The following is a 55,177-nucleotide window of genomic DNA, read 5'->3' on the forward strand; positions in this document are numbered from 1 at the left end:
ACAAGGACGGCGTCGCTACGTTGAAGCTCGGCCAGGCTCGCGGCGTCGCCATGCTGGCGCCCGCGATGTTCGGCATCACGGTGGCCGAATACGCGCCAAACCAGGTCAAGAAGACCGTGGTCGGCGCCGGTCACGCCGACAAGAACCAGATCGCAGTGATGCTGAAGATCCTCTTGCCCAAGGCCGAGCCGCCGTCCCCTGATGCCGCCGACGCTCTCGCCATCGCCATCACCCACGCCCATCATCGCCAAAGCGCCGCCCTGCGGCTGAAGGTGGTGGGCATATGATCGGCAAGCTCAAAGGCCTGATCGATTCCTATGGCGAGGATTTCGTGATCCTCGACGTCGGCGGCGTCGGCTACCAGGTGCATTGCTCGACGCGCACGCTGCAGCATCTGCCCTCACCCGGCGAAGCTGCCGTGCTGTCGATCGAAACCTACGTCCGAGAGGATCAGATCAAGCTGTTCGGCTTCCGCACCGACCAGGAGCGCGAATGGTTTCGCCTGCTTCAGACCGTGCAGGGCGTCGGAGCCAAGGTTGCCCTTGCCGTGCTCGGCACACTGTCGCCGCCTGACCTAGCGAATGCGATCGCACTGCGCGACAAGGCCGCGGTGTCGCGCACGCCGGGCGTCGGCCCCAAGGTCGCCGAGCGCATAGTCACTGAACTAAAGGATAAGGCGCCGGCCTTCGCCAATGTCGACCCGGCGGTCGTTCATCTTGCCGGCGCCGTCGACGACCAACGCGCCCCGCGCCCCGTTGCGGACGCGATCTCAGCGCTGGTCAATCTCGGCTACGGCCAGCCGCAGGCGGCGGCTGCCATTGCCACGGCGTCACGCAATGCCGGCGAGAATGCGGAAACCGCGCAGCTCATTCGCCTGGGTCTGAAAGAATTGTCGAAATAGACTATCCTGCGCGGCCGCTGACTGACGAAGGAACGCATTTTCCGCCATGCTGAGCAAAGAAGACAAGGAACTCATCGCCGCTGCGACCGCGGCGATCAGCCAACGTTATCGCAACGACTGGCAGGAGGTGGGGGCGGCGATGCGCACGCGCGACGGCCGCATCGTCACCGGCGTGAACATCGATGCCTATATCGGCCGCATCGCCGTCTGCGCCGAGGCGATCGCGATCGGACGTGCCATCACCGAGACCGGTGACCGCGGCATCGAGACCATCGTCGCGGTGCGTCATCCGAAGCCCGGCGAGCCCGGCGACATCGCCGTGGTCTCACCCTGCGGCATCTGCCGCGAGTTGATCCATGACTACGACGCCAAGGCGCGGGTCATCGTTCCCGACAACGGCCGCGAGCCGAAGGTCGCGAGCATCGGCGAGCTGTTGCCGAACAAGTACCGGCGAGGCAACGAGTGAACACCCCCTCCCGCATCGTCACGCCCGAGCGCCGCAGCGACGATGTCGGCGATACCGCGCTGCGCCCGCAATCGCTGACCGAATTCGTCGGCCAGCAGCAGGCGCGCAAGAATCTGTCCATCTTCATCGACGCGGCGCGCAAGCGCGGCGAGGCGCTGGATCACGTACTGTTCGTCGGTCCCCCCGGTCTTGGCAAGACCACGCTGGCGCAGATTGTGGCGCGCGAGCTCGGCGTCGGATTTCGCGCCACATCGGGCCCCGTGATCGCCAAGGCCGGCGATCTCGCCGCGCTTCTCACCAATCTCGAAGAGCGCGACGTGCTCTTCATCGACGAGATCCATCGCCTGAGCCCAGCCGTGGAAGAGGTGCTCTATCCCGCGATGGAGGATTTCCAGCTCGACCTCATCATCGGCGAGGGCCCGGCCGCGCGCTCGGTCAAGATCGAGCTCGCAAAGTTCACCCTCGTTGGCGCGACGACGCGTGCCGGTCTTCTCACCAATCCGCTACGCGATCGCTTCGGCATTCCGATCCGGCTGAACTTTTACACGATCGAAGAACTTGAAGGCATCGTCACCCGTGGCGCGCGCGTGCTCAACGTCGGAATGAGCCCGGACGGCGCCAACGAGATCGCGCGCCGCGCCCGCGGCACGCCGCGCATCGCCGGCCGCCTGCTCAGGCGGGTACGCGACTTTGCCTCTGCCGCCAACGCTGAAACCATCGATCGCGAGATCGCCGACCACGCGCTGAGCGCGCTGGAGGTCGATGCAGCGGGCCTGGACGCGATGGACCGGCGCTACCTCTCGACGATCGCGTTGAACTACGGCGGCGGCCCCGTCGGCGTCGAGACCATGGCCGCCGCGCTGTCCGAGCCGCGCGATGCCATCGAGGACATCATCGAGCCCTATCTGATCCAGTGCGGCTATCTCCAGCGCACCCCGCGCGGCCGCCTCCTCACGACGCATGCCTTCCGCCATCTCGGCCTCAGTGAGCCCTCGCGCGATACGGCACAGTTCGGCTTGTTCGGCACGGACGAGAGCGACGAGTAGTCTCATCTTATTGCGTCACTGGATCCTCTTGGTGAGGAGCGCGGAACGCGCGTTACCGGACGACGCTGCGTATCGCCACCGAACCATGAAGGGCCAGATCTTTCGGCGGCCATCCTTCGAGACACGCCGCTTGTCGCGGGCTCCTCACCTTATTTTCGGTCAGGCTCTCAGGATGAGCAGCAGAATGCTTGCGATCGCGCGAGACTAATTAGCTCGCGCAGACGTTGAACCCACCTGTTTCGTGCTCCCACTAATGCGGACGCGCGGCGATCGGGGTCGCCAGCGCACGCACATTGGCTGGAGTGGGAAAAAATGGGGCTGAGTGACCACGCAACATTACTTGCGAACATCGCGTCCGCACCGCAACTGCGGACGCCCGACGAGACCGAAGCTTTCCTCGATCCGATGCCGTTGGCCGAGCTGGCCTCGATGTGGTGCGCGCTTCAGCGCGTCAGCCGGCGCGACCAGGCCGGCAGCGTCTGGGCGCTGAAACTCTATTTCGATCATCTGCCGCATCGGCGGCCGCAACGCGCGCTCGATCTCATTCTCGACGTGCTGAAGACCGAGACCGACAAGCCGACGGTGATGCAGCTCAACGACAAATTCTTGCTGGCGCTGCTCTATGCCCATGGTGACGAGGTGGTTGTGCGGATCGAGCATGAGGCGAAGCACAATGCACGGCTGCGCTGGCTGCTCGGGGGCGTGCATTTCGGCAAGGAGGAGCCGCTGATGCAGCGCATCGCAGGGATCGCCAACGACGTAGCCTGGCACGCCGATCACCTGGCTCAGCGTACTCCGCGCGAGCCGCTCGATTGCGCCAGCATGTCGCTGTCCGAGTTGGCGCAGGCCTGGATCGAGCAATATTCCAGATCCGACCGCGACCAGGACGACAACTTGTTCGCCATCATGGATTTCGAGCGCGATTTGCGCGAGGACGACCCCGACCGGATGATCGACCTGATCCTGGAAATCCTTAAGATGGAGTCCAATCCCGTGCTGCTGTCGCTGCTGGCAGCCGGTCCGCTCGAGGACGTGATCAGCCTGCGCACCATCGACCGCATCGAGCGCGAGGCTCGCGCCGACAAACGCTTCCATGACTTGCTCGGCGGTGTCTGGTATTACCGGGCGTCCGACGAATTGAAGACGCGTCTGGATGCGCTCGTCGGCGTGAGGGACCGTTAACGTTTCTGCTGACGATCTGCACAAGCGCACCCCAATTCCGCTTCAATCGGAGGACATTGAGGCAAGGCATCACACCCGGTTCCGCATGATCTCTCGACGCGCTTTCTTTCGGTCCATCGGCGGTCTGTCCGCCGCCGGCGTTTCCACTGCGGCTTACGGCATCGGCGTCGAGCCGGAGCGGCTCCGCATCACCCGCTATCACCCGATGCCGAAGCAGTGGCCGGCGGACTTTCCGCTTCGCATCGCCGTGGTCGCCGACATCCATGCCTGCGATCCCTGGATGTCGCTGGAGCGCATCCAGGGCATCGTCGAGCACACCAACGCGCTGAACGCCGATCTCATCGTCATGCTCGGCGATTACGTGGCCGGCCACCACCACGTCACGCGGCTCATTCCGGCCGCCGAATGGGCCGCGGTGCTGGCAGGCCTCAAGGCCCCGCTCGGCGTTCACGCCATCATGGGCAATCACGATTATTGGGAAGACAAGGCGGTGCAGCGGATCCTGCGCGGCCCGACTGTCGCCCATCGCGCGCTGGAAGCTGCCGGTATTCCCGTCTACGAGAACGACGCCGTGCGCCTCACCAAGGACGGCCGCGCGTTCTGGCTTGCCGGGCTCGGCGATCAGCTTGCCTTTATGCCGGCGGCGCGTCAGCGCGCGGTGCCGCGTTTCGGCGCCGACGATCTCGCAGCGACCCTCGCCAAGGTCACCGACGATGCGCCGGTTATCCTGCTCGCGCACGAGCCCAACGTCGCGCTGCGCGTGCCCTCGCGCGTCGCGCTGCAACTCTCCGGCCACACCCATGGTGGCCAGGTGCGGGTGCTCGGCTGGTCGCCGGCGGTGCCGCCGCAGCACGGCATCCGGCTCGCCTACGGTCATCTGAAGCTGAAGTGCGACGTCATCATTTCCGGCGGTCTCGGCTGTAGCATCGTGCCGATGCGCGTCGGCGTCCCGCCCGAGATTGTCGAGGTGACGCTGGGGCGGACGGGGCAAACGATATCATAGCCGCCGCGCTTGCGCGGTCGGCCGATTTTGCGCAAAACGGGCCCCTCGACAGCGATAAAGGCTCGCGCCATGACTGCCCATCTCGACGGCGAGATCCGCGACGGTCGCCACCACATGCAGGTCCGCGTCTACTACGAGGACACGGATTTTTCCGGCATCGTCTATCACGCCAACTACCTGCGCTTCATGGAGCGCGGTCGCACCAATCATCTGCGGCTGATGGGCGCCGAGCAGCAGGCGCTGTTCGAGCAGGTCGAGACGGAAGACGCCGGCTTTGCGTTCGTCGTGCGCTCGATGCATCTGGATTTCCTCAAGCCTGCGCGCATGGACGACGTGCTCGACGTCGTAACCTGGCCGATCGCTGTGAAGGGTGCCTCGATCATGCTGGCGCAGGAGGTGCGGCGGGGCGAGGACGTGCTGGTGAAAGCGGAAGTGCGAGTCGCGTTCATCAGTGGCGGTCGCGCCCAGCCGATCCCGAAATCGATCCGCACGCTCATGAAGGCCGATGTGATTACGAAATGAGCCGATAGGGAAGGGTCTATCGACTTCCCTGCGCGCAAGGCTAGATTCGCGGCTCAACCCACCGATGAGGCCAGCCATGTCGCGTCCGCCGCTTCCGCCCTTCACCAGAGAGACCGCCGCGCAAAAGGCCCGCATAGCCGAGGATGCCTGGAACTCACGCGACCCGCAGCGTGTTGCGCTCGCCTACACCGAGGACAGCCGCTGGCGCAATCGCTCAGAGGTGTTTCGGGGGCGTGAAGCGATCGTGGCCTTTCTCACCCGCAAATGGGCGAAGGAGCTCGACTACCGCCTGATCAAGGACCTCTGGGCGTTCGACGGCAACCGTATCGCGGTGCGCTTTCAGTACGAATGGCACGATACGAGCGGCCAGTGGTATCGCTCCTACGGCAATGAGCAGTGGGAGTTCGACGAGCAGGGCCTGATGAAGCGCCGGGAGGCGTCGATCAACGACATCGCGATCGCCGAGAGTGACCGCCGCTTCCACTGGCCCGCGCCGGGGCCGCGGCCGGCGGATGTCGCGGGGCTGGGGAGCGATCCGTTCTAGCAGTTCGCGAGAGCGTATGAGCTTGGCGCTGCTTTTCCCTCTCCCCTCGCGGGAGAGGGTGGCTCGCCGCGCAGCGGCGAGACGGGTGAGGGTTTCTCTCCGCGTGTGATTGTCTCGCAGCGTGGCTCGCGGAGGCAACCCCTCATCCGGCGCTTCGCGCCACCTTCTCCACAAGGGGAGAAGGGAAGAGTCGCGTGTGGCGCGACCTCGCGGACTAAGGCGCCGATCGCCTCGTCAGAAACCTCGTGATGGCGCCACCGAGCTTCGCGCTGTCCAGCGGCTCGGCCAGCGACGCTTTCGCGGTGGCGACGACGTTGTCCGGCGCGTGGCCTTCGCGGAGCTCGCAGCAGACTTGCGCGAAGCCCGCGTCGAACTCCGGATGCGGCTGCACGGAGAGCGTCGTGCCGTTGGCGTATAGCAGGCCGGCATGCGGCGCGAATTCCGAATACAGGATCGTCCGCGCGTCCTGCGGCGGCTCGATGACCTGATCCTGGTGCGAGCAGGCGACGGCGAGCTGCTCGCCGTCGATGACGCCGTTGTTCGGCGCCACCTGATAGACGTGCCGGCCGATGCCCCAGCCTTTGTCTGACTTGCGCACGGTGCCGCCGAGCGCCTGCGCGATCAGTTGATGGCCGAAACAGACCCCGACCATCGGCGTCTTGTTGGCATGGCCGGCGCGCACGAATTCTTCGAGCGGCGCGATCCAGTCGAGCCCGTCATAGACGCCGGCCGCCGCGCCGGTGATCAGGATCGCCTCCAATTGGCGCGGGTCGGGGAGCGTCTCGCCATCGGGGATGCTCACGACGTCGAATGCAGCCGAGGGATCTTCAGCGCGGATCATGCGCTCGAACATGTCCGGAAAGGAGCCGTGGCGCTCGCGATGTTTGCGGGGGACGGCTCCGGTCTCGATGATGGTGATGCGTGCCATATGTCCTCGGTTAAGAACGGGTCCTCGGCCAAGAATGTGTCTTCGGTTGAGAGATCGGGTGCCTGCACAAGCTCAGTCGCGCTGTGCCTCCCGTGGCGTGCCGTTTGCCAGAAGCCTGCTCTCCTTGCGAACCTCGTCGAGGAAGGCCTTGGCCAGCCGCGACAGCGGTTCTGCTTCCGACCACAGCATATAGGCGACCGCGCGCGTCGTCGGCGCGAACGGCCGCACGACGAGGCCGTTGCCGCCGTTCTGTCGCGGCGAAAATGGATCGACCACGGCTGCGCCGACGCCGGCGGCCGCGAGCACGCAGGCCGTGTTGCAGTAGCGCACCTCGACGGTCGGCTGGAACGGCGCGCCGGCGCGCGCAAAACTGTCGCGCACGGCTTCACCTAACCGTGTGCCGCGCTCGAGCCCGATGAAGGGTAGCCCAACGAGATCGGACGCGGAGACGATCGGCTCCCCGGCCAGCGGATGTTGTGGCGGCAGCACGCAGACCATCTCGCCGGTATGCACCACCTCATGCGCGATGCCGGGATGATGGGTGAGGCCGAGCGCGAAGCCGAGCTCGGCGACATGGCTCAGCACGCCTTCGATGATACCCTCGTAGCGACGAACGTCGAAAAACACCCGCGTCTCCGGACGGCGTCGCAGAAAGCCGGACAGGGCAGAGGGGATGATGCTGTAGGCGAGCGGCGGCGTTGCCACGAGCGACAGATGACCCGAGCGGTTCTCCCGCAAATCGCGCACGCGGCTTTCGAGCTTGGCATGCAGTGCGAAGATCGCCTCGCTCTCCTTGTAGAGCGCCATCGCTTCCGCGGTCGGGAACAGGCGGTTGTTGACGCGCTCGAACAGCGCAAAGCCGGCCTGCGCCTCCATCGTCTTCAGCGCGTTGCTGACCGCGGGCTGCGAGAGCGCCAACTCGTCCGCCGCCGCGACCGTGGTGCGGTGGCGAATGACGGCACGCAGGATCTCGAGCTGGCGCAGGTTCATATAAACCCCGATTATACTCTCGGCCAAAATATCATAGCACAATGAATTGCTTTTCAACTCCCGTTTCCGCGTAATGGCCGCGGATTTGCACGCTGGATCAAAGAGTTCTGTCGCCCAATGAGGCAGCAGCGCGCACAGATTGGAGGCAGTCTTGGTTCGTGTCCTTCGCGCCGCCGCCGCCCAGATGGGGCCGACGCAAAAAGCCGATACGCGCGCGCATACGCTTGACCGGATGCTGAAGCTCCTTGAGGAGGCAGCCGCGCGCGGCGCCAGCCTCGTGGTATTTCCGGAGCTTGCCTTCACCACCTTCTTTCCGCGCTGGCTGCTCGAAGGCGCAGCGCTTGACCATTATTTCGAGCGCGGCATGCCGAACCCGGCCGTCGCACCGCTGTTCGAACGCGCGCGTGCGCTCCGCGTCGGCTTTTATGTCGGCTATGCCGAGCTGACGGCGGACGGCCGCCGCTACAATTGCTCCGTCCTGGTCGATCGCGACGGCGAGATTCTCGGCCGCTATCGCAAGGTGCATCTGCCAGGCTCGGTCGAGCCGCGGCCGGGCGCGCGCTACCAGCAGCTCGAAAAGCGCTACTTCGAATATGGCGATCTCGGCTTTCCCGCCTTCCGCGCTGGCTCGGCCTGGGCCCACGCGATCATGGGTATGATGATCTGCAACGACCGGCGTTGGCCGGAATCCTGGCGCGTGCTGGGCCTGCAAGGCGTCGAGCTCGTCTGTATCGGCTACAATTCGGCGGCCTATGATCCCAATGGCGGCACGACGGAAGACGCGAGCCTTCGCACCTTCCATTCGACGCTGGTGACCCAGGCCAACGCCTACATGAACGCGACCTGGGCGATCTCGGTGGCGAAGGCCGGCGACGAGGACGGCTCCGGATTGATTGGCGGCTCCTGCATCGTCGATCCCAACGGCCGCATCGTCGCGCAGGCCGAGACGCTCGCCGACGAGGTGATCGTTGCCGACATCGATCTCGACCTCTGCCGCCAAGGCAAGGACAAGATGTTCAACTTCGCCGCCCACCGGCGGCCGGAGCAATACAGGGTGATCACTGAACGCGCCGGCGTCATCGAGCCGGCCGTTCTCGACGCGGACTAGCGTTGGCAAAGGAGCTGACATGACACGCCTCTCGCATTTCCTCGCCTTCGCAGCCTTGGCTGCCGTGACGTCCGCGCAGGCGGCAGAGCTTCCGGCGGAGATCAAGCAGGCGGGCACGTTGAAGCTCACGGTCAATTCGACCTATGCGCCGATGGAATATCGCGATCCCGCGACGGGCGAGCTGGTCGGGCTCGACATCGACCTTGCAAACGAGCTCGCCAAGCGACTCGGCGGCCTCAAGATCGTCTGGAGCGAGACGCCGTTTGCCGAGCTGATCCCCTCGCTCCAGACCAAGCGGGCCGATTTCATCATCAGCGGCATCTCGGACCGCGCCTCGCGGCGTGAGACTGCGGATTTCGTCGACTATCTGACGACTGGACCGCAGTTCTTCGTCATGGCCGAGAGCGAGGCGAAAGCTACGGCCGATCTCTGCGGCAAGAAGGTCGGCACCACGCGCAGCACCAGCTTTCCTGTCGAGATCGAGAAGTGGAGCAAGCAGAATTGCGAGGCGGCCGGCAAGCCGGCGATCCAGTACGTCCCCGGCGAGAACTCGATCGACGTCCGCAACCAGCTCAAGCAGGGCCGCATCGATGCCGCCGTGCAGGGCAGCGAGACCTTGCCCTATGCGCAATCGCAGGAGGCCGGCAAATATCGCGTCGTCGGCGAGCCCTTCGCGAAGGGATTTCAGGGCATCATGTTCCGCAAGGATGATGCGGCGCTCCGCGAGGTGGTGACGGAAAAGCTCGCCGCCATGATCGCCGATGGATCCTACAAGGCCGTTCTCGACAAATGGGGGTTGGGCGCGAACGCCGTCGAGAAGCCCTTGATGAACGCGGCGCCGCAATGAAGGCCGCGCCGGCACTCGCGGAGGGATTTCCCGACCTGTCCGGGCTGCACGTCGCGCGCGAACCGCACTGGTTTCGCTGGCTCAGCGCGGCGCTGATCGTTCTGGTGCTGGCTGCCATTGGCCGCGCCTTCGCGGGCGGCCAGATCGAATGGTCCTATGTCAGCCGCTTCCTGACGGCCAAAGTGATCCTCGAGGGTATCGTCAACACCATGGTGATGGCCGTGCTCGCGATGGCGCTTGGCATCCTTCTTGGCGTGGTTGTCGCGATCATGCGGCTGTCGCCGAACCCGGTGCTGAAATCCGTTGCCGCGGGTTACACCTGGCTGTTTCGCGGCACGCCGCTGATCCTTCAGCTCTTGTTGTGGTTCAATCTCGCGCTGGTGTTCCCGACCATCGGCATTCCCGGCCTGTGGAGCGCGCGCGCGGTCGACGTCATGACGCCGTTCCTCGCGGCACTGCTCGGGCTCGGCATCAACCAGGGCGCCTACACCTCCGAGGTGATGCGCGCCGGCATGCTGTCGGTCGACATCGGGCAATATGAGGCGGCTCAGGCGATCGGCATGGGCCGCTTGCGCGCGCTGCGCCGGATCATTCTGCCGCAGGCGATGCGGGTGGTGATTCCGCCGATCGGCAACGAGTTCATCGGCCTCGTCAAGGCGACCTCGCTGGCCAGCGTCATCCAGTATCCGGAGGTGCTGCACAACGCCGAGAACATCTATTACGCCAACTCGCGCGTGATCGAGCTCCTGATCGTCGCAGGGCTCTGGTATCTCCTGGTGGTGTCGATCCTGACGCCGCTCCAGATGCTGCTCGAGCGACGCTTTGCCCGTGGCACATTGCGGTTCGCCCGATGACAAAGCCCCTCGTCGCGATCCGCTCCGTCAGCAAGCATTTTGGAGAGTTCCAGGCTCTCAGAAGCGTTTCACTCGACGTGTGGCCCGGCGAGGTGATGTGCCTGATCGGTGCGTCCGGCTCGGGCAAGACGACGCTGCTCCGCTGCGTCAATCAGCTCACGACGATCGACAGCGGCGGCATCTGGCTCGATGGCGAGCTGCTCGGCGTCCGTGAGGAGGGCGGGCGGCTCTATCGCCTGACCGAGCGGCAGATCGCGCGGCAGCGGTTGAAGACCGGCATGGTGTTCCAGCGCTTCAACCTGTTTCCGCACAAGACGGCGCTGGAGAACATCACCGAAGGCCCGGTGCAGGTGCAGGGCCGAAAATCAGACGAGGTGCGCGGCGAAGCCATCGAGCTCCTCAAGCGTGTTGGCCTTGCCACCAAAGCTGATTCTTATCCCGCGCAGCTCTCCGGCGGCCAGCAGCAGCGCGTCGCGATCGCGCGGGCGCTCGCGATGAAGCCGATGCTGATGCTGTTCGACGAGCCGACCAGCGCGCTCGATCCCGAGCTCGTCGGCGAGGTGCTCGCGGTGATGAAGGAGCTCGCGCAAAGCGGCATGACCATGATGGTGGTGACGCATGAGCTCGGCTTCGCCCGCGAGGTTGCCGACCGCGTCGTCTACATGGACCAGGGCGCGATCGTCGAATCCGGGACTGCATCGGACGTGCTCGGCGCGCCGCGCGAGGCGCGCACCAAGGCTTTTCTCTCGGCGGTGATCTGAATGGGGGCGTTTTGATGATGAGAGTGTTGGTTGCGGCGGCGCTGGTGTGTGCCACGACGGCAGCAGTGATGGCGATCGAGCTGCCGCCCGAGATCGCCAAACGCGGCAGCATCAAGGTCGCGCTGGTGCCGAACTATCCGCCGATGGAGTTCCGCGATCCTGCCACCAACGCGCTGTCCGGCTTCGACATCGATCTCGGCGAGGCGCTCGGCCGCAAGCTCGGCGTCAAGATCGAGTGGCAGGAGACCAGTTTCGCCGAGTTCATGCCGTCGATCTCGACCGGCCGGGCGGACGCTATCCTGTCCGGCTTCACCGATTATGCGAACCGGCACGAGATCGCTTCGTTCGTCGATTATTTGCGCAGCGGTCCGAAATTCTTCGTGCAGCAATCCCGCGCAGCCGAGTTCAAGGACATGGCCGCGCTCTGCGGCAAGAAGGTCGGCGCCAGCCGCCGTACCTCGTTCCCGGCCGAGATCACGGCGTGGAGCGAGAAGCATTGCGGCAGCAATCCGATCCAGGTCGTCGGCACCGACGGCTCGGCGGATGCGCGCACGCAGCTCAGGCAGGGACGCGTCGACGCCGCCGTGCAGGGCAACGAGACGCTGCCCTACATCATGGACCTCGAGCCCGGCGTCTACGCGGCAGTTGGCGAGACCATCGCCCAGCAATTCACCGGCATCGCGCTGCCGGTCAAGGAAAAGGCATTGCAGCGGGCAATGGTCGAGGCACTCGATGCGCTGATCGCCGACGGCACCTATCTTACGCTCCTGGCGAAATGGAAATTGAACGACAACGGAATAGAGAGGGCGACCATCAATGCTGGACAGTAAGGCACTTCAAAGCATCCCGCTCGTCCCGGCGAACACCGCGGACCCTGCGCCGCACTATCCTTGGCCAAAATCCTATACGTCTGCGATGTTCCTCTCATTCGACGTCGATGCGGAGAGCGCATGGACCAGCAAGGACGCCGTGCATGCGCAGCGCCTGATCACCATGAGCTATGGCGGTTACGAGGCCCGCGTCGGCACGCCAAAATTGCTGGAGCTGCTCGATCAGCTCGATCTCAAGGCGACGTTCTTCGTCACGGGATGGTCGGTCGATGCGCATCCGGCCATGGCCGAATCGATCCTCAAGGCTGGCCACGAGATCGGCCATCACGGCTATCATCATCTCCTGCCAGATCCCGGCGATCCCTGGATCGAGGACGAGCTCGAGCGTGGTTTCGAGGCGCTGAAGCGCCGGCTCGGCGTCAAGCCGATCGGCTATCGCGCACCCTATGGCGAGTTCACCGAGGAGTTGCGCGTCGCGCTGGTGCGTCACGGCATCGTTTATACTTCCTCGTTCCGTGACGACGTCAGGCCCTATCGCCATCGCCTCGCCGACGGCAAGCCGGGCACGATCGAATTGCCGGTGACCGCGAGCTATGACGACTGGATGCATGGCCTTTCCGCCCGCTTCAGCCCGCGCTCGATCTTCCCCAAGGAGCACGTGCTCTCGATCTGGAAGGACGAGCTCGACGAGGTCCGCGACTGGGGCGCGATGGTGACGACCGTGCTGCATCCGCAATGCAGCGGACGTCCCATGCGACTTCGTCTGTTGCGCGAATTCTTGACCTACGCAAAATCCTGTCCAGACCTCTGGATCACGACGGGCGAGGCCATCGCCGCGAACTTCCAGCGCCATGAGGCCGCCAAGCGTTGAGCCAGGTATGACCCGCCGTCGCATCCTCACGATCAACCCGAACTCCTCCGCCGCGGTCACGGCGGCGATCGACGAGGCCGTTGCGCCGCTCAGGATTCCCGGCGGGCCGGAGATCGTGGTGGTGGGTTTGCCCGAGGGCCCGACCAGCATCACCTCGCAGCGCGACGCCGACAGCGTCGTCATGCCGCTGGTCAACCGCGTTGCACGCGAGGATGCCGACGCCTTCGTGCTCGCCTGCTTCAGCGATCCCGGCCTGCATGCGGTGCGCGAGGCGGCCGGCGGCCGCCCGGTGATGGGCATTGCCGAATGGGGTATCTTGCGCGCGCTGACGCTCGGCGAGCGCTTCGGCATCATCGCGCTGTCGCCTTCGAGCATTCGTCGCCAGCAGCGCATGGTGCGGCAGATGGGCTTAGAGGCCCGCTATGCCGGAAGCTGGTCGGTCGGCGCGAGCGCGGCGGAAACGGCGAGCGCCGATATCCGTGGGCGCTTGATCGAGGCGGGCCGCGCGCTGGTCACGCAGGCCCGAGCCGACGTCGTCGTGATGGGTTGCGCCGGCATGGCCTCGCATCGCGCCGCGATCGAGGACGCGATCGGCGTTCCCGTGGTCGAGCCGGCGCAGCAGGCGGTCGCCGCGGCGATCGGGGCGGTGTTGTTGAAAGCATGAAGGTGAACGATGCATTTTGACCTCCTGATCCGGAACGGCACCTGCGTCACGCCCTGGGGCGAGGAAGCCGCCAACGTCGGCATCTCCGGCGGACGCATCGCGACGCTGTCCGCGGCCACAGCCGACACGGCCGATCAGGTCATCGACGCTAGCGGCCTTCACGTCCTGCCCGGCCTGATCGACAGCCACGTCCATCTGCGCGATCCTGGCGATGCGACGGTGGAAACGCTGGGCACCGGCACGCGCGCTGCCGTGCTCGGCGGCATCGCTACCCTGTTCGACATGCCCAACACCAATCCGCCGATCGTTGACCAGGAGCGGCTCGACTGGAAGCGCGGCTACGCGGAAGCGCAGAGCTTTTGCGACATCGGCCTCTACATCGCCGGCGCCAAGACGAATATCGATCAGCTTGCGCATCTCGAAAGCGAGCATGGCGTGTGCGCGATCAAGGTGTTCGCCGGCTCGTCCACCGCCTCGTTGCTGGTCGAGGACGATGAGCATCTGGAAAAGTTGATGCGCGCGGGGCGTCGCCGCATCGCCTATCACAGCGAGGACGAATATCGCCTCCAGGCGCGGAAGCCGATGTTTTCGCGCGGCATGCCGCATCGCTCGCACATGGAGTGGCGCGACGAGGAATGCGCCTTCCTCGGCACCCGCCGCCTGATGGCGCTGGCGCGAAAGACGGGGCGGCCTGCGCACATCCTCCACGTCTCCACGGCGGAGGAGCTGAGCTATTTGCGCGATTATCGCGACGTCGCGACCGTCGAGGTGCTGGTCAACCATCTGACGCAGGTGGCGCCGGAATGCTATGACACGCTGAAGGGCTTCGGCGTGATGAACCCACCGATCCGCGGCGAGCGGCATCGCGAGGCGAGCTGGGCCGCGGTGCGCGACGGCATCGTCGACACCATCGGCAGCGATCACGCGCCACATTCGCGCAGCGCCAAGGAGCAGCCGTGGCCGGATTGCCCAGCGGGCCTCACCGGCGTGCAGACGCTCGTTCCCGTGATGCTCGATCACGTCAATGCCGGCCGGCTGTCGCTGCCACGGATGGTCGATCTGATGGCCGCTGGTCCCGCACGGGTCTGCGGCCTCGTCGGCAAGGGAAGGCTCGCCGCCGGTTACGATGCCGACTTCACGCTGGTGGACATGAAGGCGAAGCGCACCATCGAGGACTCCTGGATCGTCTCGCCCTGCGGCTGGACGCCGTTTGCGGGCAAGAAGATCACGGGCTGGCCAGTGGCCACCATCGTGCGCGGCCACACCGTCATGCGCGACGACGAGGTGCAGGGCGCCCCAATCGGCTGCCTCGCGCGCTTTGTGTCCTAGGAGTCTCGTTTAAATGCCGATCACTCGCCGCTCCCTGCTCAAGGCCGCAGCCGCCGCGCCAGCGCTGTCGCTGCCTGGAATTTTGCGCGCCGAGGAGCAGACCACGCTGCGCTTCATTCCGGTGATCGATCTCGCGTTCGTCGACCCGATCTATTCGACGGCGCAGGTCTCGCGCAACCACGGCTTCATGGTCTACGATACGCTCTATGGCATGAGCGCATCGCTCCAGGTCTCGCCGCAGATGCTGTCGGGTCATGTCATCTCCAATGACGGGCTGCAGTGGGACCTCACCCTGCGCGACGGCCTGTTCTGGCACGATGGTGAGCGCGTGCTGGCGCGCGATTGCGTCGCGAGCATTCGTCGCTGGGCGGCGCGCGACGGCTTTGGCGGCGAGCTGATGGAGGCAACTGATGAGCTTCTGTCTCTTATACACATCGTAACGCCTATGCCCGCTTCGACCGTTATCAGCCGCGCAGCGACGGCAAGCCGGATTGGACCGCAGGCCCAAAGATCGTGCATTACGACCGCGTGGTCTGGACCACCACGCCGGACGCCGGCACCGGCGTCGCTGCGCTCCAGACCGGCGAGCAGGATTGGCAGGAAACCACACCGCACGATCTGTTGCCGGTGATCAAGGCTGCCGGGGACATCGAAACGCGCGTGCTCGATCCGCGTGGCTACGCCTGCATGCTGCGGCTCAATCATCTCCAGCCGCCGTTCGATAATCCCGCGGTTCGCCGTGCATTGCTCGGCGCGATCGACCAGTCGTCGTTCATGACGGCGGTCGCGGGCACTGATCTCACATATCAGGTGTCGCCGATCGGCTTTTTTGCCCCTGGCACGCCGATGGCGAGCGAGGTCGGGCTCGACGTCTTCCGTGGTCCGCGCGACTACGCCAAGGTCAAAGCCGATCTGAAGGCTGCCGGCTACAATGGCGAGAAGATCGTGCTGCTCGTGCCCACCAATTCGCTGGCGCAGCGCCCGCTCGGCGAGATCGCCGCCGATACGCTGCGCAAGGCCGGCATGAACGTCGAATACGCCGCGCTCGATTTCGCCGTCGTGCTGCAACGCCAGTTGAAGAAGGAGCCGATCGGGCAGGGCGGCTGGAGCGCCGCGGTCGGCAACTGGCAGGGCATCGACTGGCTCAATCCCGCGGGGAATACCAACTTGCGCGGCGAAGGCAAGGTCGCCGGCTGGTACAAAAGCGAGAAGATGGGCGCTCTTCGCAGCGAGTGGCTTGCTGCCTCTGAGCTCGGCGAGCAGCAGCGCATCTGCCACGATATCCAGGCGCTGGCCTTCGATGAGATTCCCTATCTTCCGATCGGCCTGTACAAGCAGCCGACCGCCTATCGCAAGTCCATCACCGGCATTCTCGACGGCACCGCCGTCTTCTGGAACGTACGCCCCGCATGAGCACAATCGCGATCTTCGGCAGCTATGTCTTGGCCCGCAAGGACGACGCGCAGGATGTCTTGCGCGACCATTGGGTGCTGGTCGAGGGCAAGAGGATCGCCGCGGTCACGCGCGACAAGCCGCGCGCAGATCAAGTCTATGACCGTCCCGGCCGTTTCATCCTGCCGGGCCTGCTGAACCTGCACAATCATTGCTTCAGCGAGGCGGTGGCGCGCAGCCACACCGAGGACGGCAACGGCCGGCGCAATAACCAGAGTATCGTCTACACGGTGCTGTTGCCCCTGACCAAGCGCGGCGCCGATCTGCTGTCGCCTGTAGAGCGTCTCGCCGTGGCGCGGCTCGGTATCCTCCAGCTCCTGAAGGGCGGCGCCACCACGGTGATGGAGCCGTTCCGCAATTCGATCCCGGAGATGTTCGACGCCGCCGAGGAGATGGGCATCCGTTTCTACGGCGCGCCCTATCTGTTCTCGACATCAGATGCCAAGGCGGGTCCCGACGGCCTGGTCCGCTATGCGGGCGACGACGGTACGGCTGATATGGCGACCTGGGACGCGCTCTATCAGCGCTGGAATGGCCGCGGCGAGAGCCGCATCGGCCTTGCGATGAGCCCGCATGCGACGGACACCTGCGGGCCCGATCTGCTGAAAGCCTGTGCTGCAAGGGCGCGCGAGCTTGATGTGCCCATCACGACCCATCTGGCGCAGAGCCAGGCCGAGGTCGAAACCATCGGCAAGCGCTATGGTGGCCGCACGCCAGCGGAATATCTGGATTGGCTCGGCCTCCTTGCGCCGGACCTGCTCGCCGCGCACTGTATAGCCAGCACCGATGACGATCTGAAGCTGATGGCCGCGCGCGGCGCGACCGTGCTGAACTGCCCGCGCGTGTTTGCGCGCGCCGGCGTGACCGCGGCATTCAGTCGCTTCGCCGGCCATGGCGTCCGCACCGTGGTCGGCACCGACGGCTACAACATGGACCTGCTCGGCGAGCTCAACGCCGCCTCGCTCATTTCCAAGACGTCGTCGCAGCGCGCCGATGTCGCGAATTCCCCCGAGCTGATCGAGTCGATCACGGCAACCGCTGCCGACATCATCAAGCGGCCCGATCTCGGCCGGATTGCGCCGGGCGCGACCGCCGATCTCACGGTCGTCGATCTCACCCACCCGCATTTGCAGCCACTCTTCGATGTCAGGCGCGCATTGGTCGCGCTCGCAAACCGCGCCAACATCGATCAGGTTGTCGTCGATGGCCGCGTGCTGATCGATGCTGGCCGCTACGTTCATGGCGATGAAGCCGTGATCACCTCGCAAGGCGCGGCCGCGATCGGGAAGATCTGGGATCTGCCGGAGGCGCAGGCCGCCTTCAACGGCTGAGCCGCGCGCATCCTTGGCTATCGCATAGGTGCCCGGCAAAATCGTGCAGCGAGTTGCCATCGGTGGAGTCGATGGCATACAAATTGCTCAACGCTTGAGCCTGTCGATCAGCACGGAGACATCTGGAATGCGTGAGAGAGCCGAAGTGCGGCTTGCCGTCGATATCGGAGGAACGTTCACCGATATCGTGCTGGATGTGGGACAGGATCGCAAGACGCGCAAGGTGCTGACGACGCCGACGCGGCCCGAGGAGGCGGTGCTTGATGGCATTCGTCTCATTCTCACGGATGCGCATGCGCATATCAGCGACATCGATGTCTTCATTCACGGCACGACGCTGGCGACCAATGCCATCATCGAGCGCCGCGGCGCAAAGACCGCGCTCGTCGCGACCGAAGGCTTTCGTGACGTGCTCGATATCGGTACCGAGAGCCGGTACGATCAATACGACCTCACCATCGACAAGCCGAAGCCGCTGGCGCCGCGTTCCCTGCGCTTCACCGTTCCCGAGCGCGTCGATGCCCATGGCGCGGTGCGGTTGCCGCTGGATGAGGCCGCGGTGCGTGCGCTGGTGCCGAAATTGCGTGCGCTGAATGTCGAAAGCGTCGCCATCGCCTTCCTGCATTCCTACGCCAATCCCGAGCATGAGCGGCGCACCGCCGCGATCCTCGAGCAGGAGATGCCCGGCATCTCCGTAACGATGTCGTCCGCAGTGTGCCCCGAGATCCGAGAGTATGAGCGTACCTCGACCGCCGTCACCAATGCCTATGTGCAGCCTTTGATCGACGGCTATCTGGCGCGCATGGCGCAGGCGCTGGCGGTCGAGCAGTTCCGCGGCGCGATTTATCTCGTGACCTCCGGCGGCGGCGTCACTTCGATCGAGACGGCGCGGCGCTTCCCGGTGCGCCTGGTGGAGTCCGGTCCTGCCGGCGGCGCGATCTTCGCGGCGCAGATCGCGGCACGGCTCGGCGAAAGCAAGGTGCTCTCCTTCGACATGGGCGGCACCACGGCAAAGATCTGCCTGATCGAGAAGTATCGGCCGGAGACCTCGCGCGTGTTCGAGGTCGATAGGGCCGCGCGCTTCCTGAAGGGCTCAGGGTTGCCGGTGCGCATTCCCGTGATCGAGATGGTCGAGATCGGCGCCGGTGGTGGTTCGATTGCGCGGATCGACGCGATGAAGCGCGTCACGGTCGGCCCGGAGAGCGCTTCGTCTGAGCCGGGCCCGGCCTGCTATGGCCGCGGCGGCAGACGGCCTGCGGTGACCGATGCGGACGTTGCGCTCGGCATGATCGATCCCGACGCCTTTGCCGGCGGCACGATCAAGCTCGATCCCAAGCTGTCTAAACAGGCGCTGCTGCACGATGTCGGTGAGGCGCTGGGCCTGTCGGCGGAGAATGCCGCCTATGCCGTGCACGAGGTCGTCTGCGAGAACATGGCGAGCGCGGCGCGCGTGCATGCAGTCGAACGTGGCGCGGTGGTCGGCCAGCATACGTTGATCGCGTTCGGTGGTGCCGCGCCGCTGCATGCGGCGCGCGTTGCCGAGAAGATTGGCGTCTCCCGGGTGATCGTGCCGTCCAACGCCGGCGTCGGCTCGGCCGTCGGGTTTCTGGCCGCGCCCATTGCCTATGAACTGGTACGCAGCCGCCATGTCAGGCTCGAAGATTTCGATACCGCGGCGGTCTCGGATCTCTTGCAGGAGATGGCGATCGAGGCGCGGGCGCTGGTCGAGCCGGGTGCTGCCGGCGCGCCGGTGCGCGAGCGCCGCGCCGCCTTCATGCGCTATGTCGGCCAGGGCCACGAGATCACGGTCGAACTGCCGAACCGGCTCTTGGCCGCTGCCGATCTCGCCGGCTTGCGAAAATCCTTCGAGATCGATTATGCCGCGATGTTCGAGCGCCCGATTCCGGGCGCGGCGATCGAAGTGCTGAGCTGGTCCGTGCTTGCGACCACCGAGCCGCGCAATCCGCCGGTCGTCCATGCCGTGGCGCGCAAGCCGGCCGGCAAGGCATCCGGTAGCCGCAAATTCTACGACGGAAGGGCGGGACGCCTGGTCGAGATTCCCTTGTACCGCCGCGAGGACATGGAGCTGGGAGCGACCATCGCCGGCCCTGCCGTGATCGCGGAGGATGAGACCTCGACATTCGTCTCGACGAGCTTTGACGCCCACATCGACGGTGCCGGCAGCATCGTCATGGAACGAAAGGCGGCGTGACCATGAATGGCGCAAGCACCAGCCTGATCGACCTTCAGATCATGTGGCACCGGCTGATCGCGGTGGTCGAGGAGCAGGCGCAAGTGCTGCTCCGCACCGCCTTCAGCCCGATCGTGCGCGAATGCGGCGATCTCTCCGCCGGCGTGTTCGACCTCAGGGGCCGCATGCTGGCGCAGGCCGTGACGGGCACGCCGGGTCACGTCAACTCGATGGCGGAGTCGGTCAAGCACTTCATCGCGCATTTCCCGCTGGAGACGATGAAGGAGGGCGACGCCTACATCACCAACGATCCCTGGATGGGCACCGGCCATCTCAACGACTTCGTCGTCACCACGCCCTGCTTCAAGAACGGCAAGCTGGTCGCGCTGTTCTCCTGCACCAGCCATCTGATGGACATTGGCGGCATCGGCTTCGGGCCTGATGCCACGGACGTGTTCATGGAGGGGCTCTACATCCCCATGCTGAAGCTGATCGACCAGGGCATCGTCAACGAGACGCTGATGGCGATGATCCGCACCAACACGCGGCTGCCGATCGACACCGAGGGCGATACCTATTCGCTCGCCGGCTGCAACGACGTTGGCTGCGAGCGCCTGGTCGAGATGATGACCGAGTTCGGCATCGACACGCTCGATGAGCTCGGCGACTACATCTGCGACCGCTCGCGCGAGGCCGTGCTCGCGGAGATCGCGAAGCTGCCGAAAGGAAGCTGGCGCAACACCATGATCGTCGACGGCTATGATGCACCGGTGACGCTATCGGCGATGCTGACGATCTCGGAGAAGGGCATTCACGTGGATTTCACCGGCACCTCGCCGACCTCAAAGTTCGGCATCAACGTGCCGCTCTCCTACACCACAGCCTACACCGTGTTCGGTCTTGGCTGCGTCGTCGCCTCGGAAATTCCCAACAATGCCGGCTCGCTCTCGCCGCTAACGGTGTCGGCGCCATCAGGGGCAATCCTCAATGCGCCGAAACCCGCGCCGGTGGCTTCGCGTCACGTCATCGGCCAGATGTTGCCCGACGTAGTGTTCGGCTGCCTGCGCCAGATCATCCCCGTGCGCGTGCCGGCCGAAGGCACCTCATGCCTGTGGAATCTCAACGTGCGTGGACAGACGCGTTCCGGCGCTGGCGGCAACTACGGGTTCTCGATGGCGGTGACCAGCAATGGCGGCACCGGCGCGCGCTTTGCCAAGGACGGGCTGTCGGCGACCGCCTATCCGAGCGGCGTGCGCGGCACGCCGGTCGAGATCGCGGAGACGCAGACGCCGCTGATCTTCTGGCGCAAGGAGCTGCGCCCGGATTCCGGCGGCGCCGGCCGCACCCGCGGTGGTCTCGGCCAGATCATCGAGGTCGGCAGCGGTGTCGACGCGCCGTTCGACATTCTGGCCGCGTTCGATCGCATCGATCATCCGCCGCGCGGCCGCGATGGCGGCCGTGACGGCGAGGCCGGTTATGTCGGATTGAAGTCCGGCAAGAAGATGCGCGGCAAGGGCTTTCAGACCGTGCCGCCTGAAGATCGGCTCGTCGTGATGACGCCAGGCGGGGCCGGCATCGGCGATCCCACCGATCGCGCGCGGGACAGCGTGCGCGACGACGTCGAGAGCGGCCTGGTCTCGCCGGACAACGCGGCCGCGCTCTACGGCCTCCGCTAATGTCGCTTGATCGCGATCGTCGGCAGGACTAAGAGAGAGGCCTTCAATCAGGAACGTTGCAGCCATGGATTTCACCCCGACCGCAAAGCTCACTCGCTCTGCTCACGGGGAATCTCATGCCTGCTTCGATCATCCTGTCCGATCTGTCACTGGCTACGCCTGACGGTCGCTCTCTTCTCCAAAACGTCAATCTCACCTTCGGACCCGAGCGCACCGGCCTCGTCGGCCGCAATGGCGTCGGCAAAACGACGCTGCTCGCCGCAATTTTGGGGCGTTTGAGCTCGCAGTCCGGCCGCGTTGTCGTCAACGGAACCATCGGGCTGCTGCGCCAGGATGTCCAACTTGCGCTGGGCGCCGCGATCATTGACCTCTTCGGTGCGCAAGAGGCGTTCGCGCTGCTTCGCCGTGCCGAGCGTGGCGACGCCACGGCCGACGAGCTTGCCGAGGTCGACTGGACGCTCGAGACGCGAATCGCCGAGGCGCTGGCTCGTGTCGGGCTCGATGCTTCCGCCGACACGGAGCTCGCGCTCCTGTCGGGCGGCCAGATTACGCGGGCGCGTCTTGCGGCACTCGTCGTCACGGCGCCGGACTTTCTGTTGCTGGACGAGCCGACCAACAATCTCGATCGCGAGGGGCGCAAGGCCGTGACCGGTCTGCTCGCCGCATGGCGCGGCGGCGCCATCGTCGTCAGCCATGATCGTGAGCTGCTGGAGACCATGGATGCCATCGTCGAGCTGACCTCGCTCGGCGCCGCGCGATACGGCGGCAATTGGAGCAGTTTTCGCGAACAGAAGGCGCTCGAGCTTGCTGCGGCCCGGCACGACCTCGCGCATGCGGAAAGGCATTTGCGCGAGCTCGACGACAAGGCGCAAGCCGCCGTCGAGCGCAAGACGCGCAAGGACAGCGCGGGCGCGAAGAAGCGCGCCAAGGGCGACATGCCGCGTATCCTCGCCGGCGCTCGCAAGGACCGCAGCGAGGACAGCGGCGGCAAGGGCGCGCAGGTCACGGAGCGACGGCGGGCGGACGCGCTCGATGCGCTCGGCACCGCGCGCCAGCGCATCGAGATCCTTCAGCCGCTATCAGTAAAGCTCGCGTCGACGCATCTGCCTGCGGGCCGGGAGGTGCTCTCGGTCGTTGACGTCAGTGCCGGCTATCGCCCGGAGCGGCCGCTGCTGCGCAAACTGTCATTCGCCATCGTCGGCCCGGAGCGCGTCGCGCTGGTCGGGCCCAACGGCTCCGGCAAGACGACGCTGCTCAAGCTCGTCACCGGACAATTGCCGCCCTTGTCCGGGAGTGTGCACGTCAGGACGAAGTTCGCGATGTTCGACCAGACCGTCAGCCTCCTCGATTCGCGCGCCTCCGTGCTCGAAAATTTTCGGCGGCTCAATCCCAGGGCCGAGACCAACGCCTGCCATGCCGCGCTGGCGCGCTTCATGTTTCGTGCAGATGCTTCCTTGCAGGTCGTTGCGCGCCTGAGCGGAGGTCAATTGCTGCGCGCAGGCCTCGCCTGCGTGCTCGGCGGCGCGGCGCCGCCGCCTCTGCTGATCCTGGACGAGCCGACCAATCACCTCGACATCGCCTCCATCGAAGCTGTCGAGGCGGGCTTGCGAGCCTATGACGGCGCTCTGCTCGTCGTCAGCCACGATGAGTCGTTTTTGCAGGCGATCGACGTCACGCGAAGGATCGATCTCGGCGAGCCCGGCCTTCGCTAGCCACCGCCACCCGGCTCCAGCGCTTCGCCCATCTCCAGCGGATGCGCCATGGTCTCGTGCAGCGCGTTGCGATCGAGTTCGCCCTCGGACATGCTGATCACGACGCAGGCGACGCCATTGCCGATCAGATTGGTCAGCGCGCGGCACTCGCTCATGAACTTGTCGATGCCGACCAGGATCGCGATCGATTGCACGGGGATGTCGGGCACGATGGAGAGCGTCGCCGCCAGCGTGATGAAGCCGGCGCCGGTCACGCCCGAGGCGCCCTTGGATGTGATCATGGCGATGCCCAAAATGCCAAGCTCCTGCCAGATCGTGAGATTGGTATTGGTCGCCTGGGCCAGAAACAGGGTCGCCAGCGTCATGTAGATGTTGGTGCCGTCGAGGTTGAAGCTGTAACCGGTCGGGATGACGAGGCCGACAACGGAACGCGAGGCGCCGAGATGCTCCATCTTCTGGATCATCTGCGGCAGCACCGTTTCCGATGACGAGGTGCCGAGCACGATCAAGAGCTCGTCCTTGATGTAGGCGATGAAACGCAGGATCGAGAAGCCGGCGACCCGCGCGATCGCGCCGAGCACGATCAGCACGAACAGGATGCTGGTGAGATAGAACGTGCCGATCAGCGCGACGAGGTTGAGCAGTGAGCCGAGGCCATAGGCGCCCACCGTGAAGGCCATCGCGCCGAACGCGCCGATCGGCGCGACGCGCACGACGATACGGATGATGCCGAAGAACATCTTTGCCGCCTTGTCGACGGCGTCGACGATCGGCTCGCCGGCCTTGCCGAGGAAGGCGATGGAAAACCCCGACAGGATCGAGATCAGCAGCACCTGGAGGATGTCGCCGCGCGCGATCGCGCCGACATAGCTGTCCGGGATGATCGCCATCAGATGGGCGACGATGCCTTCTTCCTTGGCCTTGGTGACGTAGGTTGCGACCGACTTCGGATCGATCGTGGCGGGATCGATGTTGAAGCCGTGCCCGGGCTGGAGGACCTCGCCGACGAGCAGGCCGACCGCGAGCGCCACCGTCGAGACCGTTTCGAAATAGACCAGCGCCTTCAGCCCGACCCGGCCGACCCGCTTGAGATCGCCCATCGAGGAGATGCCATGCACCACGGTGCAGAAGATCACCGGCGCGATCATCATCTTGATCAATGCGATGAAGCCGTCACCCAGCGGCTTGAGCTCCTTGCCGAGGTCGGGATTGAAATAGCCGACCAGTATCCCGAGCGCGATCGCGATCAGCACCTGGACGTAGAGGATCTTGTACCAGGGTTGATGACGGCGATGGGCGGCGGGCGGAATCGCGACTGGCGTCATGGTGTGCCCCGGATTGCGTTGCAGGTCGGCGCCATTTCATCATGAGCCGTCCGGGGCAGGGCCGATAGTCACAATTTCGTCGGCGGGCGCGGGCCGCAGCGCAGCATCGTCTTGCGCTCATCTGGCAAATCCGATCGAAGCAGACTACATCGGTGGGCATGGCAACACGTCCGCTCGAAGATTTCGTCGGCCGGCACCAGCGTCTCTTCGTTCTGACCGGGGCAGGCTGCAGCACCAATTCCGGCATTCCCGATTATCGCGACAGCCAGGGCAACTGGAAGCGGACCCAGCCGGTCAACTACCAGGCTTTCATGGGGGATGAGCGCACGCGGCAGCGGTACTGGGCGCGCAGCCTGATCGGCTGGCGGCGGTTCGGCCAGGCGATGCCGAATGACGCGCATCATGCGCTGGCTCGCCTCGAGGCGAACGGGCAGTGCGAGATGCTGCTGACCCAGAACGTCGACCGGCTGCATCAGTCGGCAGGTCACCGGCAGGTGATCGATCTGCACGGACGGCTCGATCTCGTCCGCTGCATGCGATGCGGCGACAAGACGCTGCGCGATGCGTTCCAGCGTGCCCTCGGCCGCGTGAATGCAGGCTGGCTCTCACTCGATGCCGCGGATGCGCCCGATGGCGATGCCGATCTCGAGCACGAGGATTTCTCATCGTTCAACGTGCCCGCTTGCCAATCCTGCGGCGGCACCCTCAAGCCGGACGTCGTGTTCTTCGGCGAGAGCGTGCCGCGCGAGGTCGTGGCAACAGCGCAAGAACATCTGGAGCAGGCCGATGCCATGCTGGTCGTCGGCTCATCGTTGATGGTCTATTCCGGCTTTCGCTTTGTGCAGATGGCAGCGCGCAAGAACATTCCGATTGCTGCCGTCAATCTCGGACGCACCCGCGCGGACGATCTGTTGACGCTGAAGGTCGAAGAGCGCTGCGAAGCTGCGCTCGCGTTTCTGTTGTGAGGCGACTCGTCCCGGCCTTGGCCGGGACGAGTCGCCGATCACCGTTCAACTTGGATCTATGCCGCCGCCTTCCGCCGCGCCTGCTCAGACTTGTACAGTTCGAACTCCTCCGTGATTGCCTTCGCGATCGACGGGCGCTGCTTGAGGCGCTCGTAATAGGCCTTCAGATTCGGCCATTTCGCCAGCTCGATCGGCGGCGTCGCCATGGTCCAGTTGATCACCGTGACGAGATAGGCGTCGGCGACGGTGAAGTGGTCGAGCAGGAACTCGCGGCCCTTCAGGTGGTTCTCGACATAATCGAGTCGCGACAGGTTCTTCTCCAGCGCGTAGGCTTTGCTCTCCTGCGGCGACTTGCGATCCAGCACGGGGATGAACAACCCCTTGTGCAGCTCGGTGCCGATGAAGCACAGCCATTGATGCAGCCGCGAGCGGTCGATGCCCGGTCCGGTGCCGAGGTGGGACTGCGGAAAGCGGTCCGCGACATATTGCAGGATCGCGGCGTTCTCCGTCAGCACCACGCCCTCGTCGGTGCGCAGCGTCGGCACGAGGCCAATCGGGTTCACGGTACGGAAGTCGGAACCGTCCTTCAGCACGGTCTTGGTCGGTGAATCGACCTCGAGATAGTTCGCCTCCGCGCCGGCTTCATACAGCGCGACGCGGGTCGCCATTGAGCAGGCGAGCGGTGAAAAATAGAGATCCATGGGGTGCCTCCTTGGGCGTGGTGTCGTTTGACCTTGCGTTGCAACCCGGCCGGATTGATTTTTGTACTGTTCCGCATAATATGGAGACGGTCAAGGATAATTTGCGATATGGTACAAAAATCAAAAGATCCGCCTGCCGCCGCACCCAAGGCGCCGAAGCGCCGCGGCCGGCCGCGCGCCTATGAGCCCGACGTCGCGCTCGGCAAGGCGCTCGACCTGTTCCGTACGCAGGGCTTTGCCGCAACCTCGCTCGACGATCTCAGTGAGGCCACCGGCATGAACCGGCCAAGCCTCTACGGCGCCTTCGGCGACAAGCGCGAGCTCTACATCAAGAGCTATCAGCGTTACCGCGAGCAGGCGCGCGCATCGATGGTGGAGATCTTTCGTGCGGATCTGCCGTTGCGCGAGCGGCTGGAGCGCATCTTCGCGTCCGCGCTCGCCATCTATCTCTCCGGCGAGACCGGCCCGCGCGGTTGTTTCACGGTGGTGACCGCGGCATCCGAAGCTGTCGGCGATCCCGAGATCCGCGCCATGGTGCTGGAAGGCCTCACCGAGCTCGACAAGGCTTTTGCTAATTGCTTCCGCCGCGCCAGGGAGAAGGGCGAGCTGCCGGAGAGTGCCGATCCGGTCGTGCTGGCGCAGCTCGCCTCCGCCACCATCCACACCATCGCCATCCGCTCCCGCGCCCGCGTCCCGCGCAAGGAGCTCGACGCGATCGTGAAGGGGGCGATCGATATGATGGTGGGGGTGAAAGGCTAACCCTTCGCCGGGACGACAGCGAGAGTGTGGCTACCCCAACTCCCGCGCGGGTGCCGCCACCGATATCGCGGCCTCCCGGAAGGCATCGCGAATGGAGCCCAGCAGGGTCTGCACACGCGCGAGATTGGAGCGCGTCGCCGGGACCAGCGCCTTGAGCCAGAGATCAGGGATCTGAAGTTGCGGGAGCAGCTCGACGAGCGCGCCGGACTTGAGCCGATCCGCCGCCGCGGTGCGTGACACGATCGCTATTCCGCTGCCCGCGCACAGGCTGTCGATCACGAGCGCGCTGTTGTTGGTCACGAGGTGCGGCCGAACCGCTACCGTCGTCACGCCATTGCGGCCTTCGAAGGTCCAGGCCGGCCCGATCGGCGAAAACACGATGCAGTCGTGATTGACGAGATCGCGGGCGTGCCGGGGCTGGCCACGCCGCGCCAAATAGGAGGGCGCGGCACAAAGCACGCGTTCGAACACGTGCAAGGGCTCCTCGAGTACGCCGTCGAAGGACGACGGCATCATGGTGAGCACGATGTCAAAGCCTTCCTCGACCGGATTGACCGTGCGGTCCACCAGCACCGCGTCCAGCGTCACGCGCGGATACTTGATCTGAAACGACGACAGCAGTTGCGCGAGGTCGATGACCATCGGTGATGCCGGCGCCTTGATGCGCAACTGGCCCTCGAGCTCATTCGGGGATCGCATGATCCCCTTGGCCATCTCGTCGTATTCGCGGACGATCTGGCGGATGGCGTCGAGATAGCGCTCGCCGACTTCGGTGAGCGCCAGTCGACGGGTGCTCCGCCGCAACAACGTGGCCTTCAGCGACCATTCCAATTGACCGACCCGCTTGGTGATGACGGACGGAGCCACCCCGAGCTGCCGGCCCGCCTCGGAGAAGCTGCCGGCCCGCGCGGTCGCCAGAAACGCCTTCATATTCAAAAGGCTATCGGTCATTTAATCCAATCCGGAAAAGATCATCGCGCGAAATAGCTTATTCTCACTCGATCTGGAAGGAAATAGGCTCCCGGGCGCGACAAGCCGTCACCAAAACAAGCGAAACGGCAACGCGGAGGAACGAGCAATGAGCGCACCTGACGTCATCGATGTCACCGATGTCATCGAGCGCCAGCGCCGCAACGGCCTGGTCTTTACCGTCCTGATGCTGTCGACGACGATCATGTTCCTGGACGGTTACGATCTTCAGGCGATGGCCTTCGCCGCGCCCTCGATCATCCGTGCCTGGGGCATCGAGCGGGCGGCGCTCGGCATCGTCTTCAGCGCAGGCATTTTCGGCATCCTCGTCGGCGGCCTCGTGTTTGGATCGCTCGGCGATCGCATCGGCCGGCGGCTCTCGATCGTGGCCTCGATGCTGGTGTTCGGCGGCTTCACACTCGCGACGGTCTGGGCCAGCGACATCACCAGCCTCATCGTGCTTCGCTTCCTCGCCGGCATCGGCATCGGCGGATTGTCGCCGCTGTGCTACGCGCTGAACCTCGAATATGCGCCGAGCCGGTACCGCGGCACGGCGGTCGCGATCATCATGGTCGGCTATGTCGCTGGCAGCAGCATCGGTGGCTTCATCGCCGCCGGTCTCGTACCGCAGTTCGGTTGGACCATCGTGTTCTGGATCGGCGGCGTGCTGCCACTCCTGGGGGCCGCGCTGTGCTACTTCGCGCTTCCGGAATCGATCAAGTTCCTCGTGGCACGCAATCGCGAGCCCGCGGAAGTCGCCCGCATCCTGAACCGGATCGAGCCCTCGCTCCGGGCGCAGGCGACGACGCGCTTCGTCCTTCGCGATGAAGCTGGCAGCGCCGGAACGGGGCTCCTGTCGCAACTCGCCACACTGTTCGACGGACGGCTTGCGGTCATCACGCCGTTCCTGTGGGTGGCCTATATCGCAAGCTCGATCACGATGTTCTTCCTCAATAGCTGGACGCCGATCCTGGCGGAGGCGTCGGGGCACACGCCCGCGCAGGCTGCCTTGGGCTTGACCGTGTTCAGCCTGGGCGGCGCCGTCGGCGGCCTCACCATTGGCCGGGTGCTCGATCGTTTCGGCGTCATCGCCATTGCGATCGTGCCGCTGATTGCCTCGCCGCTGGTCGCTTCGCTTGGCTGGGCCGGTCTTGGCGACAGCACCTACCTTGCGACGATGGTCTGCGTCGGCTTCTTCGTGGTGGGTGGTCACCAGGGCCTGAACAGCTCGGTCGGCCAGTTCTATTCCAGCACCAACCGCACGACCGCCGTCGGCTGGGCGTTGTCGGTCGCCAAGATCGGCTCGATCAGCGGACCGCTGGTCGCCGGAATCCTGATTGCGCAGCATCTGCCGTTTTCCAACCTGTTCCTGCTCGCAGCGATGCCGCCGCTCGTCGTGGCGTGCTGCGTGCTCGTGCTCGGAGTCTCGCAGCGCAGGCATACGGCGGCGCGCAAGGTCGATCAGGCCGCGCCGGCATAGCCGCCGTCGCGCTGGCCGGATTGAAAGCAACGGAGTGCTGAAATGAAAATGCCATTCGCAGGGGCGATCGATTGCGACCTGCACCCGCCGATGCCGAGCATGGCGCAGCTTCTGCCTCATCTGGACGACTATTGGCGCGACCAGATCTGCAACCGCGCGATCGATCGCACGCAGTTCGCCACGATGAGCTACCCGCCGAACGCCCCGATCAGCGTACGGACCGACTGGCGCGCGCCGCAGGCGGGGCGAAGCGATCTCGATACGCTGCGCACTCATGTGCTCGACGCCTTTGATCTCCGCTTCGGTATCGCCAACGTGATCCACGGTGCGATCGCGCTCTACAATGATGATCTGGCGGCGGCGATCTGCCGCGCGGTGAACGACTGGCTTCGCGCCGAATGGCTCGATCGCGAACCGCGGCTGCGTGGCTCGATCCTGGTGACGCCGCAGGATCCGGCGCAGGCCGCCGCCGAGATCGAGCGCCTCGCGCCGGACCGACGTTTCGTGCAGGTGCTGTTGCCCGTGATGGGCGAGAAGCTGCTCGGCCGGCGCGAGTTCTTCCCGCTCTATGAGGCGGCCGAACGGCATGGGCTCGTCATCGCCGTGCATGCGGGCAGCACCTATCGCTATGCACCGACGATCGTGGGCTGGCCGTCCTACCAGTTCGAGGACTACGTGGCGCAGGCGCAGGCTTTCGCCAACCAGACGATCAGCCTCGTCGCCGAAGGCGTGTTCCGCCGCTTTCCGCGCCTCAAGGTCGTGATGCTCGAGTCTGGTGTGAGCTGGCTGCCGATGACCGTGTGGCGCACCGACAAGACCTGGCGTGGTGCGCGGCCGGAAGTGCCCTGGGTCGATCGCTGGCCGTCCGAGATCATCCGCGAGCACCTGCGCTTCTCCATCCAGCCGTTCGATGCGCCGGATGCGGCGGCGGTCGCCCAGACGATCGATCGCATCGGTTCCGACGCGGTGCTGCTGTTCTCAACCGATTATCCGCACTGGCAGTTCGACGGCGAGGATGTGCTGCCGGACGGGCTGCCGCCCGACTCACTCCAGCGGATTCTCGTCGACAATGCGCTCGCGACCTATCCCCGCCTGGCGCAGTGCGCGGTTGCCGTTGCCGCCGACCATGCGAAGGAGGACGTCAGATGAACGCGCCTTTCGTCGAACAGAAGGCCCGCCAGACGCTCGCAGTCGTCGACTGCGACATCCATCCGGCGCACCGTACGCCCGCCGAACTCTTGCCCTATCTCGAGCCGCGCTGGCGCGAGCACTACCAGACCCATGGCGTGCATGTGCGGCAGGCGCTGCCGAACGGGCTGATGTATCCGCGCATGATGGCGGCTGGCATGCGTGCTGATTCGCTTCCTGAAGGTGGTGGCCCTGCGGGATCCGATCTCGATCTCCTGCGCAAGCAGCATCTCGATCCCGTCAATGTAGAGTTCGGTCTGTTGATGGCGCTCAGCAAGGGCGGCATGGAGGAGCGCAATCCCGGGCTTGCGGCGGCGTTGTCGCGCGCAACCAATGACTGGCAGATCGATCGTTGGGTGCGCGAGGAGCCGCGTCTTCGCGCCGGCATTGTTGTGCCGCAGGAATTTCCCGAGGCGGCTGTCGCCGAGATCGAGCGCTGCGCAGGCGATCGCCGCTATGTGCAGATCATGCTGTCGTCGCGGCCATCGGATCCGCTGGGCCATCGGCGCTATTGGCCGATCTATGAGGCGGCGGAGCGTGCCGGCCTGCCGATCGGCCTGCATCCGGTCGGCTATAATGGCGGCCATCCCTCCACTGGCTCGGGCTGGCCGACCTTCTATTTGCAGGAGCACTATGTCTTCGTGGCCTGCATGGAAGCGCTGGCCAGCAGCCTGATCATCGAGGGCGTGTTCGAGCGTTTCCCAAAACTGAAGGTCGTGCTGGTCGAGGGCGGCTTCGGCTGGGCCCCGGCGCTGGCCTGGCGCATGGACAAGCACTTCGAGAAATTCCGCAAGGAGGTCGCGCATCTCAAGCGGCGTCCCTCGGAATATCTGCGCGAACACATCTGGTGGACGACGCAACCGATCGAGGAGCCGGCGCAGTCGCGCCACATCGTCGAGATCATCGACTGGATCGGCTGGGATCGGCTGCTCTATTCATCGGACTATCCGCATTGGGACTATGACAATCCGTCCTTTGCGTTCAAATTTCCGATGACCGAGGAGCAGCGTCGCAAGATCTTCAGGGACAATGCGATGGCATTGTATGGCCTCGCATGAGCCGCCGTGTGGTTTGCCCGGCAGCCGAGCTGCCGCCCGGGGCGCGCAAGGTCGTCGTCGTCGACGGGCGCGAGATCGGCGTGTTCAATGTCGAGGGGCGCCTGTATGCGCTGCTCAACCGCTGTCCGCACGGTGGGGCGGCGATCTGCTCGGGCGTGGTGACCGGCCTCAGCCAATCGTCCGGCCCTGGCGACTATCGCCTGGAGCGTCGCGGCGAATTCCTGCGCTGTCCCTGGCACGGCTGGGAGTTCGATATGGCGACTGGCCAATCCTGGTGCGATCCGCGCCGCACGAAGGTGCGAAGTTTTGAAGTGAAGCTTGAGGCCGGCTCCGACCTCGTGATGGGCCCCTATGTGGCGGAGCGATTTCCGGTCGCCGTCGAGGATGCCTATGTCGTGATCGACCTCTGAATGGTGCCGTGCGGTTCTGGCGTTCCCAACGTCTGGCGCGTATAATTCCCGCGCAGACGACGGAAGCACGGATGTTGATTTTCGCACGCAGTTTAGGCCTCGCATTGGTCTTGGTGGCGCCCTCTCTGGGCGGGCGAACGGCCCACGCCCAGGCTGTCCCCGTGCCCTACATGAACTCGGGCGGGCTGATGGGCTGGGGCGACAATCCGGCTTTCGACGCCAGCGATCCGCAATCCAAGTTCCCAAAAGGCTGGTTTCTCAGCAGCTCACGCGACAGCACGGCGTGGAGCATGAATGGCTTCGATCATGCGAGGGCGTTCGGCAATTACGGCTCGCTGTCGTCCGATGGCGTGAAGTTCGGCTACAACTTCGCGAATGCACCGGTGACGATCTACACCGGCTTTGACACGTTGAAATACAATCTCGGGACCGGCGGTCCGATCACGCCTTTCGATTCCACCACGGGAACGCTGCCGGGTGGCTATCGCGCCAATGCGGGGATCGAATTCCGACCGACGTCGAATCTCAGCCTGTCGTTCGGCGCGAGCTTCACCCAGCAGTCGTCCGGACTGGTCGACAGCGACATCAATTCGCCGCTGCCGCCGGGTGCGTCGCCACTGGCTTTCGGCGCTCGCCGCTAGGGCTGACCGTCCCGCCAGCCACGCTTCAATAGCCGCGCGTCCGATCGACCACATTCTCCAGTGCAGCGCCGGCTTCGAAACGCGCGATCTGCTCCGCGACATATGCGGAGATTGCATCGGCATCGGTATCGGCCGCATTGTGCGGCGTCACCACCACCTTCGGATGGCTCCAGAGGCGGCTGTTCGCCGGCAGAGGCTCCTCGACGAACACGTCGAGGGAGGCGGCACCGAGCGTACCGTCGTCGAGGCAGGCCAGGATGTCGTCCTCGTTCTGCAACCCGCCGCGGCCGGCATTGATCAAGACCGGCGCGCCGAGCGGGCTGCTACGGTTGAGCTTCGCAAAGACCTCGCGGTTGAGGATGCCGTGCGTCTGTGGTGTCAGCGGCAACAGGCAGACCAGAATGTCGGTCGCGCGCAGGAACGCCTCCATCTGATCCGCGCCGTGGAAAGACTCCACACCCTCGTCGCTCCGCGGACTGCGGCTCCAGCCCACCACGCGGAAGCCGAACCGGCGCAGCACGTCGGCGGCGTCCGCGCCCAGCGTGCCGAGCCCCATGATGCCGACCGTGACGGTGCTTGCCGGCCATTGATACTTCGGCTCCCAGGTTTTCTCGCGCTGCGACTGCCGCAGGTAAAGCTCCTGCCGATGATGCATCAGCACGTGAAGCACGACATATTCGGTCATACGTCCGGTGAGATCGGGCACGGCGACGCGGACCAGCGGGACGTCCGGCAGGCTGTTGTCCGCCATCAGCGCGTCGACGCCGGCGCCGAGATTGAAGATCGCGCGCAGGTTCGGGAAGGCCTTGAGATCGCCCGGAACCGGCTTCCAAACCGCGGCATAGTGCACTTCGGCCAGGTCGAGGTCCGGATCCGGCAGCAGCACCACGCGCCGCTTGCCGCAGACCGCCTCGAATCGCGCTTTCCAGCGCTCCGGCAGCCAGTTCTGCTGCCTGCTGTTGATCAGGAGTGCCAGCGCGCCTTTAGTCATTCGTCATGTCCCATCGAGTTCCCGTTCAGGGCCCTCCTTGGCACGAACGCGCGGACATTTCCTGCAAAAAATTTCCGCAAGCCGTGTCGGGGCAGGGCATAGTGCGTCGTCTTTACAATAAGAGAAAACAGGACGTGCCCATGCTCTATGCCATCCTTTGCTACCACGATGAGGATTTCGTCGGCTCCTGGAGCAAGGACCAGGATGAAGCCGTGATGAAAAAGCTCGCCGTGGTGCAGGACAAGCTCACCAAGCAGGGCCGGCTCGGTCCCGTCGCGCGGCTCCTGCCCACCACGGCGGCCGCGACGTTGCGGAAAGAAGACCCGCCGCTGGTGCTCGACGGTCCCTATGCCGAGACCAAGGAGCAGTTGCTCGGTTTCTACATCGTCGATTGCAAGAACCTCGACGATGCGCTCGACGTCGCGCGCGATCTCGGCGCAGCCAATCCGGGCGGCGCCTATGAGGTGCGTCCCGTCGGCGTGTTCAGGCCGGGAGGGAATTTGACGTGAGCGAGACCGACGCCGCCTGGATCGAGACCGCGCTGACCTCGGCGCGGCCCCAGGCGGTGGGCGCGCTGCTGCGTTATTTCCGCGACCTCGATACCGCGGAGGAAGCGTTCCAGAATGCCTGCCTGCGCGCGCTGAAGACCTGGTCGCAGAACGGGCCGCCGCGCGATCCCGCGGCCTGGCTGATCATGGTCGGCCGCAACGTTGCGATCGACGAGGTGCGCCGCGCGCGCAAGCAGCAGCCGCTGCCGGAGGACGACCAGGCGATCTCGGATCTCGATGACGCCGAAGGGAAGCTCGCCGAGCGGCTCGACGGCGCGCACTATCGCGACGATATCCTGCGCCTGATGTTCATTTGCTGCCATCCGGATCTGCCGGCGACGCAGCAGATCGCACTCGCACTTCGTATCGTCTCCGGCCTCACCGTGAAGCAAATCGCGCGCGCCTTCCTGGTCTCGGAAGCCGCGATGGAGCAGCGCATCACCCGCGCCAAGGCGAAGATCGCGGATGCCGGTGTGCCGTTCGAGGCACCCGGCGCGGTCGAGCGCGGCGAACGGCTCGCGGCCGTCGCCGCAATGATCTACCTGATCTTCAACGAGGGGTATTCGGCGAGCGGCGACACGGCCGAGATCCGCAAGCCGCTATGCGAGGAGGCGATTCGGCTGGCGCGGCTGCTGTTGCGGCTGTTTCCAGGCGAGGCGGAGATCATGGGGCTCGCCGCGCTGTTGCTGTTGCAGCATGCGCGCAGCGCGGCGCGCTTTGCAGCCGACGGCTCGCTGATCCTGCTCGAGGATCAGGACCGCTCGCTGTGGAGCAGCACCATGATCGCGGAGGGGCTCGCGCTGATCGACAAGGCGATGCGCCATCGCAGGAGCGGCCCCTATCAGATCCAGGCGGCGATCGCGGCGCTGCACGCCCGTGCGGCGACGCCCGAGGAAACCGACTGGGCGCAGATCGAGCTGCTCTATGGCGCGCTCGAGCTCGTGCAGCCCTCTCCGGTGGTGACGCTCAACCGCGCGGTCGCGGTCTCCAAGGTGCGCGGCGCGGAGGCCGCGCTCGCGCTGATCGAACCGCTCGCGCCGAAGCTTGCCAATTACTTCCATTTCTACGGCGTGCGCGGCGCCTTCCTGATGCAGCTCGGCCGCCTTGAGGAAGCCCGCGTCGCCTTCGACCGTGCCATCGCACTCGCCAACACCTCGGCCGAGGCGGCCCACATTCGCATGCATCTCGATCGCCTGATCAGGGACAGCCAGCCGAAAGCGTCCAAGGCAAAGTAGAGCGAACATCTCTCCGGATCGTCATGCCCGGGCTTGTCCCGGGCATCCACGTCCTTTACGTCCGCGCTAAGACGTGGATGGCCGGGACAAGCCCGGCCATGACGCGCGGTAGGGGGCGAAAAAATCACCGGCGTCTGTCGGTCTTGCGCTCTCTCCTTCGTCCTTAGGCCAATCGAAGGGAGCCCGTCATGCTGAAAGCTGTTGCCATTGTCGCCATTGTGCTTGCCGCCGGCATCGCCGGCATTCTCGTCTTCGCCGCCACCAAGCCGGACATGTTTCGCGTCGAACGCACGCTCGCCGTGAAGGCGCCGGCCGATGCCATCTACCCCCTCATCGCCGATTTCCAGCGCTGGACGAGCTGGTCGCCCTACGACGGGCGCGATCCCGGCATGAAGCGCACGTTCGGCGGCACCGCGCAGGGCAAGGGCGCGACCTATGCCTGGGACGGGAACAAGGACATCGGCGCCGGTCGCATGGAAATTCTCGAAGCGAGCACGCCGTCGAAGCTTCGCATCAAGCTTGATTTCGAGCGTCCTTTCGAGGGTCACAACATCGCCGAGTTCACGTTTGTGCCGCAAGGCGGTGCAACACTGGTCACATGGGCGATGTACGGTCCGGCCCCGTTCCTGTCCAAGCTGATGCAGGTGTTCGTCAACATGGACAACATGATCGGCAAGGATTTCGAGACCGGCCTCGCCAATCTGAAGAAGCTCACCGAGAAGTAGAAGCCTCACGTCAAGGAGAGAAACATGCTCAATCCATACCTGTTCTACCAGGACAAGTGCGAAGCCGCGTTCAACTATTATGCGCGCGTGCTCGGTGGAAAGGTCGAGGCGATGCTGCGCGCCTCCGACGCTCCGCCGGAGATGCCGGCGGCACCCGGCCGCGAAAAGACCATCATGCATGCGCGCCTGTCGCTTCCCGATGGCAGCGTCCTGATGGCCTCCGACGCGCCGCCGGAGCATTCGCAGAAGCCGCAGGGCTTCTCGATCTCGCTGACGATCACCAACGTGGCCGATGCCGAACGCAAGTTCAACGCGCTCGCCGATGGCGGTACCGTCACCATGCCGTTCAGCAAGACGTTCTGGGCCAAGGGCTTTGGCATGTGCGTCGACCAGTTCGGCATCCCCTGGATGGTGAACTGCCCGGCGGAAGGGATGTGAAGCAAACTGCCGCCGCGCGACCGCTGAGCTGCCCTTTCCCGCAAGCAAGGGGAGAGGACAGTGCAACACTCACCTGCACCGTGGGTAGATCGCGGCGAGCTCGCGGCCCTTCAGCAGCAATAGCCGCGACGTCAGTCCGCCGCGGCTTCTGATCCAGTTGCGCACGGGCGCCGGATAGGCCTCCAGCACCGCTTCGGAGGCCTCCGGTTCGGCATAGAAGCGGCCCTGCCGGTCGACCGAGCGGGCGGCATGGAAGCCGAGCACTGCGCGCTTGGTGACGCAGATGCGTTCGCCGGGCACCAGACTCAGCACCAGCGTACAGGCGGACAGGCAGGGCCCGTCGATCACCACACGCTCGCCCGACTCGCGCACCTGCTCGAACAATTCGAGGAACGGCCCAACTCGTCCGCCCGGAGACTGGATGATGCGGATCTCGGCGGACGCTGGCGCGGCTGCGAACATCGCGAGCGACAGCATCCAAGTCCTTGCAAAGACGACGCGTCGCATGAGTGCTCCACGAACTCGATCTCGTAGGGTGGGTTAGCCGCAAGGCGTAACCCACCACCTTTGTCGCGGTGGCAGAAGAGGTGGGTTACGCTTCGCTAACCCACCCTACGAACCTTCTACCCGTTCCTCCGCTGTCCGCGCAGCGTCGGCAGGCCGATGCCTGCTGCATCGAAGCCGCCATCGACGGCCAAAATTTGGCCGGTAATGTAGCTCGATCGATCCGAGCACAGGAAAAAGATCGCCTCGGCGAGTTCCTCTTCCAGGCCATAGCGGTTGAGCGGGATGGCATCGTGATAGTCCGCGCGGATCTCCGGCGTGTGCACCTGTTTCGCCATAGCGGTGTCGACCGGTCCCGGCGCGACGGCGTTGACGCGGATGTTGAGCGCCGCCAGCTCGACCGCGAGCTGCTTGGTCAGATGCGCCAGCCCCGCCTTGCTCGTGCCGTAGGCCGAGCGCAGCGTCGAGGCGCGCACAGCCGAGATAGAGGTGATGTTGACGATGGCGCCGCCGCCGGCCTCGCGCATCAGGGGGACCGCGGCCTTGGTGCTGATGAAAGGGCCGGTGAGGTTGACCTCGAGCACGCGGCTCCAGTCCTCGTCCGACGTCTCCATCAGCGGTGCGAACACCGCGACGCCAGCATTGTTGACGAGCGCATCGAGCCGGCCGAAGCGCTGTTCGACCGCCTTCATCGCCGCACCGACCGCCGTGCTGTCGGAGATGTCGCAAGTCAGCGCCAGCGTCGCCTCGCCTTGGCCGATCGCGGCGACGGCGTGCGCCAGCAACTCGCCCTCGATGTCGAGCAGCGCCACATGCCAACCCTCGGTGAGGAATTTCCTGGCCGTCGCAAGCCCGATACCGCGCGCGGCACCGGTGACGAGGGCAACTTTTTGCGGGCTTGAAGTCATCTGCTAATCTGTCCTGTGTCCGAAACGCCGGACGTTAAGGGGGGCGGCGTCTCGTATCTTTTACTGTGCCTTTGTCTCCACAAGAAAGGCCTCGCATGCAGCCCTCCGATCCATCCGCGCTGGAAGAGTGGCGGCCTGGCGTCAAGACCCGCATGCTGGCCTCGGCCCGCACCGGCGCCACAGCGCTCTGCATCTTCGAGCAGTGGGTGGCCCCCGGCGCCGGCGCGCCGACGCACAGCCACACCGTCGAGGAAGTGCTGACGGTGCGCGAGGGCGAGGCCGAAATCTGGCTGGAGGGAGACGGCGTGAGGGTCACGGCCGGCCAGTCGGTGCTGGTGCCGGCAGGCCGCAGGCATGGCTTTCGCAACGCCGGAACCACGACGCTGCACGTCCACGCCGTGCTGGCGTCAGCGATCTTCGAAGCCATGCCGGAGGGTGCGAGCGAGGTGACGCGGCGGTGGCTGCCGGACTAAAGCGCGATGAGACTAGGATGAATCGTCATCGCGCTTGAGGTTATTGTTTACCCATGATCTTTTCGTAAAACCGCTTCGCACTTTTCCGGATCATGCTTAGGACAGCTCCGCCGAGGCTCGCTGCATATTGGCGGACATGTCGGCGGTCACGATGCTCTGCTCCTCGACGGCGGCGGCGGTGGAGGCAATGAACTCGTTCAGGCCCGCGATCGCGGCCTTGATCGCGCTGAGGGAACTTGCCACGTCGCCCGAGATGCTGTTCAGCGCGTCGATCTCCGAGGAGATCGTGTCGGTCGCCTGCTTGGCCTGATTGGCGAGGCTCTTCACCTCGGAGGCCACCACGGCAAAGCCGCGCCCTGCCTCGCCGGCCCGCGCGGATTCGATCGTGGCATTGAGCGCGAGCAGATTGATCTGGCCTGTGATGCCCGAGATCAGCTCGACGATACCGCGCATCGCCTGCGCGGCCGCGTTGAGCTTCTGGGCCTGACCGTCGGCGGTCTCAACCCGGCCCGCCGCCGCCTTCGAGCTGTCGCGCGATTTCGACATGGTCTCGGAAATTTCCCGGATCGAGGCGCTCATCTCCTCGCTGCCGGCCGCAACGGCCTCGATCAGCCCGCGCGCGTTGTCGGCCTTCTTGCGGCCGATCGCCTGCGCCGTGATATCGCTTGCGTATTTCACCACCTTGTAGGGTTTGCCGTTGAGGTCGAAGATCGGATTGTAAGAGGCTTGGATCCAGATCTCGCGGCCGCCCTTGGCGATCCGCTTGTATTCGGCAGCCTGGTACTGGCCGCGATTGAGCGTCTCCCAGAATTGCCAGTAGGCCGCCGTCTCGCGCTCTTTCGGCTCGACGAACATGCTGTGGTGCTTGCCCTTGATCTCGGCGAGGGCATAGCCCATCGCCTCCTGGAAATTCTCGTTCGCGTCGCGGATCGTGCCGTCCATGTTGAACTCGATCACCGCCTGCGACTTCCAGATCGCGGCGATCTGCCCGTCATTGTCGGTCGCTTTCAGCTTCTGCTCCGTAACATCGGTTGCGAACTTCACCACCTTGAACGGTTTTCCCGCCTCGTCGAGAATCGGATTGTAGGTCGCGAGAATCCAGATCTCCCTGGCGCCCTTGCCGAGGCGCTTATACTCGGCCGCCTCGAATTCGCCGCGGTTCAGCCGGGCCCAGAAGTCGCGATACGCGGAGCTCGCGCGATCCTCCGGTGTCACGAACATGCTGTGGTGCTTGCCCTTGATCTCCTCGAGCGAGTAACCCATCGCTTTCAGAAAGTTCTCGTATTGGCGCCGACGATGGTGCCGTCGAGCTTGAACTCGATCACGGCCTGGGATCGGCCGATCGCCGCGGCCTGCGCAATTGCATTCTGGATTTTTGTGCTGTTTTGGAAGCTGAGCATGATGAGGTTCCGCAATTGGCTCCGGTTTGGAGCAAGACGAAAAAATGCGAGTCGCGAAAAGCGAGCGGGAAAAAGTTGCATCGGCTTGTTTAGCAACTGTGAACCGCTTGGCTGGGGAACCGGGTTCCGCAATTTCTCGCGACAGCAACGATGTGTTTAAAATTGTGAGCTTTCTCGATTCATATGCACGACAGCATGCAGTGCGGTGTTCGGCGAGTCGCCTCAGTAGTATTACCAATGTACCAAAGACATCTCAGCGGGATGATTTGGCAATCCGGCTTCGCCGCCTGTCTCGCCGACGACCGCGCCCGCTAGCGGACGCGCTCGCGACAAGTTCCGCTTCACCAGTCCTTTCGACGACAATCTCGACCATCAGGCTTAGAGCTGCTGGAAGCACACCGGCTCAATCGCGCGCCGCCACATTGGGCGCATTTTCGTCCAGTGCGACGAGGCCTTCGTCCCCGACCGCTTCTGGCAACAGACGGCAAGAGCTCCCGCAATACCGAACTCATGACCTTCGCGGGCGACGAGATCGCCCGCATCGACGTTTATTTCGGACCGGCCCATCGGCACGGCGTCCTCCTGCGGCGGCGGGGCTAGCCCCGTCGGGGCTTTACCTCCAAATTAATTTTCACCGGCGTGTCGGGACTGCAAGATGCGGTTCGTCTTATACGTGAGAGCCGGTGATCTTGGCCCAAAAGCGAAATACCCAAAGGACGCCACCATGCGATTCATGATGCTGATGATTCCGCTCGGTTACGAAACCGCGCCGAAAAACGTTCAACTCGATCCCGAGCGCGTTGCCGCGATGATGCGCTACAACGAGGCGCTCCAGAATGCCGGCGTCCTGATCACGCTCGAAGGTTTGCATCCGCCCTCGACGGGCGCCCGCGTCTCGTTTGCGACCGGCGAGCCGATCGTGACCGACGGACCCTTCGCCGAGTCCAAGGAGGTTTTGGGCGGCTACTGGATGATCGAGGTCGCTTCGCGCGATGAGGCGATCGCCTGGGCCAAGAAGTGCCCGGCCTCGCCGAACGAGATCATCGAAATCCGCCAGGTGCAGGAGATGGCCGACTTTTCGCCTGATGTGCAGAAGGCGGCCGCCGGCTTCACCGAACTGCGCAAAAGCGGCCAGTCCGGTCGCTAGCCTGCGCGATCGCCTTTCGTCCAAGCGCCAAAGCAACAGAGGAGTGAAGCCCATGAGCACCAACGACACCTATCTCGCCGTCTTCCTCGGCAGCAAGGAGAGCGCGAAGATGGCCGCCTGGAATGCGCTGCCGGAAGCCGAACGCAAGGCGAAGGAGAAGGAAGGCATGGCGGCGTGGCACGCCTGGGTCCAGAAGCACCAGGGCGCGATCCAGGCCATGGGCGGCCCGCTCGGCAAGACCAAGAAGGTCGACGCCAGGGGTGTCGCCGACATCGCCAATGAGATGGGCGCCTTCACCGTGGTCAAGGCCGCTTCTCACGAAGCCGCGGCAAAGATGTTCGAGAACCATCCGCATTTTGCGATCTTCCCGGGTGAGCGGGTCGAGATCATGCCGGTGCTGCCGATCCCCGGCGGCTAGCTCATTCCGGGGAAATACGGGGCTAATCAATCCCCGCCCGCGCTAGTGACCTTCGCGCACGGCTCATGTAAAAGTCATTCACATGAGCTGGCGCAAGGACGAGCAGCGCCGCGCTGAGCGCGGCTATCATCACGGCAATCTGAAGGAGGCGCTGCTTCAGGCGGCGCTGGGGCTGATCGCCGAGAAGGGCGCGGCCGGCTTCACCTTTGCCGATGCGGCGCGGATGGCGGGCGTCAGCCCGGCCGCTCCCTACCGACACTTTCGCGACCGCGATGAGTTGCTTTCCTCGATCGCCCAGCGCGGCTTCGAACAGTTCGAGGCGCGCCTGACCGCGGCCTGGGACGATGGCCGCCCGGACACCGTCACTGCGTTCGAGCGCGTCGGTAAAGCCTATCTCGCCTTCGCGCGTGAAGAGCCCGCTTTCTATTCCGCGATGTTCGAATCCGGCCTGCCGGTCGACGCCAATCCGGCCCTGATGGCCGCAGGCGAGCGCGCTTTCGGCGTCATTCGTGCGGCGGCAGAGCGCCTCGCGGCGTTGACGCCGCCGGGCACGCCACGGCCGCCGGCGATGATGATGGCGCTGCATATCTGGTCGATGTCACACGGCGTGGCCTCGCTGTTCTCCCGCGGCGATGCCGCGCGGCGCAAGCTGCCGATGTCGCCAGATGAGCTGCTCGAGGCCGAGGTGCTGATCTATCTGCGTGGGCTCGGCTTCCCGATCGATCGCCGTCCCATGGCGGGAGGCGCCGAGCCGCCGCCGGTGCCACCGGAGGCATCCTCCGCTTCTGGCAACTCCCCGGGCGGCCCTTCGGGTGGTCCTTGGGGCAAGCTGAAATAAAATTGCGCAAATAAATCGGCGGGCCTGTCTGGCGGCCGGCTTGACAAAACCGCGGGATCGGCTACCTATGTAAATGTTATTTACATTCACAACGGCGTGACTGCCGTGATGGAGATGGGAAATGGCCTACACCGCTGATGTCAATCGATGGCGCGGCCCCTCGGACGACCCCTACTACCGCCCCCACATGCTCGATACGCCCTGGCACCCCGGCTGGATTGCCGTGACCATCCTGGGCTTCATCATCTGGTGGCCGATCGGGCTTGCCCTTCTCTTTTTCACACTCGGGAGCAGAAGAATGTCGTGCTGGAGCCATCAGGATCGCTGGCAGAACAAGATGGAGAAGATGCAGTACAAGATGGACCGCATGCGCGACCGCATGGAGCGTCGTGGCTTCGGCTTTGGCTTCGGCCCGCCGACTTCCGGCAACCGTGCCTTCGACGAGTACCGCGCCGAGACCCTCCAGCGGCTCGAGGAAGAGCAGCGTGAGTTCAAGGATTTCCTGACGCGGCTGCGTCACGCCAAGGACAAGGAAGAGTTCGACCAGTTCATGGCGCAGCACAAGACCCGTCCGACGCCGCCGAACGAGCCGCCGCCGCAAGGTTGATCTGATCCTCAAAGCCTTCAGGCACACGCCCCCATAAGTCCTGATGGCCCCGAGCCGCCCGCCTGCGAGCCCCGCAGGCGGGCGGTTTGGCTTTGCGAGCTTGGTGGCGCACTGCCGCACACATCATATATTCGTGCGGCGAAACCGTGTGGCAAAAGACCGGAGGCGGCGATGGCGGGAGCTGCGATCGTAGCGGACGACAGTCTCTGGCAGGCGATTCGTGGCGAGGCGCAACGCGCAGCTACGGCCGATCCTGTCTTCGGCGTCACGTTGGCGGAGACCATTCTCGCGCACGACGATTTTGCCGCCGCTCTGTCCGATTTGATCGGGCGACGGCTTGGCGGCAACGCCACGACGCGCACACGCCTCACAGCGTTCGCCAACGACGCTTTCCACGACCAGCCCGGCCTGATCGAGATGGCAAGCCTCGATTTGCGCGCATCACGATCCGGGATCCCGCCGTCGCCGGCCTGTTGCCGCCGCTGCTGCACTTCAAGGGCTATGTCACGCTCGAGGCCTGGCGGGTCTCGAACTGGCTCTGGCATCGCGGACATATCGATGCGGCGCTGCTCTTTCAGAACGAAGCATCCAACGCGTTGCAGGTCAGCATTCATCCCGCGGCGCGCATCGGATCGTCGGTGTATCTCGACCACGCCACAGGCATCGTGATCGGCGCGAACGCCGTGATCGGTGACGCCGTCACGATTCTCCAGAATGTCAGTATCGGCCGCCGTGGCGAATTGCCGACCCGCTCGCCTCGGATCGGACACGGTGTCTTCATCGGCGCCAGCGCGGTCATCCTGGGCGACGTTCGCATTGGCGATTTCGCCAAGATCGGCGCCGCGTCGGTTGTGATCTCTGACGTGCCAGACGGCTGCACTGCGGTCGGCAATCCCGCCCAGTTGACCAACTGTCCGGAGCGGGCTGCCTGATTGTCGAAGCAGCGGCCGCTATTTCGCGCGGGCCGATGAGGCGGCTTCGCGCGCTGCGAGCTCCTTGGCCGCGCCTTTCGCTGCGCCGGGGCCGGCGTGCACGTGGACCTCCTTCGCAATGATCGGCTCGCCGCATTCGGAGCAGACCAGCACCGGATCGAACATCTTGCCGCAGCTCTTGTGCTGGTGAAGCATGGGGCGGCCGCGCTCATCCACCATGTGGGTGTCGCCCCAATGCACGATCGCCATTACCACGGGATAGAGATCCAGTCCCTTCTGGGTAAGGATGTATTCGTAACGCGTCGGATTCTCCTGATAGGGCGAACGCCTGAGCACGCCGAACCGGACCAGCTTCTTCAGGCGATCGGCGAGGATATGCCGGGTGACCCCGAGCCGCGACTGAAACTCCTCGAACCGGCGCACGCGCAGAAAGCAGTCGCGCAGGATCAGAAGGCTCCAGCGGTCGCCGATCACGGCCACAGTTCTGGCGACCGAGCATTGTTCCTGCTCAAGCAAATCCCATCGCATTCCGTCCGACCCCCGAAAAGGCTGAATTCTCAACGCGTTCGTGTGGCAACAATATAAAATTCCAAAATGGAATGAAAGCTCCTTAAAAGAGGCCGAAACCCCGTACAACTAGGTAAAACCAGCGAACCAGTATATAGTTTCATTTTAGAACTATATGGCAATCCTGTGCGGATAGTGACGTAGGCTCCAAGCTCCAGCGGGAGGATGCGATGAAGACGGCAATCGTGATCGGTGTGGGCCCTGACCGCGGGCTCGGCGCCCAGCTCTGCAAGCGGTTTGCTGCGGACGGGCTCAAAGTGATCGTAGCGGGTCGGACCTCTTCGATGCTCGAGGCGGTTGCGAATGCTATCGAAAAATCGGGAGGACAGGCCGTTCCCTTTGTCGCCGATGCCACCAAGGAGAGCGACGTCGCCGCGCTGTTCGATGCCGCCGGCAGCGAGCTCGATCTCGCGATCTACAACGCCGGCAACAACACGCCCGGCAGGATCATCGAGATGGAAGCCGACTATTTCGAGAACGCCTGGCGCGTCGTCTGCTTCGGCGGCTTCCTGTTCGGCCGCGAGGCGGTGCGCCGCATGGCGCCGAAGAAGGCCGGCACGCTGCTCTTCACCGGCGCCAGCGCCTCGCTACGCGGGCGCTCTGGCTTTGGCGCGTTCAACTCGGCAAAGGCGGGCCTGCGCACGCTGGCCCAGGCCATGGCCAAGGAATATGCGCCCGACGGCATCCATGTCGCTCATGTCGTGGTCGACGGCGCGATCGCCGGCGACAAGATCATAAACCGCCTTCCCGATGCTGCAAGCCGGCAGGACAGCTTGATCAGCATCGAAGGCATCGTCGATGCCTTTGCCTTCCTCTACAGGCAGCCCGAACGCGCCTGGTCGTTCGAGCTCGACGTGCGGACGTCGAAGGAAAAATGGTGAGATCTCGGCCCTTGCCTCACCGATCACGCGGCCGCCTTGTTCTTGATGGCTCCGACGATCGCGGTGAGGATCGCCCCGCCGGCGCCACCGGCGACGACTTGTGACACGACGCTGCCAACGCTCAAATTGCCGGATTCTGCTGCGGCCATGATGGACGGAAGCAGCAGCGTAATGACCTGGCCGAGCACGCCGCCACCGACCAGGCCTGAAATGACGTTGCCGGCCATTCCGAGATCAAATGTCGGCGAAGACTTGCCCGCGCCAATTCCACCAACCGCGCCTGACACGAGATTGATCAGAATCTGTTCCATGCAGATCTCCCGTACGAGGTCGTCGGGCGGGCTCGCCAGCCATAGCCGTCAGTTGTTTGACGAGCGGCCCATTTTCGCATCGTCAGGTGGCTTGAGGGCAAGGACAATAGAGTGAGTTCCTGATTGACCGGTGGGATAACCCTCGCGCGTGGCACAAGCTGCATAGCGTGGTTTTCGCCGCTGTCTATCGAACGGCGGTAGGGTGGGCAAAGGCGCGTTAGCGCCGTGCCCACCATCCCTCCGCGATTGCGACAGAAGTGGTGGGCACGCTTCGCTTTGCCCGCCCTACGCATCTACAAGACCCTCAATACCCCGCGGCCAGTCCCGTATTGCGGCGGGGATCGTTGGCGCCATAGTAGCGGTTGTTGCCGACCGGCTTGCCGTTCAGCGACGGCGCGCCGACGATGATGACCGCCAGATGGTTGGCTGGTTGCGGCGGCCCGAACTTGTGGCCCATGCCTTCCAGAATCTTGCGGGTGTCCGGCGACAGCGCATAGTCTTCGACATTGGTCAGGTCCGGCAGCCATTGCTGGTGGATGCGCGGCATGTCGACGGCTTCCTGCGCGTTCATGTCGTAGTCGATCGCGTTGATCATGGTCTGCAAGACAGCCGTGATGATGCGGCTGCCGCCGGGCGTGCCCACCACCATGACGGTCTTGCCGTCTTTGGTGACGATGGTCGGGCTCATCGAGGACAGCGGCCGCTTGCCGGGAGCGATGGAATTGGCCTCGCCCTGCACCAGGCCATAGAGGTTCGGCACCCCGACCTTGGCGGTGAAGTCGTCCATTTCATCGTTCAGCAGCACGCCGGTCTTGGCTGCCGTCACCTTGGCGCCGAACCAGTCGTTCAGCGTGTATGTCACCGACACCGCGTTGCCGTCCTTGTCCGCTATCGAATAGTGCGTGGTGTTGCTTCCCTCATGCGGCGCGACGCCAGGCTTGATGTCCTTGGAGATGCCGGCCTTGTTCGGATCGATCACGGCGCGGATCTTGGTCGCGTAGTTCTTGTCGAGCAGACGGTCGAGCGGGTTCTTCACGAAGTCGGGATCACCGAGGTAGCTGTTGCGGTCCACGTAAGCGTGGCGCATGGCTTCGATCTGCACATGCACGGCCTGCGCGGAGTGGTAGCCCAGTTCTTTCAGCGGATAGCCCTCCAGGATGTTCAGGATCTCGCAGATGACGACGCCGCCCGAGCTCGGTGGCGGTGCGGAGATCACGTGGAAGCCGCGATAGTCGCATTCGACGGGCGCGAGCTCGCGCGTCTTGTAGCCGTCGAGGTCGTCCTGCGTCAGCAGGCCTTTGCCGGCCTGGCTCGATGCCACGATGGCGTTGCCGACCCAGCCCTTGTAGAAGCCGTCGGTGCCTTTGCTGCTGATCTCGCGCAGGGTCTTGGCGAGCTCCGACTGCACCAGCTTCTCACCCACCTGGAACGGCTGCCCGTTGTTGAGGAAGATGGCAGCGGATGCGGGATCGTCCTGAAAATCCGTAGTGGCGGTACGCAATAAATCGATGTCGCCCTGTTCCAGTGCAAAGCCCTGTTCGGCGAACTGGATTGCTGGGGCGAGCAGGTCGGCGCGCTTCATGGTGCCATACTTCTCGCGCGCATATTCCATGCCGGAGACGGATCCCGGCACACCCACGGCCAGGTGTCCCTTGGTCGAGATGCCCTTGATGACGTTGCCGTCCTTGTCGAGATACATGTTGGCCGTCGCGCCCTTGGGCGCCGTCTCGCGGAAATCGAGGAAGGTCCTGCGGCCGTCGGCGAGCTCGATCGTCATGAAGCCGCCGCCACCAAGATTGCCGGCTGCCGGATAGACCACCGCCAATGCGTAGCCGACCGCGACGGCCGCATCGACGGCATTGCCGCCACGCTTGAGCACGTCCACACCGACCTGTGTCGCCAGATGCTGCGCGGACACCACCATGCCGTTTTCCGCGGCAACCGGCGCGACCGATGCCGCGCGCGCTGGGTCCAACGTTGTGAGGCTGATCGAAACAATCGCGGCAGAGATCCACCGCACGCCTGTTCCTGGTTTCTGCACGGGACGCTCCTTGAGTTGGGCCGGTGAATCCCGGCACACATTGTTGTTCGCGCGCGCAGCCTATCAGCTCGTGCCCGTTGTGAAATGCGAGGTGTGACGTCATCACGGGACAAAGTGCGGTTCCTCCGCCCTTGCGGGGGAGGGCGGGGGAGAGGGGGGCCAGGAAGAAGAAAATGTGTATCGGGGGGGGAACCGTGCTCGCTCTAGGCCGGCAACTCGCTGCGACGCGGGAACGCACCGCCAACCGCCTGCACGGCCTACCATTCCGGCAGCCAAAAGTGCCCGCGCTAACCCCGCATTAACCATCGTCGGCGTCTGGTAAGGTCGGCAAGTCGCGCCCAAAGGCTTAGTCGAGGCCCTTAGTTTTGACATCTTGGCAGGGAAAGCAGTCGGCCGGCTTCGGACGGGCCGCTGCAATCCAAAAAAGACAAGGCTTTGCGCAGGCTTGGCAGCTACGCGCGACCCGCGCGGCTTGGGGAACCGGCAGCCATTTTGCGCGCCGAGGACATGGAACGATCGCCTTGAGAGGATACTGCTTATGAACCCGGCCGACGTCGCTCAGTCAGCCCTCCCGGTTGCGGCTTCCGCCGACGTGTCATTGGTTGCGCTGTTCTGGCAAGCTCACTGGATCGTGAAGGCGGTCATGCTCGGGCTGTTGTCCTGCTCGGTCTGGGTCTGGGCGATCGCGATCGACAAGGTCTTCCTCTATGCCCGCACCCGCCGCTCGATGGACCGTTTCGAGCAGGCGTTCTGGTCCGGCGAATCGATCGAGGAGCTCTATCGCACGCTATCGGCCAAGCCGACGCATTCGATGGCGGCCTGCTTCGTGGCGGCGATGCGCGAATGGAAACGCTCCTTCGAGAGCCACGCGCGTTCCGTCGCCGGCCTTCAGATGCGCATCGAGAAGGTGATGAACGTGTCGATCGCGCGCGAGATCGAGCGGCTGGAGCGGCGGCTCCTGGTGCTCGCGACCGTCGGCTCGGCCGGGCCCTTCGTCGGCCTGTTCGGTACCGTCTGGGGCATCATGTCGAGCTTTCAGTCGATCGCGGCCTCGAAAAATACCTCTCTGGCGGTGGTGGCGCCTGGCATCGCGGAGGCGCTGTTTGCGACCGCAATCGGCCTCATCGCCGCCATTCCTGCCACTATTTTCTACAATAAGTTCACCTCCGAGGTGAACCGGCAGGCCCAGCGGCTCGAGGGCTTTGCGGATGAATTTTCAGCCATCCTGTCCCGTCAGATCGACGAGCGTGGGTGATGGACGCTATAGTGAAGACGATCGTGGGCTCTAGATCATGGCGATGAACGTAGCCAGTTCGTCCGGTGGCGGCGGCCGCCGCAGCCGGCGCAAATCGGTCATGGCCGAGATCAACGTCACGCCGATGGTCGACGTGATGCTGGTGCTGCTCATCATCTTCATGGTCGCAGCGCCGCTGATGACATCGAACATCGATATCGATCTGCCGGTCGCGAACGGCGGCAAGTCGATCTCCTCGAACGCGCCGCCCTTGACGCTGTCGGTGAAGCGGACGACCGGCGGCTGCAATTCGAATGTGGAGCTGTACCTCGGCGACAGCCCGATCTCGGCTGGCGATCTTCAGTCCAAGATCGAGGCAATCAAGGACACGCGATCCGACGCCGACCGGGTCGTCTATCTGCGCGGTGACAAGGACGTCTGCTACACCGACATGATGAAGCTGCTTGGGCAGGTGCGCGCCGCCGGCTTCAAGGCCAACATCGTGATTATCCCGGAGCAGGGATGAAGGTCAAAGTCGACAAGACTGTTGTTGCGTCGATTGTCCTCCACGTCCTCGTGATCGGCTGGGGGCTGATCTCATTTAGCTCTCGCGCCCTCGAAGTGCCGGAAGAATCCGTCATTCCCGTCGATATCTCTCTGGATCAGCCCGCCAAGGCGACGGCCGGCATTCAGACCGCGGAGAAGGACAAGCAGAAACCCAAGGTCGACAAGGTCGCTCCCGAAGTGACGCCGCCCGAGGAGTCCCAGGGCAAGATCACCATCAAGAAGGAGCTGATCCAGACCAACACGACGCCTCCGCCGCCGCCGAAGGTGGTGGAGAAGCCGGTCGAGAAGAAGCCGGATTCGCCAAAGCCCGTCCAGGAGACCAAGCCCACGGACGAGACCAAGCAGGCCGAGAAGAAGCCCGAGAAGGACAAGATCGATCCGATCGCGGACGCCTTGAACAAGCCGGAGAAGGAGAAGAAGCTGCCGCCGCCCAAGCAGCAGGAGGCCAAGCCGCAGCCGCCGAAGCCGAAGGACCGGCCGTTCAATCCGATGGACATCATGGCCAAGCTCGAGGACAAGCGCGATCCGACGCGGCATGAAATGACCGGCGCGACGCCGAATGCGACCAGTGCGCTGGGAACGCAGAACGGCAAGGACACTGCGATTGTCGCGACCTGGAAGGGCGCGTTTGTCGCCGCCGTCAGGCGCTGCTTCAGATTCCCCTATAATGGCCAGGATGCCGATCAGTTCGAGGTCGACATCGACATCCAGATGCGTCCGGACGGCACGGTTGCCTCCTCGCCCGTGATCGTTGCCGTGCGCGGCCCGTCGCGCTCGGTCGGCACGGCGATGGCCGAGAGCGCGAAGCGGGCGGTCGAGGAGTGTCAGGCCTATGCATTCCTGCCCAAGGCGCAATACGACACGTGGAAATACATTCCGATGACGTTCGGCCTCAAAGATATGCTGTAAGCGTGAAAAGACATAACTCAGATGAATAAGATGCCATCGCTGACACGACGTGGATTCATGATGGCGGCAGGATCAACTGCCGCAATGCTGGCCGGCCGCTCTGCGCTTGCGCAGGGACGCCTCCAGGTCAACCCGACCGATTTCCAGCCGATTCCGATCGCGATCCCGAATTTCGTGGCGGGCTCGCCGTCGGACGGCGAGGTCGGCGCCGGCGTGACGCAGGTGATCACCAACAACCTCAAGCGCTCGGGCCTGTTCAATCCGATCGACCAGGCCGCTTATCTGGAGCGCATCAGCAACATCGACGTTGCGCCGCAATTCCAGAGTTGGAAGCAGATCAACGCCCAGGCACTGGTCACCGGACGCATGACGCGTCAGCCGGACGGCCGCCTCAAGGCCGAATTCCGCCTGTGGGACGTCGTCTCGGGCCAGCAACTCACCGGCCAGCAATATTTCACCTCGCCGGAATATTGGCGCCGCATCGCCCACATCATCTCCGACCAGATCTATCAGCGCCTCACCGGCGAGACGGGCTATTTCGACAGCCGCGTCGTCTTCGTCGACGAGAGCGGGCCGAAGGAGCGCCGCGTCAAGAAGCTCGCGATCATGGATCAGGACGGCGCCAACGTGCGCTATCTGACGCGCGGCTCGGACCTCGTGCTGACGCCGCGCTTCTCCCCGAATTCGCAAGAGATCACCTACATGGAGTTCGGCCAGGGCGATCCGAAGGTCTATCTCTACAACATCGAGACCGGCCAGCGCGAAATCGTCGGCAATTTTCCGGGCATGACGTTTGCGCCGCGGTTCTCGCCGGACGGCCAGCGCGTCATCATGAGCCTCCAGCAGGGCGGTAATTCGAACCTGTTCGTGATGGACCTGCGCTCGCGCTCGACCACGCGGCTCACCGACACGCCGGCGATCGACACTTCTCCTTCGTACTCACCAGATGGCACCCGCATCTGCTTCGAGTCCGATCGCGGCGGCAGGCCGCAGATCTATGTGATGCCTGCGGGCGGCGGCCAGGCGCAGCGCATCTCCTTCTCCAAGGACGACGCCAATGCGAGCTACTCGACGCCGGTGTGGTCGCCGCGCGGCGACTACATCGCGTTCACCCGGCAGGGCGGCGGACAGTTCTCGATCGGCATCATCAAGCCGGACGGTTCGGGCGAGCGCCTCCTTACCTCGGGCTTCCACAATGAAGGCCCGACGTTCGCGCCGAACGGCCGCGTCGTGATGTTCTTCCGCGATCCTGGCGGCAATGGTGGGCCGTCGCTGTTCAGCGTCGACATCTCCGGCCGCAACGAGCAGAAGGTGCCGACACCGGGCTACGCATCCGACCCCGCCTGGTCGCCGCTTCTGTCCTCGACGTCGGGCCAATAAATCGCCCGCGTCGCGCGTTCATCGGCGCGAAGTTTTCGAAAAACAGCGCCGAGTTTTTCGCTTTCCTCGATTGCGGCAAGCTTTCCTTCACCTTGTGCCCGGCAAAGCTTGCCCAGTTGCTTGATATCTCAGCAGAAATTCGTTCGCTGAAGGTTCAAAACAACGCGTCTTTAACGATATTCCCTCAGAAAGACTTCATCTCGGCTGGGTAAAAGTACGCTCCAAACAGGATGCGTAACAAGCCAATGCAACTGGCCGACCAGAAGCAGAGTGATCGAGACGAGCTGGAGCCCATACTCTACGCCGCCCTCATCAACTCCATGGTGCAGAATTTCTGGGCGATCTTCATCGGCTCGGCCTGTACTGCCGTGGCCGCGGTCATGACTGCGCTGAAGACTGGCGACGTCTTGCTCTGGCCGATCGCGTTCCTGATCATTGCCATTGGCACTGCGCGCGCATTTCAGATGCGAGGGTACGAAGACCAAACACTGGCTTTGACGTTCGAACAGGCCAAGCATCTGGAGCCGCGCTACTGGCTCGGCGCGCTCGCCTATGCAGGGGTGCTCGGCCTGTGGTGCTTCGTTGTCATCTACAATAACGACGATCCGGTCGCGAACATGCTCTGCGTCGCCGTCACGGTCGGCTACACCGCCGGCGGAGCGGCCCGGAACTACGGCCAGCCCAGGGTGATCCAATGGCACGTCATGCTTGCCTGCGGTCCAATGTCGCTCGCCCTGTTGCTGCATGGCGGATTCTACTACATCGGGCTCGCCGTGCTGCTCGTCTTGTTCTTCATCGGCTTGAAGAACATCAACCTCAGCCTGCACGCGATCTTCGTCAAGGCTCTGACTTCGAGTTTCCGCGAATCCGCGCTGGCAGGTCAGTTCGATACTGCGCTGAACAACATGCCGCACGGCCTGTGCATGTTCCGCGCCGACGGACGGCTTGCGGTGATGAACCATCGCTTCAGCGACTTGATGGTGCTGCCGGAGAATTTCGTCGCCCGTGGCGCCAGCGCCGCCGACGTCGTCGCGGCCTGCGTGGCCTCGAACTCGATCTCGCTGGAGAGCGGCGACATGATCCTTGGCGAGATCAAGGGCGCACAGATGAAGGAGATCGTCACCACCGATCCCGATCTGAAGCGCTGCCGCACGCTGTCATGGACGTTCCAGCCGATGGCCGGCGGCGGCACGGTGCTTCTGCTCGAGGACATCACCGAGCGCACCAATGCGGAAGCCAAGATCAGCCATCTCGCGCGCTATGACGAGCTCACGGCGCTGCCGAACAGGGTCAGTTTCCGCGACGAGATCGAGCGGCTGCTCGCGATCTCGCACGATGCCGAGCGCCTGTCCGCGCTGCTGTTCGTCGATCTCGACCAGTTCAAGCAGGTCAACGACACGCTTGGCCACCCCTGCGGCGACCAGCTCCTGTGTGCGGTGGCGAACCGCTTGCGCGAGATGCTGCGCCCCGAAGATTTCGTCGCCCGCTTCGGCGGCGACGAGTTCGTCGTGTTCCAGCAGAACCTCAATTCACCCGAGGATGCCGCGGCGCTCGCCCGCCGCATCGTCGAGCGGCTCAGCGAGCGCTACCGCATCGACAATCATCTGGTGGAGATCGGCGCCAGCGTCGGCATCGCGCTGACGTCTCCCGAAGGCCTCAGCGCCGACACGCTGCTCAAGAACGCCGACATGGCGCTCTACCGCGCCAAGGCCGACGGCCGCGGCACCTTCTGCTTCTTCCGCGACGAGATGGCTGCGACCGTCGAGGCACGCCGCATCCTCGAGCTCGATCTGCGCAAGGCGCTCGCCAACGAGGAGTTCGAGCTGTTCTATCAGCCGCTGGTCAATCTGAAGACCGGCAAGATCACCACCTGCGAGGCGCTGCTGCGCTGGAATCATCCGGTGCGCGGCACGGTCTCGCCGGTCGACATCATCCCGGTTGCCGAGGACATGGGCCTGATCGTCGATCTCGGCCGCTGGATCCTGCGCCGGGCCTGCATGGAATGCATGAAGTGGCCCGAAGGCGTCAGCGTCGCCGTCAACTTCTCGCCGCAGCAATTCCACCAGCGCGACGTGCTCAGCGAAATCCGTTACGCGCTGGAGGTCTCCGGACTTCCGGCGCATCGGCTGGAGATCGAGATCACCGAATCCTCGCTCTTGCGCAACACCCAGCTCACCCACGACATCCTGTCGCAGCTTCACACGCTGGGGGTCAGCATCTCGCTCGATGATTTCGGCACCGGCTATTCGAGCCTCAGCTACCTGCATAACTTCCCGATGCAGAAGGTGAAGATCGACCGCTCCTTCCTCGAAGGCATCGACACCGACCGGCCGCTCACGCTGCTGCGCGGCGTGGCGCGGCTGTCGGCCGATCTCGGCATGGCGGTCGTGGTCGAGGGCATCGAGACCAACGAGCAGCTTGAGCTGATCAGCGCCGACGGCACCGTCACGGAAGCTCAAGGTTATCTGTTCAGTCGCCCGGTCCCTGCGGTACGGATGCGCCAGCTTCTCAACGCCTCGCATGGCCGCCGTGGCGAAGACGAGCTCCAGGTTGTCGGATCGCGCTCCTTCGCGTAATCGGTTTCTTGAGATTTCCAATAGCGGCAGTGTGTTGCCGCGGACTCCGTACTCGTGCGGGTTAACCCTAATTAATCGATTGCTTTGCGTCGCGGTTAAGAAGGTGTTAATGAATTGTCACGCGCGCTGAAGTTGTTTTCGTGCGTCGTGGTGGGTGGTGCGCAAGGAGTTTGGATGCAGTCCTCAGCCCGATCGATCATTTCGGCTGTTGGACCGGGAGCAGAACTCCTGACCGACGTCGACTACCGGCTTGCTGAAACCCACGACGAGAAGGAGGAGATCTACAACCTCCGCTACCGCGCATATCTGCGGGAGCAGGCCGTCAAGGAGAGCCCGGACGGCCGGGTCACCGACCGGTATGACGATCTGCCCAACTCGTGGACCTTCGGTGTCTATCTCCAGGGCGAACTCTGCAGCTCCGTGCGCATCAGCGTGCTGACCGCGGAATGGCGCGAGTCCACCTCAACTGACGTATTTCCCGACATCCTGCTTCCGAGACTTGACCGCGGCGAGGTCATGATCGATCCGACGCGTTTTGTCGCTGATCCCGACAAGGCGAAGCGGGTTCCGGAATTGCCCTATCTGACGCTGCGCATCGCTTATATGGCCTGCGAGCATTTCAAAGCCGATCTCGGCCTCGCGATCGTGCGTGCCGAGCATCAAGCCTTCTATCGGCGGGTTTTTCTACATGCGACCATCGCCGAGCCCCGGCTGGTCCCCGGCCTCACCAAGCCGTTCGGGCTCATGGCGGCGGATTTCCCGACCTTCCGGAAAAGAGTCTTTGAACGCTATCCGGTAATGCGTTCGACCGCCTTCGAGCGGCGGATGCTGTTTGGGCGCCGC

General features: G+C 64.4%; 54 protein-coding genes and 3 pseudogenes (1 of these 57 cut by a window edge). 45 read left to right on the top strand and 12 right to left on the bottom strand.

The window, feature by feature from the left end:
- The 8 genes from Q3C01_RS32710 to Q3C01_RS32745 form a co-directional block, all read left to right on the top strand.
- Positions 1 to 287: crossover junction endodeoxyribonuclease RuvC (locus tag Q3C01_RS32710; protein ID WP_458149394.1), on the top strand; the 287-nt coding region annotated here is incomplete at its 5' end.
- The gene (gene ruvA, locus Q3C01_RS32715) at positions 284 to 901 is read left to right on the top strand and encodes a Holliday junction branch migration protein RuvA (protein WP_458149395.1); all 618 of its coding nucleotides are present in this window, start codon (positions 284 to 286) and stop codon (positions 899 to 901) included. The genes Q3C01_RS32710 and ruvA, both read left to right, overlap by 4 nt.
- A gap of 46 nt (positions 902 to 947) precedes the next feature.
- The gene (locus Q3C01_RS32720; RefSeq protein WP_458149396.1) at positions 948 to 1,367 is read left to right on the top strand and encodes a cytidine deaminase; all 420 of its coding nucleotides are present in this window, start codon (positions 948 to 950) and stop codon (positions 1,365 to 1,367) included.
- Complete coding sequence (ruvB, locus tag Q3C01_RS32725; RefSeq protein ID WP_458149397.1) at positions 1,364 to 2,413, top strand: Holliday junction branch migration DNA helicase RuvB; 1,050 nt, start codon at positions 1,364 to 1,366, stop codon at positions 2,411 to 2,413. The genes Q3C01_RS32720 and ruvB overlap by 4 nt, the downstream gene beginning before the upstream one ends.
- A 312-nt stretch (positions 2,414 to 2,725) precedes the next feature.
- Positions 2,726 to 3,595 carry a DUF6869 domain-containing protein gene (locus tag Q3C01_RS32730; protein WP_458149398.1) on the top strand — a complete coding sequence of 290 codons (870 nt, stop codon included), beginning with the start codon at positions 2,726 to 2,728 and terminating at the stop codon, positions 3,593 to 3,595.
- A gap of 85 nt (positions 3,596 to 3,680) precedes the next feature.
- Positions 3,681 to 4,598, top strand: a complete 918-nt coding sequence (locus Q3C01_RS32735) for a metallophosphoesterase (protein WP_458149399.1) — start codon at positions 3,681 to 3,683, stop codon at positions 4,596 to 4,598.
- Between the two features lie 69 nt (positions 4,599 to 4,667).
- Positions 4,668 to 5,120: a tol-pal system-associated acyl-CoA thioesterase gene (gene ybgC / locus Q3C01_RS32740; protein WP_458149400.1), complete on the top strand. Its 453-nt coding sequence runs from the start codon at positions 4,668 to 4,670 to the stop codon at positions 5,118 to 5,120.
- Between the two features lie 76 nt (positions 5,121 to 5,196).
- Entirely contained in the window at positions 5,197 to 5,664 is a 468-nt protein-coding gene (locus Q3C01_RS32745) for a nuclear transport factor 2 family protein (protein ID WP_458149401.1), read from the top strand.
- A gap of 214 nt (positions 5,665 to 5,878) precedes the next feature.
- On the opposite strand, the gene Q3C01_RS32750 is transcribed toward Q3C01_RS32745, so the two are convergent.
- Together Q3C01_RS32750 and Q3C01_RS32755 are read right to left on the bottom strand one after the other, a co-directional pair.
- Positions 5,879 to 6,592, bottom strand: a complete 714-nt coding sequence (locus Q3C01_RS32750) for a type 1 glutamine amidotransferase (RefSeq protein ID WP_458149402.1) — start codon at positions 6,590 to 6,592, stop codon at positions 5,879 to 5,881.
- A 72-nt stretch (positions 6,593 to 6,664) separates the two neighbouring features.
- Entirely contained in the window at positions 6,665 to 7,582 is a 918-nt protein-coding gene (locus Q3C01_RS32755) for a LysR family transcriptional regulator (protein ID WP_458149403.1), read from the bottom strand.
- A gap of 151 nt (positions 7,583 to 7,733) precedes the next feature.
- On the opposite strand from Q3C01_RS32755, the gene Q3C01_RS32760 reads away from it, so the two are divergent.
- The 13 genes and pseudogenes from Q3C01_RS32760 to Q3C01_RS32820 all read left to right on the top strand — a co-directional run bounded on the left by Q3C01_RS32760 (position 7,734) and on the right by Q3C01_RS32820 (position 23,208).
- Entirely contained in the window at positions 7,734 to 8,690 is a 957-nt protein-coding gene (locus Q3C01_RS32760; protein ID WP_458149404.1) for an N-carbamoyl-D-amino-acid hydrolase, read from the top strand.
- Between the two features lie 19 nt (positions 8,691 to 8,709).
- On the top strand, positions 8,710 to 9,537 hold the full coding sequence (locus Q3C01_RS32765) for an ABC transporter substrate-binding protein (protein ID WP_458149405.1): 828 nt from the start codon (positions 8,710 to 8,712) through the stop codon (positions 9,535 to 9,537).
- A complete protein-coding gene (locus tag Q3C01_RS32770; RefSeq protein ID WP_458149406.1) occupies positions 9,534 to 10,391 on the top strand; it encodes an amino acid ABC transporter permease in 858 nt (285 codons plus the stop codon). The genes Q3C01_RS32765 and Q3C01_RS32770 overlap by 4 nt, the downstream gene beginning before the upstream one ends.
- A complete protein-coding gene (locus Q3C01_RS32775; protein ID WP_458149407.1) occupies positions 10,388 to 11,152 on the top strand; it encodes an amino acid ABC transporter ATP-binding protein in 765 nt (254 codons plus the stop codon). Before Q3C01_RS32770 ends, Q3C01_RS32775 begins: the two co-directional genes overlap by 4 nt.
- Positions 11,153 to 11,166: 14 nt before the next feature.
- Positions 11,167 to 11,982: an ABC transporter substrate-binding protein gene (locus Q3C01_RS32780; RefSeq protein WP_458149408.1), complete on the top strand. Its 816-nt coding sequence runs from the start codon at positions 11,167 to 11,169 to the stop codon at positions 11,980 to 11,982.
- Positions 11,969 to 12,853, top strand: a complete 885-nt coding sequence (locus tag Q3C01_RS32785; RefSeq protein ID WP_458149409.1) for a polysaccharide deacetylase family protein — start codon at positions 11,969 to 11,971, stop codon at positions 12,851 to 12,853. The genes Q3C01_RS32780 and Q3C01_RS32785 overlap by 14 nt, the downstream gene beginning before the upstream one ends.
- 7 nt (positions 12,854 to 12,860) lie before the next feature.
- Entirely contained in the window at positions 12,861 to 13,517 is a 657-nt protein-coding gene (locus Q3C01_RS32790; RefSeq protein ID WP_458149410.1) for an aspartate/glutamate racemase family protein, read from the top strand.
- A 9-nt stretch (positions 13,518 to 13,526) separates the two neighbouring features.
- Complete coding sequence (locus Q3C01_RS32795) at positions 13,527 to 14,846, top strand: dihydroorotase (protein WP_458149411.1); 1,320 nt, start codon at positions 13,527 to 13,529, stop codon at positions 14,844 to 14,846.
- 13 nt (positions 14,847 to 14,859) lie between these two features.
- A pseudogene (locus tag Q3C01_RS32800) lies at positions 14,860 to 16,259 on the top strand (ABC transporter substrate-binding protein).
- On the top strand, positions 16,256 to 17,629 hold the full coding sequence (locus Q3C01_RS32805) for an amidohydrolase family protein (RefSeq protein ID WP_458149412.1): 1,374 nt from the start codon (positions 16,256 to 16,258) through the stop codon (positions 17,627 to 17,629). Before Q3C01_RS32800 ends, Q3C01_RS32805 begins: the two are co-directional and overlap by 4 nt.
- Before the next feature lie 127 nt (positions 17,630 to 17,756).
- A complete protein-coding gene (locus Q3C01_RS32810) occupies positions 17,757 to 19,841 on the top strand; it encodes a hydantoinase/oxoprolinase family protein (RefSeq protein ID WP_458149413.1) in 2,085 nt (694 codons plus the stop codon).
- 2 nt (positions 19,842 to 19,843) lie between these two features.
- Complete coding sequence (locus Q3C01_RS32815) at positions 19,844 to 21,496, top strand: hydantoinase B/oxoprolinase family protein (RefSeq protein ID WP_458149414.1); 1,653 nt, start codon at positions 19,844 to 19,846, stop codon at positions 21,494 to 21,496.
- Positions 21,497 to 21,612: 116 nt separating this feature from the next.
- Positions 21,613 to 23,208: an ABC-F family ATP-binding cassette domain-containing protein gene (locus tag Q3C01_RS32820; protein ID WP_458149415.1), complete on the top strand. Its 1,596-nt coding sequence runs from the start codon at positions 21,613 to 21,615 to the stop codon at positions 23,206 to 23,208.
- Here Q3C01_RS32820 and Q3C01_RS32825 read toward each other — a convergent pair.
- Complete coding sequence (locus tag Q3C01_RS32825) at positions 23,205 to 24,533, bottom strand: dicarboxylate/amino acid:cation symporter (protein ID WP_458149416.1); 1,329 nt, start codon at positions 24,531 to 24,533, stop codon at positions 23,205 to 23,207. The two genes, Q3C01_RS32820 and Q3C01_RS32825, sit on opposite strands and share 4 nt — an antisense overlap.
- Positions 24,534 to 24,685: 152 nt before the next feature.
- On the opposite strand from Q3C01_RS32825, the gene Q3C01_RS32830 reads away from it, so the two are divergent.
- Complete coding sequence (locus Q3C01_RS32830) at positions 24,686 to 25,498, top strand: NAD-dependent protein deacetylase (RefSeq protein WP_458149417.1); 813 nt, start codon at positions 24,686 to 24,688, stop codon at positions 25,496 to 25,498.
- Between the two features lie 56 nt (positions 25,499 to 25,554).
- Here Q3C01_RS32830 and Q3C01_RS32835 read toward each other — a convergent pair whose 3' ends face one another.
- Complete coding sequence (locus Q3C01_RS32835) at positions 25,555 to 26,199, bottom strand: glutathione binding-like protein (protein ID WP_458149418.1); 645 nt, start codon at positions 26,197 to 26,199, stop codon at positions 25,555 to 25,557.
- A gap of 108 nt (positions 26,200 to 26,307) precedes the next feature.
- Here Q3C01_RS32835 and Q3C01_RS32840 point away from each other — a divergent pair, with 108 nt between their 5' ends.
- On the top strand, positions 26,308 to 26,958 hold the full coding sequence (locus Q3C01_RS32840) for a TetR/AcrR family transcriptional regulator (RefSeq protein ID WP_458149419.1): 651 nt from the start codon (positions 26,308 to 26,310) through the stop codon (positions 26,956 to 26,958).
- A 30-nt stretch (positions 26,959 to 26,988) separates the two neighbouring features.
- Here Q3C01_RS32840 and Q3C01_RS32845 read toward each other — a convergent pair whose 3' ends face one another.
- Complete coding sequence (locus Q3C01_RS32845; RefSeq protein WP_458149420.1) at positions 26,989 to 27,909, bottom strand: LysR family transcriptional regulator; 921 nt, start codon at positions 27,907 to 27,909, stop codon at positions 26,989 to 26,991.
- A 127-nt stretch (positions 27,910 to 28,036) separates the two neighbouring features.
- On the opposite strand from Q3C01_RS32845, the gene Q3C01_RS32850 reads away from it, so the two are divergent.
- The 5 genes from Q3C01_RS32850 (at position 28,037) to Q3C01_RS32870 (ending at position 32,704) form a co-directional block, all read left to right on the top strand.
- Positions 28,037 to 29,407 (top strand): MFS transporter, encoded by a 1,371-nt coding sequence (locus Q3C01_RS32850; protein WP_458149421.1) that lies wholly within the window; start codon positions 28,037 to 28,039, stop codon positions 29,405 to 29,407.
- Between the two features lie 42 nt (positions 29,408 to 29,449).
- The gene (locus Q3C01_RS32855) at positions 29,450 to 30,556 is read left to right on the top strand and encodes an amidohydrolase family protein (protein WP_458149422.1); all 1,107 of its coding nucleotides are present in this window, start codon (positions 29,450 to 29,452) and stop codon (positions 30,554 to 30,556) included.
- Complete coding sequence (locus tag Q3C01_RS32860) at positions 30,553 to 31,653, top strand: amidohydrolase family protein (RefSeq protein WP_458149423.1); 1,101 nt, start codon at positions 30,553 to 30,555, stop codon at positions 31,651 to 31,653. Before Q3C01_RS32855 ends, Q3C01_RS32860 begins: the two co-directional genes overlap by 4 nt.
- Positions 31,650 to 32,063: a Rieske (2Fe-2S) protein gene (locus tag Q3C01_RS32865; RefSeq protein ID WP_458149424.1), complete on the top strand. Its 414-nt coding sequence runs from the start codon at positions 31,650 to 31,652 to the stop codon at positions 32,061 to 32,063. The genes Q3C01_RS32860 and Q3C01_RS32865 overlap by 4 nt, the downstream gene beginning before the upstream one ends.
- Positions 32,064 to 32,134: 71 nt before the next feature.
- Positions 32,135 to 32,704, top strand: a complete 570-nt coding sequence (locus Q3C01_RS32870; protein ID WP_458149425.1) for a hypothetical protein — start codon at positions 32,135 to 32,137, stop codon at positions 32,702 to 32,704.
- Between the two features lie 25 nt (positions 32,705 to 32,729).
- Here Q3C01_RS32870 and Q3C01_RS32875 read toward each other — a convergent pair whose 3' ends face one another.
- Positions 32,730 to 33,695 carry a 2-hydroxyacid dehydrogenase gene (locus Q3C01_RS32875; RefSeq protein WP_458149426.1) on the bottom strand — a complete coding sequence of 322 codons (966 nt, stop codon included), beginning with the start codon at positions 33,693 to 33,695 and terminating at the stop codon, positions 32,730 to 32,732.
- 140 nt (positions 33,696 to 33,835) lie between these two features.
- On the opposite strand from Q3C01_RS32875, the gene Q3C01_RS32880 reads away from it, so the two are divergent.
- The 4 genes from Q3C01_RS32880 (at position 33,836) to Q3C01_RS32895 (ending at position 36,641) form a co-directional block, all read left to right on the top strand.
- The gene (locus Q3C01_RS32880) at positions 33,836 to 34,204 is read left to right on the top strand and encodes a YciI family protein (RefSeq protein WP_458149427.1); all 369 of its coding nucleotides are present in this window, start codon (positions 33,836 to 33,838) and stop codon (positions 34,202 to 34,204) included.
- Entirely contained in the window at positions 34,201 to 35,478 is a 1,278-nt protein-coding gene (locus Q3C01_RS32885) for an RNA polymerase sigma factor (protein WP_458149428.1), read from the top strand. The genes Q3C01_RS32880 and Q3C01_RS32885 overlap by 4 nt, the downstream gene beginning before the upstream one ends.
- 188 nt (positions 35,479 to 35,666) lie before the next feature.
- Positions 35,667 to 36,203 carry an SRPBCC family protein gene (locus Q3C01_RS32890; protein WP_458149429.1) on the top strand — a complete coding sequence of 179 codons (537 nt, stop codon included), beginning with the start codon at positions 35,667 to 35,669 and terminating at the stop codon, positions 36,201 to 36,203.
- Positions 36,204 to 36,227: 24 nt separating this feature from the next.
- On the top strand, positions 36,228 to 36,641 hold the full coding sequence (locus Q3C01_RS32895) for a VOC family protein (protein ID WP_284268424.1): 414 nt from the start codon (positions 36,228 to 36,230) through the stop codon (positions 36,639 to 36,641).
- Positions 36,642 to 36,710: 69 nt separating this feature from the next.
- On the opposite strand, the gene Q3C01_RS32900 is transcribed toward Q3C01_RS32895, so the two are convergent.
- Complete coding sequence (locus Q3C01_RS32900; RefSeq protein WP_458149448.1) at positions 36,711 to 37,118, bottom strand: hypothetical protein; 408 nt, start codon at positions 37,116 to 37,118, stop codon at positions 36,711 to 36,713.
- A gap of 146 nt (positions 37,119 to 37,264) precedes the next feature.
- The gene (locus Q3C01_RS32905; RefSeq protein WP_458149430.1) at positions 37,265 to 38,053 is read right to left on the bottom strand and encodes an SDR family NAD(P)-dependent oxidoreductase; all 789 of its coding nucleotides are present in this window, start codon (positions 38,051 to 38,053) and stop codon (positions 37,265 to 37,267) included.
- A gap of 95 nt (positions 38,054 to 38,148) precedes the next feature.
- Between Q3C01_RS32905 and Q3C01_RS32910 the strand changes: the two genes are divergently transcribed.
- The gene (locus Q3C01_RS32910) at positions 38,149 to 38,526 is read left to right on the top strand and encodes a cupin domain-containing protein (protein ID WP_458149431.1); all 378 of its coding nucleotides are present in this window, start codon (positions 38,149 to 38,151) and stop codon (positions 38,524 to 38,526) included.
- 96 nt (positions 38,527 to 38,622) lie between these two features.
- Here Q3C01_RS32910 and Q3C01_RS32915 read toward each other — a convergent pair.
- Positions 38,623 to 39,875 (bottom strand): annotated as a pseudogene (locus Q3C01_RS32915) (methyl-accepting chemotaxis protein); the annotation flags it as partial.
- A 775-nt stretch (positions 39,876 to 40,650) separates the two neighbouring features.
- Here Q3C01_RS32915 and Q3C01_RS32920 point away from each other — a divergent pair.
- From Q3C01_RS32920 to Q3C01_RS32940, 5 genes and pseudogenes are all read left to right on the top strand, one after another.
- Complete coding sequence (locus Q3C01_RS32920; RefSeq protein ID WP_458149432.1) at positions 40,651 to 41,073, top strand: YciI family protein; 423 nt, start codon at positions 40,651 to 40,653, stop codon at positions 41,071 to 41,073.
- Positions 41,074 to 41,125: 52 nt separating this feature from the next.
- Entirely contained in the window at positions 41,126 to 41,491 is a 366-nt protein-coding gene (locus Q3C01_RS32925) for a YciI family protein (RefSeq protein WP_458149433.1), read from the top strand.
- Between the two features lie 82 nt (positions 41,492 to 41,573).
- On the top strand, positions 41,574 to 42,329 hold the full coding sequence (locus Q3C01_RS32930; RefSeq protein ID WP_458149434.1) for a TetR/AcrR family transcriptional regulator: 756 nt from the start codon (positions 41,574 to 41,576) through the stop codon (positions 42,327 to 42,329).
- 121 nt (positions 42,330 to 42,450) lie between these two features.
- Positions 42,451 to 42,936: a DUF2852 domain-containing protein gene (locus Q3C01_RS32935; protein WP_458149435.1), complete on the top strand. Its 486-nt coding sequence runs from the start codon at positions 42,451 to 42,453 to the stop codon at positions 42,934 to 42,936.
- Positions 42,937 to 43,107: 171 nt separating this feature from the next.
- Positions 43,108 to 43,868: pseudogene (locus tag Q3C01_RS32940) on the top strand (serine acetyltransferase domain-containing protein).
- 18 nt (positions 43,869 to 43,886) lie between these two features.
- Here the strand turns inward: Q3C01_RS32940 and Q3C01_RS32945 are convergent.
- The gene (locus Q3C01_RS32945) at positions 43,887 to 44,396 is read right to left on the bottom strand and encodes a winged helix-turn-helix transcriptional regulator (protein ID WP_458149436.1); all 510 of its coding nucleotides are present in this window, start codon (positions 44,394 to 44,396) and stop codon (positions 43,887 to 43,889) included.
- A 209-nt stretch (positions 44,397 to 44,605) separates the two neighbouring features.
- On the opposite strand from Q3C01_RS32945, the gene Q3C01_RS32950 reads away from it, so the two are divergent.
- Positions 44,606 to 45,316 (top strand): SDR family NAD(P)-dependent oxidoreductase, encoded by a 711-nt coding sequence (locus Q3C01_RS32950; RefSeq protein ID WP_458149437.1) that lies wholly within the window; start codon positions 44,606 to 44,608, stop codon positions 45,314 to 45,316.
- A gap of 23 nt (positions 45,317 to 45,339) precedes the next feature.
- Here Q3C01_RS32950 and Q3C01_RS32955 read toward each other — a convergent pair whose 3' ends face one another.
- Both Q3C01_RS32955 and ggt read right to left on the bottom strand, forming a co-directional pair.
- Positions 45,340 to 45,627 carry a hypothetical protein gene (locus tag Q3C01_RS32955; protein ID WP_458149438.1) on the bottom strand — a complete coding sequence of 96 codons (288 nt, stop codon included), beginning with the start codon at positions 45,625 to 45,627 and terminating at the stop codon, positions 45,340 to 45,342.
- A 304-nt stretch (positions 45,628 to 45,931) separates the two neighbouring features.
- Positions 45,932 to 47,668 carry a gamma-glutamyltransferase gene (gene ggt, locus Q3C01_RS32960; protein ID WP_458149439.1) on the bottom strand — a complete coding sequence of 579 codons (1,737 nt, stop codon included), beginning with the start codon at positions 47,666 to 47,668 and terminating at the stop codon, positions 45,932 to 45,934.
- Between the two features lie 538 nt (positions 47,669 to 48,206).
- On the opposite strand from ggt, the gene tolQ reads away from it, so the two are divergent.
- The 6 genes from tolQ to Q3C01_RS32990 form a co-directional block, all read left to right on the top strand.
- Positions 48,207 to 48,923 carry a protein TolQ gene (gene tolQ / locus Q3C01_RS32965; protein ID WP_458149440.1) on the top strand — a complete coding sequence of 239 codons (717 nt, stop codon included), beginning with the start codon at positions 48,207 to 48,209 and terminating at the stop codon, positions 48,921 to 48,923.
- Between the two features lie 37 nt (positions 48,924 to 48,960).
- Positions 48,961 to 49,428 (top strand): biopolymer transporter ExbD, encoded by a 468-nt coding sequence (locus tag Q3C01_RS32970; RefSeq protein WP_254099914.1) that lies wholly within the window; start codon positions 48,961 to 48,963, stop codon positions 49,426 to 49,428.
- Positions 49,425 to 50,378: a cell envelope integrity TolA family protein gene (locus Q3C01_RS32975; protein ID WP_458149441.1), complete on the top strand. Its 954-nt coding sequence runs from the start codon at positions 49,425 to 49,427 to the stop codon at positions 50,376 to 50,378. Before Q3C01_RS32970 ends, Q3C01_RS32975 begins: the two co-directional genes overlap by 4 nt.
- A gap of 21 nt (positions 50,379 to 50,399) precedes the next feature.
- Positions 50,400 to 51,758, top strand: a complete 1,359-nt coding sequence (tolB, locus tag Q3C01_RS32980) for a Tol-Pal system beta propeller repeat protein TolB (RefSeq protein ID WP_458149442.1) — start codon at positions 50,400 to 50,402, stop codon at positions 51,756 to 51,758.
- A gap of 245 nt (positions 51,759 to 52,003) precedes the next feature.
- Positions 52,004 to 54,334, top strand: coding sequence for a putative bifunctional diguanylate cyclase/phosphodiesterase (locus Q3C01_RS32985; protein ID WP_458149443.1), 2,331 nt, complete (start codon positions 52,004 to 52,006; stop codon positions 54,332 to 54,334).
- A gap of 174 nt (positions 54,335 to 54,508) precedes the next feature.
- Positions 54,509 to 55,177 carry the 5' portion of an N-acyl amino acid synthase FeeM domain-containing protein gene (locus Q3C01_RS32990; protein WP_458149444.1) on the top strand. The gene runs 57 nt beyond the window's last position, so the window shows 669 of its 726 coding nt (coding positions 1-669); the start codon lies at positions 54,509 to 54,511; its stop codon lies off the right edge, out of view.

It is taken from the genome of Bradyrhizobium sp. UFLA05-109, from assembly GCF_054185165.1.

Excerpts from the sequence above, each read along its gene's own strand:
- ruvA (WP_458149395.1), top strand. The coding sequence starts at position 284 with ATGATCGGCAAGCTCAAAGGCCTGATCGATTCCTATGGCGAGGATTTC.
- Q3C01_RS32720 (WP_458149396.1), top strand. The coding sequence starts at position 948 with ATGCTGAGCAAAGAAGACAAGGAACTCATCGCCGCTGCGACCGCGGCG.
- Q3C01_RS32730 (WP_458149398.1), top strand. The coding sequence starts at position 2,726 with ATGGGGCTGAGTGACCACGCAACATTACTTGCGAACATCGCGTCCGCA.
- Q3C01_RS32735 (WP_458149399.1), top strand. The coding sequence starts at position 3,681 with ATGATCTCTCGACGCGCTTTCTTTCGGTCCATCGGCGGTCTGTCCGCC.
- ybgC (WP_458149400.1), top strand. The coding sequence starts at position 4,668 with ATGACTGCCCATCTCGACGGCGAGATCCGCGACGGTCGCCACCACATG.
- Q3C01_RS32745 (WP_458149401.1), top strand. The coding sequence starts at position 5,197 with ATGTCGCGTCCGCCGCTTCCGCCCTTCACCAGAGAGACCGCCGCGCAA.
- Q3C01_RS32750 (WP_458149402.1), bottom strand. The coding sequence starts at position 6,592 with ATGGCACGCATCACCATCATCGAGACCGGAGCCGTCCCCCGCAAACAT.
- Q3C01_RS32755 (WP_458149403.1), bottom strand. The coding sequence starts at position 7,582 with ATGAACCTGCGCCAGCTCGAGATCCTGCGTGCCGTCATTCGCCACCGC.
- Q3C01_RS32765 (WP_458149405.1), top strand. The coding sequence starts at position 8,710 with ATGACACGCCTCTCGCATTTCCTCGCCTTCGCAGCCTTGGCTGCCGTG.
- Q3C01_RS32770 (WP_458149406.1), top strand. The coding sequence starts at position 9,534 with ATGAAGGCCGCGCCGGCACTCGCGGAGGGATTTCCCGACCTGTCCGGG.
- Q3C01_RS32775 (WP_458149407.1), top strand. The coding sequence starts at position 10,388 with ATGACAAAGCCCCTCGTCGCGATCCGCTCCGTCAGCAAGCATTTTGGA.
- Q3C01_RS32780 (WP_458149408.1), top strand. The coding sequence starts at position 11,167 with ATGATGAGAGTGTTGGTTGCGGCGGCGCTGGTGTGTGCCACGACGGCA.
- Q3C01_RS32785 (WP_458149409.1), top strand. The coding sequence starts at position 11,969 with ATGCTGGACAGTAAGGCACTTCAAAGCATCCCGCTCGTCCCGGCGAAC.
- Q3C01_RS32790 (WP_458149410.1), top strand. The coding sequence starts at position 12,861 with ATGACCCGCCGTCGCATCCTCACGATCAACCCGAACTCCTCCGCCGCG.
- Q3C01_RS32795 (WP_458149411.1), top strand. The coding sequence starts at position 13,527 with ATGCATTTTGACCTCCTGATCCGGAACGGCACCTGCGTCACGCCCTGG.
- Q3C01_RS32805 (WP_458149412.1), top strand. The coding sequence starts at position 16,256 with ATGAGCACAATCGCGATCTTCGGCAGCTATGTCTTGGCCCGCAAGGAC.
- Q3C01_RS32810 (WP_458149413.1), top strand. The coding sequence starts at position 17,757 with ATGCGTGAGAGAGCCGAAGTGCGGCTTGCCGTCGATATCGGAGGAACG.
- Q3C01_RS32815 (WP_458149414.1), top strand. The coding sequence starts at position 19,844 with ATGAATGGCGCAAGCACCAGCCTGATCGACCTTCAGATCATGTGGCAC.
- Q3C01_RS32820 (WP_458149415.1), top strand. The coding sequence starts at position 21,613 with ATGCCTGCTTCGATCATCCTGTCCGATCTGTCACTGGCTACGCCTGAC.
- Q3C01_RS32825 (WP_458149416.1), bottom strand. The coding sequence starts at position 24,533 with ATGACGCCAGTCGCGATTCCGCCCGCCGCCCATCGCCGTCATCAACCC.
- Q3C01_RS32835 (WP_458149418.1), bottom strand. The coding sequence starts at position 26,199 with ATGGATCTCTATTTTTCACCGCTCGCCTGCTCAATGGCGACCCGCGTC.
- Q3C01_RS32840 (WP_458149419.1), top strand. The coding sequence starts at position 26,308 with ATGGTACAAAAATCAAAAGATCCGCCTGCCGCCGCACCCAAGGCGCCG.
- Q3C01_RS32845 (WP_458149420.1), bottom strand. The coding sequence starts at position 27,909 with ATGACCGATAGCCTTTTGAATATGAAGGCGTTTCTGGCGACCGCGCGG.
- Q3C01_RS32850 (WP_458149421.1), top strand. The coding sequence starts at position 28,037 with ATGAGCGCACCTGACGTCATCGATGTCACCGATGTCATCGAGCGCCAG.
- Q3C01_RS32855 (WP_458149422.1), top strand. The coding sequence starts at position 29,450 with ATGAAAATGCCATTCGCAGGGGCGATCGATTGCGACCTGCACCCGCCG.
- Q3C01_RS32860 (WP_458149423.1), top strand. The coding sequence starts at position 30,553 with ATGAACGCGCCTTTCGTCGAACAGAAGGCCCGCCAGACGCTCGCAGTC.
- Q3C01_RS32865 (WP_458149424.1), top strand. The coding sequence starts at position 31,650 with ATGAGCCGCCGTGTGGTTTGCCCGGCAGCCGAGCTGCCGCCCGGGGCG.
- Q3C01_RS32870 (WP_458149425.1), top strand. The coding sequence starts at position 32,135 with ATGTTGATTTTCGCACGCAGTTTAGGCCTCGCATTGGTCTTGGTGGCG.
- Q3C01_RS32875 (WP_458149426.1), bottom strand. The coding sequence starts at position 33,695 with ATGACTAAAGGCGCGCTGGCACTCCTGATCAACAGCAGGCAGCAGAAC.
- Q3C01_RS32880 (WP_458149427.1), top strand. The coding sequence starts at position 33,836 with ATGCTCTATGCCATCCTTTGCTACCACGATGAGGATTTCGTCGGCTCC.
- Q3C01_RS32890 (WP_458149429.1), top strand. The coding sequence starts at position 35,667 with ATGCTGAAAGCTGTTGCCATTGTCGCCATTGTGCTTGCCGCCGGCATC.
- Q3C01_RS32895 (WP_284268424.1), top strand. The coding sequence starts at position 36,228 with ATGCTCAATCCATACCTGTTCTACCAGGACAAGTGCGAAGCCGCGTTC.
- Q3C01_RS32900 (WP_458149448.1), bottom strand. The coding sequence starts at position 37,118 with ATGCTGTCGCTCGCGATGTTCGCAGCCGCGCCAGCGTCCGCCGAGATC.
- Q3C01_RS32905 (WP_458149430.1), bottom strand. The coding sequence starts at position 38,053 with ATGACTTCAAGCCCGCAAAAAGTTGCCCTCGTCACCGGTGCCGCGCGC.
- Q3C01_RS32910 (WP_458149431.1), top strand. The coding sequence starts at position 38,149 with ATGCAGCCCTCCGATCCATCCGCGCTGGAAGAGTGGCGGCCTGGCGTC.
- Q3C01_RS32920 (WP_458149432.1), top strand. The coding sequence starts at position 40,651 with ATGCGATTCATGATGCTGATGATTCCGCTCGGTTACGAAACCGCGCCG.
- Q3C01_RS32925 (WP_458149433.1), top strand. The coding sequence starts at position 41,126 with ATGAGCACCAACGACACCTATCTCGCCGTCTTCCTCGGCAGCAAGGAG.
- Q3C01_RS32930 (WP_458149434.1), top strand. The coding sequence starts at position 41,574 with ATGAGCTGGCGCAAGGACGAGCAGCGCCGCGCTGAGCGCGGCTATCAT.
- Q3C01_RS32935 (WP_458149435.1), top strand. The coding sequence starts at position 42,451 with ATGGCCTACACCGCTGATGTCAATCGATGGCGCGGCCCCTCGGACGAC.
- Q3C01_RS32945 (WP_458149436.1), bottom strand. The coding sequence starts at position 44,396 with ATGCGATGGGATTTGCTTGAGCAGGAACAATGCTCGGTCGCCAGAACT.
- Q3C01_RS32950 (WP_458149437.1), top strand. The coding sequence starts at position 44,606 with ATGAAGACGGCAATCGTGATCGGTGTGGGCCCTGACCGCGGGCTCGGC.
- Q3C01_RS32955 (WP_458149438.1), bottom strand. The coding sequence starts at position 45,627 with ATGGAACAGATTCTGATCAATCTCGTGTCAGGCGCGGTTGGTGGAATT.
- tolQ (WP_458149440.1), top strand. The coding sequence starts at position 48,207 with ATGAACCCGGCCGACGTCGCTCAGTCAGCCCTCCCGGTTGCGGCTTCC.
- Q3C01_RS32970 (WP_254099914.1), top strand. The coding sequence starts at position 48,961 with ATGGCGATGAACGTAGCCAGTTCGTCCGGTGGCGGCGGCCGCCGCAGC.
- Q3C01_RS32975 (WP_458149441.1), top strand. The coding sequence starts at position 49,425 with ATGAAGGTCAAAGTCGACAAGACTGTTGTTGCGTCGATTGTCCTCCAC.
- tolB (WP_458149442.1), top strand. The coding sequence starts at position 50,400 with ATGAATAAGATGCCATCGCTGACACGACGTGGATTCATGATGGCGGCA.
- Q3C01_RS32985 (WP_458149443.1), top strand. The coding sequence starts at position 52,004 with ATGCAACTGGCCGACCAGAAGCAGAGTGATCGAGACGAGCTGGAGCCC.